Genomic DNA, 57362 nt, shown 5'->3' with positions numbered 1-57362 from the left:
ATCTCGTCGCCGAAGAACTCGATGCGGATGGCGAGCTCCTCATACATCGGGATGATCTCCACCGTGTCCCCCCGTACCCGGAAGGTACCGCGGGTGAAGTCGATGTCATTGCGGGTGTACTGCATCGTCACGAAACGTCGCAGAAGCTCGTCCCGGTCGATCTGCTGCCCCACCTCCAGAGGAGTCATCCGATCCACGTACTCCTGAGGAGTGCCCAGTCCGTAGATGCAGGACACGGAGGACACGACGACGACGTCACGGCGGGTGAGCAGGGAGTTGGTGGCGCTGTGCCGCAGACGCTCGACCTCGTCGTTGATGGAGGAGTCCTTTTCGATGAAGGTGTCCGTCTGAGGGACGTAGGCCTCGGGCTGGTAGTAGTCGTAGTAGGAGACGAAGTACTCCACCGCGTTGTTCGGCAGCAGCTCGCGGAACTCCGCGGCCATCTGAGCGGCCAGCGTCTTGTTCGGCTCCAGGATGAGGGTGGGACGCTGGACCTGCTCGACGAGCCAAGCGGTCGTCGCGGACTTCCCGGTTCCGGTGGCGCCCAGTAGGACGATGTCCTTCTCCCCCGCCTGGAGGCGCTCGGTCAACTCGGCGATCGCCGTGGGCTGGTCACCACTGGGCGAATAGGGACTGACGACCTCGAAGGGCTTGGCAGCGCGCTGGAGCTCGGTGACGGGACGCATGCCTCCAGACTACGCGGCCCTGCCTGCACCTCCGAGAGCCCCGACGGTTCAACCGCCCCCTTCACCTCCCTGGAATCATGCCGTCATCACACTGATACGTCCTTGTGTCCGCTTAGGAACCATTAAATCGGATCCACCTATTACGGTGGTGCGGGCAGGACGCCAATGTGTCCTGGCCTCACTTTCGTGGGTCTCAATCCCCGTTCGTTCCCTGTCCTCCCACACCGATTCAAGGAGCTCTCATGGCCTTCATCGTTGCTGTCTCCGCGTCCATCGTCGGCGCCTTCGGCCCTGCTCGCGCAGCCTCCCGGCGTAGCAGCCGACTGGGCTGAGTGCGCCCGCCGGCTCTACCGTTCGGTTCCGCCCCACTCGACGGCGGTGAATCCGGTTCGAGCAGGCGCGGGCGCCAATTCCTGTTCCGGAACCGGCGTCTGAGGCACCTCTCCGATAACGACGTAGACCCGGATGAACGTCTCCGGGACGATTTCGGCGCCGGAGGAGGTGTCTGTGAAGCGGTAGACGGCGCGGCGAGCGTACTCGTCAGTGGCGAAGGTGACCAGGGCTCTGCCCCGCTCGGCTATCCGCGGCCCCCAGAAGGTGATGAACTCGGCCGCCTCACGCTGGTCGAGGCCCAGGACGGAGAGCTTCTCCTCCAGGAAACCGGTGGCCGCATCCGCATCGACAATAAAGCCCTCATCCTGAGCGAAGGCGGTGGGCTCCTCCCCCTCCCAGAACAGTGACGGGTAGTGCCGCCCCGTGGCGTCAGTGATGTCCCCGTTGGGAGATGCCGTCACCTGCCACGTGACGCGACCATCCGCCTGAGTCTGCGGCGTCGGATAGGTGTATGTCAGCGTCCCTTTGTAATCCAGACTCACCGAGAGATCCGTCGTCGTTGAGGGGTAGAGGTACAGGACCGGTTTCTTGGACAACGGCCTGCTCGGCTCTGGGCTCGATTTCTCGCTCGGTTCCCGGTTCGGCCGCTGGATGACGACACAGCCCGCGAGCATCCCGACCCCTGTGAGGCTCCCGAGCAGCAGGAGGCTTCGACGAGTGGGGGCGGCCATCGGTGATCGAGGCATGACGGTTCCTTTTCGTACGACTAATGCGTCCGACCCGACGGCGGTCGGGACGCCGCGGCTCCTCAACCCACTGTAGGGGTCTGCGCGATATCAGCCGATGGGAAGGCCTCCCCCGTTGTCAGGCAATGGTTTCCGGCGCCATGATCCGGGTGGTCCAGAGCCTGTCGACATCCGCCTCCAGCTCATCAATCGACCCGGAGTTGGACAGCACGACGTCGGCCACAGCCCGTCGTTCCTCATCCGTCGCCTGCGAAGCGACGCGGGCAAGGGCGTGCTCCCGGTCCATGCCGCGCTGCGCGAGTCGCTTCAGACGCAGCTCAAGGTCCGCCTCGACGACGACAACGAGGTCGAACATGTCCTGCATCTGCCCCTCGACAAGCAGAGGGACGTCGTATACCGCCACCCGCCCAGCCGGAATCGTCTCCATCCGGGCCCATGCCTCGGCCGCGATGAGGGGCAGAAGAATCTCCTCCAGGCGCGCGCGGCTCAGGTCGTCGGAGAAGACCAGACGCCCCAGGGCGCTGCGGTCGAGCGAGCCATCGGAGGCGAGGACGCCGTCCCCGAATTCAGCCACGACCGCCGCAAGACCATCGCTTCCGGGGCTGACCACATCGCGAGAGACCTCGTCAGCACTGGTCACGACTGCACCGCGTGCCTCCAATAGCGCGGCAACAGTGGACTTACCGGCCCCGATGCCCCCCGTCAGCCCCACACGCAGAGCGCGGTCCGCAGGATGGCGAGTGGTCTGGGCGGCAGGTGTGTGGCGCATGACCCCATCATGCCGTGCCCCGCCTGACGAGGGCCAGCTCATTCCCGGCGCCCGTGGCGGCGAATGCGGCCGGGACGTTCAGACGGGCGCCGAGATGTCCTGGTCACCGGCCTTGATCGTCGTGGAAGAGCCCGGGCGCCTTCTCCCTCCTCGGCCCCGCCCGTAGGGCGCGATGCGCTCCTCGACCCGCGCCAGCGCCTCTGCCGCCCGGCGCGGGGGACGCACGCAACGGGAGACCTGGGTCGATGCCCGCGAAATGATCTCTCGGACGATCGGCGCTCGCGAGTTGTCCTCCTCGACCCCCTCAACCAGGACCTCCGCCAGTGCGGAGAGAACCTGCACCGCAATGAGAGGATCGCCGACGGCGTCGACAAGTATCCCGCAGCGCTCCCCTGGACGGTTCATCGGCCAGGTGGTCATCGCCTCCAGGCACTGCTGCCACGCGCGGCGGCTGGCGGCGTTGTCGCCGCGCGCCTGGGCGGCGTGCGACGCCAGGGCCAGTGCAGCGCAGGAAGTTTCCGTCCATCCCTGGCTCAGGCTCAGCTCCGCCGTGTCGAGGTGCTCCTTCTCCGCCCGCTCGTTGGCGCCCAGTGCTGCCAGGAGCCGGCCGAAGGCGAGGCGGAGATCGACGACCAGCTCCAGGGCGGAGTCGTCCACGACATCGGATAGCGAGGCGCTCACGGTCTCCGCCGTCGACATGGCTCGTTGACGTACCGACTCCATGCCGTAGCCGCGCGACAGGGTGAGCAGCTCGCGGACCTCCTTGAGCAGAGCTCCCTGGTTGCGCAGCCGGGAACGGTCGGCCGGGACGGCACTCGTCACCGTCCCATAGGATCTGCTGGCCAGACCCGCTGCCTCCGCAGCCATCCTCATCTCGATCCGGTACGAGACACCGTTGTTGCCGTTACGGGTATCGAATCGAACGGCAATGCCGCGAGCGAAGCTGGTGATGACGTCGTAGGCGTGGGCGACTGTGTCCCAAGCTGTCAGCTCCAGATCCCCCCAAGGGGTCTTCCAGGTCAACGAGGTGCCCAGGGCACGATTGCCGTAGTCGGCCCTGTTCGCCTCCCTCATGACGAGGGCCAGGCCGACGGCGGTGTTCATCAGTCGCCAGGCAGACGCCTCGGACGCGCCCTTCAAGTTGGTGTGGCGCATGAGCGCGATGGCTCGCTGCCACTGGGATGACAGGCCGAGGTACTCGAGCCTGTCGCCGAAAGACAGAAGCAAGGCTGCATCGGGCAGGTGGAGCTGGCTCAAGGAGGCGAATGCGTCCTCGGCCTCCACTAGTCGTTTGTGAGCCAGATAGGGAACCAGGACCGCACCCAGCCCCTGCGCGGTCTCCACCGGGTCGACGTCGACACGGTTCGGCGCTGCGGTTGTGGTGTTGATGACGCCGGAGTAGTCGTCGTGCATACGAGCGGTTGCCAGCACCGCACCGGTATCAGTCTTACCGAAGGAGAACAGTCTCGCCTCGCGGAGCTGTTCGAGAGCCTCGTCTCTTTGGCCGAGGACAGCGGAGAGCTCCACCCTCGCGTAGCGCAGCGGGAGCGTCGAGTAGCCGTGGGCCGCCCTGAGGTTCTGGCACAAGGAGATCGCCTGTTCCAGCTGTTCCTTGCTCGTATCCGGGTCCTGGCCCAGCTGGACCAGCCACGCCCGATCGACAGCGGACAGTGCCCGCACCACCTGATCAGGCGCCCCTTTCGGATCTGGCCCCCCGGGGGCGTCAGCCGCGATCGTCTTCCACAGGGCCGCAGTGCCAGCACGACTGGGGCAGACGGGGTCGACATCCTCCAGAGCACGGGCAATGTCGTCCCAACAGCTCATATCCGTCTCCATCGGTCGTCGCGTACGAATCGTCCTGCTCCGGGGAGCAGGGAGCATCAGCCCCGTTCCCAGCCTCGCACGGCGGCATTATCCGGGCGATGGGGAGAAGGCACCAGCACCTGAGGGTCTCCGCCTGCGGTGCAGGCGGAGACCCTCAAAGGATGCCACTGATCAGTGACGCAATACAGTTGCTCAGTTGCCGGTGAGCTTCTCGCGCAGGGCGGCCAGGGCCTCATCGGAGGCCAACGTGCCGGAGGCCTCCGACGGAGCCGAGGAGTAGGAGGCGTTGCCCGCGGGGGCCGCCGGCGCGCCGGACTCCTGCTCCTCCTCCAGAGCCTTGGCGACCTGAGCCTTGTGGGCCTCCCAACGGGCGTGAGCCGCCGCGTACTCGGCCTCCCAGGCCTCGCGCTGAGCGTCGTAGCCCTCGAGCCACTCGTTGGTCTCAGGGTCGAAGCCCTCGGGGTACTTGTAGTTACCCTGCTCGTCGTACTCGGCCGCCATGCCGTAGAGGCTGGGGTCGAAGTCCTCGGAGGCCGGGTCGACGCCCTCGTTGGCCTGCTTCAGCGACAGGGAGATACGGCGACGCTCCAGATCGATATCGATGACCTTGACGAAGACCTCGTCACCGACCTTGGCCACCTGCTCGGGCACCTCGACGTGACGCTGAGCCAGCTCGGAGATGTGGACCAGGCCCTCGATGCCGTCCTCGACACGAACGAAGGCTCCGAAGGGAACCAGCTTGGTGACCTTGCCGGGAACGACCTGACCGATGGCGTGGGTGCGGGCGAAGGCCTGCCACGGGTCCTCCTGGGTCGCCTTGAGCGACAGGGAGACACGCTCGCGATCGAAGTCGACGTCCAGGACCTCGACAGTCACCTCGTTGCCAACCTCGACGACCTCGGAGGGGTGGTCGATGTGCTTCCAGGACAGCTCGGAGACGTGGACCAGGCCGTCGACGCCGCCCAGATCCACGAAGGCACCGAAGTTGACGATGGAGGAAACGACACCGGAGCGGACCTGACCCTTCTGGAGGGTCTGGAGGAAGTTGGTACGGACCTCGGACTGGGTCTGCTCGAGCCAAGCGCGGCGGGAGAGGACTACGTTGTTGCGGTTCTTGTCCAGCTCGATGATCTTCGCCTCGAGCTCGCGGCCGACGTAGGGCTGGAGATCGCGTACACGACGCATCTCCACCAGGGAGGCCGGGAGGAAGCCACGCAGGCCGATATCCAGGATGAGACCACCCTTGACAACCTCGATGACGGAGCCGGTGACGACGCCGTCCTCCTCCTTGATGCGCTCGATGGTGCCCCAGGCGCGCTCGTACTGCGCGCGCTTCTTGCTCAGGAGCAGACGGCCCTCCTTGTCCTCCTTCTGCAGGACAAGAGCCTCGATTTCGTCTCCCACGGAGACGATCTCGTCGGGGTCGACGTCATGCTTGATGGACAGCTCGCGAGCGAGGATGACGCCTTCGGTCTTGTAGCCGATGTCGAGGAGGACCTCATCGCGGTCGACCTTGACAACAGTGCCCTCGACGATGTCGCCGTCATCGAAGTACTTGATGGTCTCGTCAACGGCGGCGAGGATCTCCTCGGTCGAGCCGATGTCGTTGACGGCGACCGGGGCGGGGCTGGGCGTAGTGGTTGTCATTGAGTGGATGCTCCGAATGCGGATAGTTGGATCGGGTTGATAGAAACCGCGCGCTCCCCATGATGGCGAACCGGCCCGGACCAATTCATCACCCTGGTTGGATTACTCTCATAGGAGACGCCCAGGAGCGCACGAGTGAACCTTAGCAGCACGTGACGAATCCGTAACTAGACGATCCTCAAGCATTATCCCGTAAGTACGTGCAATCGATCACGTCGTCTGACAACTGCGTATCGAAAGGGTGACGCGACGATCTCGTTCGCATATCAACGAGTTATTCAGGGCGGATCGACGACTCCGAGGAGGTTCTAGTGGGCGGCCTCGCGCCAGGTGCGCCCCCGCCCGACGGCGACGTCCAGGGGGACCGAGAGCTCGGCCGCCCCGCCCATCTGATCCTCGAGGAGAGCTTCGACGGATCCGGTTTCCCCGGGCGCGACCTCAACCAGGAGTTCGTCGTGGATCTGAAGGAGGATGCGGCTGGCGAGCCCCTGCTCATTGAGCACACGGTCGACGTCGATCATGGCCTTTTTGACGATGTCGGCCGCGCTGCCCTGGATGGGGGCGTTGAGGGCCGCCCGCTCGGCCATCTCACGACGCTGACGGTTGTCGCTGGTGAGGTCGGGCAGGTAGCGGCGACGGCCGAACATCGTCTGGGTGTAGCCATCGCGACGCGCCTGCTCCACCACGGACTCCAGATAGTCGTGAACCCGCCCGAACCTGGCGAAGTAGGCGTTTCTCAGGTCGGCGGCCTCGGCATTGTCGATGCCGAGCTGACGGGCGAGTCCGAAGGTGGACAGGCCGTAGGCCAGTCCGTAGCTCATGGCCTTGACGTGGCTGCGCTGCTGGGCGGTGACGTCGTCGACCTCGATGCCATGGACGAGGGCGGCGACGTAGCGGTGCAGGTCTTCTCCGCTGCGGAAGGCCTCGATCAGCGCGCGATCGCCGGACAGATGCGCCATGATGCGCATCTCGATCTGCGAGTAGTCCGCCGTCATAAGGCACTCGTAGCCATCGCCGACGGTGAATGCCTCGCGGATGCGCATTCCCTCCTCGTTGCGGGCCGGGATGTTCTGCAGGTTGGGATCGGTGGACGACAGGCGCCCCGTGGCGGCGATGGTCTGCTGGAAGGTGGTGTGGATGCGCCCGTCGGCCTGGGTCGCCTTGCGCAGTCCCTCAACCGTCTGCCGCAGCTTGATGGCGTCGCGGTGCTCGAGAAGGTGCTCCAGGAAGGGGTGGGAGGTCTTGGCGTAGAGCCCAGCCAGGGCATCGGCGTCCGTGGTGTAGCCGGTCTTGGTCTTGCGGGTCTTGGGCATCTTCAGCTCGTCGAACAGGACGGCCTGGAGCTGCTTGGGGCTGGAGAGGTTGAGCTCTCGCCCGGCGGCTGCGTAGGCGCCCTCGGCGGCGTGAGTCACGCGGGCATCGAGCTCGGTCTCGCGAGCCGCGAGTACGGCGTCGTCGACGGCGATACCCGCGTTCTCCATGACGGTGAGGCTCGCGGCCACGGGCATCTCCAGATCGGTGAACAGCCCCACGGCGTCGCGGGCCGCCATCTGCTCGTCGAGCACGGACTGCAGAGGGAGCAGGACGGCGGCCCGGCGAGCACTGGCCAGGTGGGCGACGGGCACGGCGTCAGAGGCGAGGGCCTCCAGGTCGAAGGCGCTCTGGGACTCGCTCCGGCCCTCGCGCGTGTCCGTCTTCTCCTCGCCGATGGCTGCAAGGTCGATTCCGAGCCAGCGCTGGGCGAGAGTGTCGACGTCGTAGCTGCGCTGCTCGGGCCGGCACAGATATCCTGCCAGTGACGGGTCTGCGACAACGCCGTCCAGCCTCAGTCCCCGGGCGGTCAGAGCGTGCCAGCTGCCCTTGGCGTCGGCGACCAGCTTGGGCCGGTCGACATCAGCCAGGACCCTGGCCAGGGCCGCCTCGTCTTCGGGCAGGATCTCGGCGAGATCGATCGCAACCGCATGGGCGCCGTCGGACAGCGAGACGAGCATGGCATCGCCCTCCACAGGCTTGAGGACTCCAACGACGTCGACTCCCAGCAGGCAGTGCCCGCCGGACGTCGACAGGCGGGCATCCAACCACTGGGACAGATTCCCCGCTGAAAGATCGTGACCGAGTGAGACGATCTCCAAGTCGTCCAGCGCCCCCAGAGACCCGGACTCCTGCCCTGCAGCGGCTTCCGCGTGATCGGAGGTATCGGTGAAGGTCAGGATGCGCAGTGCCCGCTGATGCAGAGTGCGGAACTCCAAAGCCTCGAAGACGCGCGCCAGGCAGGCGCGGTCGGCCCCCAAGACGCGTAGATCGATCCCGGGAGCGACCCCAAGGTCCAAGTCGGTGAGCAGACGGTTGAGACGGCGGTTGCGCAGCACGTCGTCGAGATGGTCGCGCAGGGACTGTCCGACCTTGCCCTTGATCTGGTCTGCGTGGGCGATGACTCCGTCGAGGCCGCCATAGAGGTTCAGCCACTTGGCCGCGGTCTTGGGGCCCACGCCCGGAACCCCGGGAAGGTTGTCGCTGCTCTCGCCGACCAGGGCGGCGAGCTCGGGGTAGCGCTCGGGCGTCACCCCGTAGCGTTCCTCGATCTTCTCCGGCGTCGTGCGACGCAGCTTCGAGACTCCCTTGACCGGGTAGAGCACGGTGCACTGATCGGTGACGGTCTGGAAGGAGTCCCGGTCTCCGGAGCAGATGAGGACCTCCATTCCCTCGCCCTGCGCCGAGGCGGCCACAGTGGCCAGAATGTCGTCCGCCTCGTAGCCCGGGGCCGTCAAGACCTTCACCCCCATAGCGTCCAGGACCTCCTGGATGAGCTCGACCTGTCCGATGAAGGGCTGGGGAGCCTCGTCACGGGTTCCTTTGTATTCGGGGTACTCCTCGGAGCGGAAGGTGCCGCCCGGCAGGTCGAAGGCGACCGCGACGTGCGTGGGTCGCTCGTTCTCCAGCAGCGAGAGGAACATGGAGACGAAGCCGTGGACGGCATTAGTGGACTGACCGGTCGACGTCGTGAACTTGTCCACCGGTAGCGCGTAGAACGCGCGGAAGGCCATGGAGTGACCGTCGACAAGAAGAAGGCGTCCGGGAACCGGGTCCGAGGGGTTCTGAGGTGTTGGGCTCGTCGCAGGGCTGGTCGCGGTGGTGCTCACCGTGCCAGCCTAGGCCCATGAGCCCTCAACAGTCCGACTCGCCCCTCTCTGCCGCATCCGGAGGAGAGCCCTTCGACTCCCAGGCTTTTCCCGGCTCTTCGGCCCCTCCCGCGTCCTCCACACCTCTTGTCCCCTCCGGTTCGTTGAAGTCCAACGGGCCTGATGATTCCGTTTCCGCCGAGTCCCCGGCGGAAACGGCCGGGTCCGCCGACTCCTCCAACTCGCCTGCGATCGTGGGCCCACTAGGACCCGTGGGCCGTGTCACTGCGGCCTCCTACTCCGGGGCGAGTGCGGCGGCCGTAGCCTTTCCGGACCCAGCCCGGCGCCCGTACCCGGATCCTCGTCCCGCCGGCTCGGCCGTCTCCGCCTCCTCCGCACTGCACGCGGTGCTGGAGGACAGCGAGGAGGGGACACTCATGGAGACGCTCGGGATGGAGGTCGTCACCCGCGACGCGGACAGGACCGAGGTTCGGATGCCCATCGAGGGAGCTCGCCAGGTCGTAGGGATACTTCACGGCGGCGCCACTGCTGCGCTCATCGAAACGGCCGCCTCCGTAGCAGCGCGTGCGGCGGCCGACGGCACAATCCCGGTCGGGGCGGAGCTAACGGTCAGCCATCTGCGATCCGTGACCCGGGGCTGGGTGAAGGCCACGGCCATCCCCCTGCACCGCGGACGTCGTACCGTGGTCTACCAGGTAACGGTGACTGACGAGGACGAGCGGACAATCGCTGTGGGGACGCTTCGCAGCCTGCTCACCTGATGCACCGGGACGGACGCATTCAGTCCTTCTTGGCGGCACCGACCTGCTCGATAACGGCGTCGGCCACCTCACGCATGGTCAGGCGCCGGTTCATGGAGGTCTTCTGCAGCCATCGGAAGGCCTCCGGCTCGCTCAATCCCATACGCTCCATGAGCAGGCCCTTGGCCCGGTCAACGCGCTTGCGGGTCTCGAAGCGGTCGGTAAGGTCAGAAATCTCACTCTCCAGCGAGAGGATCTCCTCATGTCGAGACATGGCGACCTCGAGTGCCGGAATGAGGTCCGCCGGAGTGAAGGGCTTGACTACGTAGGCCATGGCGCCAGCGGCGCTGGCCCGTTCCACGAGCTCGGTCTGTGAGAAGGCCGTCAGCATGACGACGGCGCAGTTGTGCTTCTCAAGAATCCTCTCCGCCGCCGTGATGCCGTCGGTGACCGGCATCTTGACGTCGAGAACGCACAGGTCAGGGGCGTGCTCATCCGCCAGGCGGACGGCTTCCTCCCCATCTGCGGCCTCGGCGACGATCTCATATCCTGCGTCAGTGAGGGTCTCGACGATGTCGAGTCGGATGAGGGTCTCGTCCTCAGCGACGAGCACCCGGCGGGACCTGGTGGTGCTGAACTCATTGCTCACGGCTGTGATCCTAGTATGATCTCGCTGATGGCGCCCCCCGCAGAGCGGGCGGCGTGCCTCCGTAGCCCAATTGGCAGAGGCATCCGACTCAAAATCGGAGTGTTGTGGGTTCGAATCCCACCGGAGGTACCAGCAAGCCCTTACCCGACCCCACCCCAGGACAGACCGGGTCAGATGGAGAACACCTTTGAGCACAACGTGGGTCTCACTGTACGAAGCGGCCAAGGCTGTTCAGCATCCTCGTAACGTGTCCTCTTATATCGAGGCGGGCGGTGTCGCCGCTGCAGTGGAGTCGTCCTCCGGAAGAATCTATACGGGAGTCTGCGTGGATACGGCCTGCACACTGGGAATCTGTGCCGAGCGCAACGCGATACTCAACATGATCACCAACGGTGAGGACACGATTCGGCGTGTTCTGACCATCATGCGTGATGGCTGTACCGGTCCGCCTTGTGGAGCGTGTCGGGAAATGATGACGCAGCTGATGCCGAGCAAGTTCGGCGCTATCGAGGTGATGATCGACTACGCCGCGGGGAAGACGATGACTCTTGCCGACCTGACTCCCCAGTGGTGGCTACGGCGATGAAGCTGTGACCGGGAAACCCCGCCTGGCGGATCCCTTGTCCCACCGATTCCTCAGTGGGAAGCAGGTGCCGGAACAGCGTCGTCCTGAACCGGGGCGAGGGGTCTCCCGGCGATAGGCGGGAGACCCCTCGACAGATCGGGGCCGGCGCTCAGGCCTTGTAGTCGACCGTTTCGCCGACCGTGTGAACACGGATCGAGTTGGTGGAGCCCGGGGTGCCCGGAGGCATACCGGCCACGATGACGACGGTGTCGCCCGGCTGCGCCAGATGCTTGTCCTGGAGGATCTCGTCGACCTGCGCCACCATCTCATCGGTGTGCTGAACCTCGGGGACCTCGTAGCACTGCACGCCCCAGGAGACTGCGAGCTGATTGCGCGTCTCATGCAGCGGCGTGAAGGCCAGCAGGGGCAGGGGCGAGCGCAGGCGCGACAGTCGCCTGGCCGTGTCACCGGACTGGGTGAAGGTCACCAGGTAAGTAACGTCCAGATGCTCCCCCATCTCGGCAGCAGCACGGGTCAGTGCCCCACCGCGCGTCTGCGGGTAGGAACCCAGGCCGGGAATACGCTCGCCACCGTGCTCTTCGACGTTCTCGATGATGCTGGCCATGGTACGCACGGCCTCGATGGGGTAGGCGCCCACGGAGGTCTCTCCGGAGAGCATGACGGCATCGGCGCCGTCGAGAATCGCGTTGGCGCAGTCCGACGCCTCAGCGCGGGTGGGGCGTGGGTTCTGGATCATGGACTCCAGCACCTGGGTGGCCACGATGACCGGCTTGGCTTGACGCCGGGCCAGCTCGATGGCGCGCTTCTGCACCAGGGGGACGGCCTCGAGCGGCATCTCCACACCGAGGTCACCGCGGGCCACCATGATGCCGTCGAAGGTGGAGACGATGTCGAAGAGGTTCTCCACCGCCTGAGGCTTCTCGATCTTGGCGATCACCGGGATGCGTACGCCCACCTCGTCCATGATCTCGTGGACGTCCTTGATGTCGTCGGCGTCGCGCACGAAGGACAGGGCGATGAGATCCGCCCCGATCTTGAGTGCCCAGCGCAGGTCCTCACGGTCCTTCTCGCTGAGGGCTGGAACGGAGACGGCGACGCCGGGCAAGTTGATGCCCTTGTTATTGGAGACGTATCCGGGAACCTCGACCTTGGTGACGACGTCGGTGTCCGTAACGGCCATGACGCGCACGGCGACGTTACCGTCGTCGATGAGGAGCCGATCGCCGGGGCGGCAGTCGCCGGGCAGTCCTTTGAAGGTGGTGGAGGCGCGCTTGACGGTACCGAGTACGTCGTCGATAGTGATCGTGAACTCGTCGCCCTTGTTGAGCATCACCTTCTGGTCGTCGACGAAACGGCCCAGGCGGATCTTGGGGCCCTGGAGGTCGACCAGGATGGCGACGGCTCGGCCGGAGGCGGCTGCGGCCTCACGAATTCGGGCGATGACCTCCTCCTGGTCCTCGGCGCGGCCGTGGGAGCGGTTGATGCGCGCGACGTTCATGCCGGCGTCCACGAGCGCTTGCACCTGCTCGGGAGAATCGGTGGCGGGTCCGAGGGTACATACGATCTTGGCTCTACGCATGGGCTTAGGATACGGGACACTGGGCCTCGCGCACGAGGAGGAATCCCGGCGCTTGTCAGGTTGCGACGATCCTCACCCGCATCGACCTCGGGTTCAGCGGGCGCCGAGCACCTGAACGGCGGGCTCAGGCACCTGCGTGGGAGGCCGTCGTCTCAGCGTCAGTCCCGGGCGGCGAGGCCTCTTCGGAGGGCTGATCAGCCGAGGCCTCTTCGGACGACGAGTCCTCTCCCGAGGAGTCCTCCTCCGGCCCTCCCCCCGGTCTCTCGATGGCATCGCTGAGAGGGCGCCGCGAGGTGATGGCCAGTCCGACGGCGCCGACGAGGAAGACGACGACGGAGGTCCACACATTCAGCCGCAGGCCGAGAATCGTCTCGGCTTCGTCGATGCGCAGCATCTCGATCCACCCCCGACCGGCCGTGTAGATCATGAGGTAGACCCACATGAGCCTGCCTCCGGTGGCATCGTGGCGGGCCAGCATCCTTCTTCCGATCCACACCAGAAGGGCCGCCCCGGCAAGGTTCCACAGGGCCTCATAGAGGAAGGTCGGGTGGAACAGGGTTCCGGGCGGATAGCTGGATCCGGGCGGCAGGTGAGCGTCGTCGATCCGCAGTCCCCAGGGAAGGGTCGTCGGGGCGCCGTAGAGCTCCTGGTTAAACCAGTTGCCCAGCCGGCCGATCGCCTGGGCCACCAGCAGCGCCGGGGCCACGGCGTCGGCCAGTGGAGCGACGCGCAGACCGCGATGGCGCATGACAAGCACGCTGGCCAGAACACCGCCCGCGACGCCGCCCCAGATCCCCAATCCCCCCAACCAGGTCTGCGGGATGCGGGACAGGTCCCCGTTCGGACCGAAGTAGTCGTCGGGCGAGGACAGGACGTGGTAGAGCCGGGCACCCACGATTCCGGACGGAACCGCCACGATAGCGATGTCGAGGACGATCTCCGGCCGGCCCCCTCTGGCCCGGTATCGCCGGTCGGACCACCACACGGCCACGAAAACGCCGGTGAGAATGCACAGCGCGTAGGCCCGGATCGGGATGGGACCGATGTGCCAGACACCTGACGAAGGGCTCGGCAGACCGGCAGACGTCTCTGACATCGCGGATACCATGGTGGAAAGCGTAGTAACGGGCACTCAGAGGACCTCTCGGTGGGCGGAGGGAATCAGTGCCGGGTGGGCACCGGCGGCAACCAGCTCAGCAACGAACTGCTGAGGATCGGTGGAACGGATGATGGCCTCGCCGACGAGGACGACATCGGCTCCGCAACGGGCGAAACTCATGACGTCATGGGGACCCCGCACTCCCCCGGCGGCGATACGGACGACCTGAGCCGGCAGGACGTCGGTGACTTGATCGAACAGGCCGCAGTCGACGGCCAGGGTATCGGGGTCCCGTGTGTCGATAGCGACGATGCGGGCGCCGGCCTCGACTGCGATCAGGGCATCGCGTCGAGTGCGGGCCTTCACAACGGCGCTCATCCCCAGGGAGTGGACCCTTTCAATGAGACCTTCGAGCACTAGGGTCTCAAGGCGGGCATCGAGCATGAGCAGGTCGGCGCCGTGAGCCCGGGCCTCGTGCACCTGGTAGGGGGTGACCACGAGGTCGTTGGCGAGGACGGGCAGATCCACGGCGGCCCTGACGGCATCCAGATCCTTCAGGGAACCGCGGGTGCTGCTCGGGCCGGTCACCACCGAGACGCTGGCGGCGCCACCTGCGGCGTAGAAGCAGGCCAGCATTCCGGGATCGCCGACGCCGCTGAGGTCCGCGAAAGTGGCGGTGGATCGCTTGACCTCCGCGATGACCGTAACCGCCCGGTCGTCGGTACGCAGGCTTGGCAGGGCGCTGATGGCTCCGGGGACCAGGCGCGAGGACTCTCGCAGGCGAGCCAATGGGACGCGCGAAGCCCGGCGGTCGGCAGCCGCCCTGGCGTCGGCCGCCATCGCCTCGAACGAGGTCATCACGCACCTCCTCGATCTCACCCGCGGGCGCTCCTGGAGGGCGCCTGTCCGTATCCATCGTGACGGCCTGAGGCCGTCTGTTGCAAATCGTTGAGCGGCGTTCACCGCGGAGAGTTCAGTCGGGCCGCTTACCTGGCCGTGCCCCCAGGTCGCCCCCGGCCAGGAAGCAGCTGCGCTCGCCGGTGTGGCAGGCGGCTCCGACCTGATCAACCTCCACCAGAAGGGCGTCTCCGTCGCAGTCCAAGTGGACGGCCCTGACGTACTGCGCGTGCCCGGAGGTGTCTCCCTTGCGCCAATACTCACGCCGAGATCGCGACCAGAAGGTCACGCGCCCCTCGGTCAAGGTACGTCGGAGCGCCTCGTCGTCCATCCAGCCCACCATGAGAACCTCACGCGAGTCGTACTGCTGGACGACGGCGCACACCAGACCATCGGCGTTGCGCTTGAGACGTGCGGAGATGCCTGAATCGAGAGTCACGACTGCATTATGCACATCAGGCCCCCATCACCCCGGAGGTCCGAGCAGCGGCCCGAGGTAGACCCACATTCCGGGCAGATTGCGCACTACGGCGAAGGCGGCACAGACCGCGCCAAGAAGGATGCCTTCTCTGCCCGTGATGAACTGCCGGCGCCAGCCTCGAGACGAGGCGAGCAGCCAGCGCACCACCAGGAGGACCACCACCATCTCCACGACGAGGGCGAAGGGGTTGTAGCCCAGTGCTCCCCACAAGTCGCCCCGGATGAGCTCCCGAGTCGCCCTCGTACCACCGCACAAAGGGCACCACAACCCGGTGAGCCGATGGAGGGGGCAGAGGTCCGGAAACCCCGAGGAACCGCGAGGCAGCGTCAACGCCCGCAGGAAGATGAGGCCGCCCGGCACCGAGGAGAGGGCCATGAGAAGCCCCAGCCCGACCCGACTGCCCAGAGCAGCACGTGTACCGCCCCGATAGATGCTCTTAGCCATGTCCTGTCGACCAGCCTCCAGATCTACACTGTACTGAGGTACAAAATGAGGAAACTTGTTATGTAGATGACACTGATCGCCGTCCCTATGCTTCCCAGAATCATCCCGGCTATTGACATCCCTTTATTAGTGGAACGCCCTTCATCGGCAGCACGCATCCCCTTAAAACCTACGATGATCGCAGGGACTCCAAGTAGCGCACCAAAATAGCAGAACAGAAATACACTGGCAATACCGAGCCCGAGCGCCCACCCGCCCAGCGCATTGGCCTCATAGCGGCGCGGATTGTAGGCCCCACCCCAGTACGAGCCCTGACCATAGGGCGTGTAAGGCCCATAAGGAGCCTGCGGATAGGGGTGCTGCTGACTGTAGGGCTGACCGTACATCTGCGGAGCCGCCCCCGGGTAGGGAATACCCTGACTCCCGGGTGACGCCAGGTACGGGTCGGACCAACCACTCAAGTAATCGGCGCTGTAATATCCGGCCTGGCCACCAGGCAAGCCTGTTCCATCAGGGAAAGGATACCCTTGAGCAGACAGATAATCCTGGCCGCCAGCACTTCCCTGCCGATAAGGATCCGCTTGATAAGGGATCATGTCGCTCATTATTCCTCCCAAAGAGCGAAGTACACCAAGCAGACTACATGACCGAGCGCATCAAGTCGCAAGGAGGGCATCCCATCCCCATGGGGACCACACCCCATCGACCTCATCCGAACAGCATCCCACTGCATAGGACCGGCCCGAAGCTCATACGGCAAGGCGTATGGAACAACTCACTATGTCCAGTAGGACTCGAATATATCCTCAATGTCCTGGTAAAAACCGGAGGAGAAGACGATGATTGTCAGCATAATCGCGATCACACCCATGACGATGCCGATAATGGACATTCCCTTGTTGGTAGCACGCCCCTCGTTCGCCGCCAGCACCCCGAGGAACCCCAAAATGATCGCGGGGATAGCAGCGAGAAGGCCAATACCGCAGAAGACGCTGGCCATACCCAGGCCAAGAGCCCAGCCGCCAAACGCATTCTTCTCGTTGGGCCGGTGGCCGAACCCACCTCCGGGGCCGTAGCCACCGGATTGCTGGTTGTACGGGCCGCTGGGGTAGGCGCCCATGTAGCTCATGACTATTCTCCATACTGGTAGTGATTGATGAACAATGGAGATAGGTGTTGAACGTATATCCAGGTTCATCGTTCTGCTAGGAAGGCTCTTCTTCTCGTCCTCCATGCAATCAACGCACCGGGTGGCCTGCGTTTCGTAGGGCTTCTTTCGCCTCAGCGATGGTCATCGTTCCGTAATGGAAGACCGAGGCGGCCAGAACGGCGTCGGCGCCGTGGCCGGCCGCGATCGCGAAGTCCTCGGGGCGCCCGGCGCCACCGGAGGCGATGAGCGGGACTCGGACCTGCTCGCGGACGGCGTCGATCATCTCGGTGTCGAAGCCCCCCGTGACGCCGTCGGCGTCCATGGAGTTCAGAAGGATCTCTCCGGCCCCGAGCTGCGCTCCCCGGACCGCCCAGTCCACGGCGTCGATACCGGTTGAGGTGCGTCCTCCGTGGGTGGTGACCTCATAACCCGAGGCGGTTGTGACACCGGGCGGGCACCGCCGCGCATCCACCGATAGGACGACCACCTGATTGCCGAAGCGCTGCGCCACCTCCGCCAGCAGCTCGGGACGGGTGATGGCGGCGGTGTTGATGCCGACCTTGTCCGCGCCCGCACGCAGAAGCTGGTCCACGTCTCCGACAGAACGCACTCCCCCACCGACGGTCAGCGGGACGAACACCTGCTCCGCGGTGCGGGACACCACGTCCAGCATGGTGGAGCGTCCTTCATGCGATGCCGACACGTCCAGGAAGGTGATTTCGTCGGCCCCCTGGGCGTCGTAGCGCGCGGCCAGCTCCACCGGATCTCCGGCATCCTTGAGGCCTTGGAAGTTCACGCCTTTGACGACGCGACCGTCCTTGACGTCCAGACAGGGAATAATACGGATGGCAACGCTCATGAATGATCCTGGGTGGTGGGGCGAGGAGATGCTGAGGACTGGGGCGACGGTTTGCGCACCACTCGATTATCCCGCAGATGATTCGGAGTCATTGTCAATGGCTAGGACGTCAATGACCACGACGACGGGTTCAGTCCCCTTCGCCTGCTCCGCCGGCAGGGAGAGCACCACTCGCGAGCCGACCGTGATGTCGACCAGGTTCTGGGAGACGCCCACCAATGCATCACTCATATCGATGCGCTTGGGCAGATTCTGGTAGCCGAAGGTCGATTCCCCCAAGGCCTGGCCAGTGGCCCAGCTGACCATTGTGCGGCGGACGATAACCTTGTCCTGGGAACCTATCTGAGGCCCGGTGCCCTTGATGAGGATCGCTGTGGCGGCGCGGGTGGGCACCGGTAGGCCGGCACTGCTGACGGTGATGGAGCCGTCCGCCCCCTCTGTAACGGCGGGCGTGCCGGGGGCGGGCTCCTTCGTCTCCCCGGTCGCTGTGGTGGGCAGGATGTCGACAATGGTGATCTCAGCCGTACTCGAGTCCTCGGAGGGAGCGCGAAGAACGACGCGAGTCCCCTCGCGCTGGCCTGAAACCGCTGCGTTGATGTAGTCCCCCGCAGCGGGGCTCAGCATGTTCCGCCACAGCTTGTAGCCGTCGGCGTTGCCGGTCGTATTGCGCCCATCGAGGCCGGAGAACTGGGAGACCTGAAGAATCACCGGCGAGCCCTCCGAGACCACACGCCCATGACCAGTCTCGACGACGTCGGTCAGGACGGAGCTGGGAGCAGACAGGGAGGCCTCGTTGGCCAGTGCGATGGAGGGGGCCGAACCCGAGCCGAGTCGTCCGCTGATCGTCAGCAGCTGATTCAAGGGGGCGTTCCCGTCCAGCACGGTCTGTTGGGCAACGGGGCTGGCATCCGGGCCGTACCTGCCGGTGACGAACTTGTCGACGGCCAGAGGTACCAGGATCATCGCGAGGATGACAATACCGATCAGAGCGACGGCCAGGGGCCCCCTGGGCATGCTGCCCAGCGGACCGCGCAGGGTACGCCGCGGCGGCGTCGTCTCCGGAGCGTTCCTCTCGTCGAGCAGGCCTCCACCCGGATGCTCCAGATCGTCATCCTGGTCGTCTCGAAGCTCTCCCGGGAGGACGGCGCGGTGATCATCACCTTGGCGATCGGCGGTCGGCCTCATGGATGCCGGTCTGTCTTCAACAGGTCGCCAGGGCCGAGAGCTGTCCTGTGAGGGAACGGCGGAACGCCCCCGGGTCTCGGGCCGAGCCTCTGACTCGACGGTCGACAGCGCCGGTGCGCCGGCGGATGGTGCGCTGGAGGATCGGGGCTCTTCCGGTGGTTGGGAGATCGCCGGCAAATCCTCGGTGTATGCGTCCTGCCGCTCCTGCTGAGCCATCTCCTGAGCGCGCTCGAGCGCCCGGCGCTGACGCCGGGTCAGAGGCGCGTCCGCGCCGGAATCTGGTGTGGAGGTAGTACTCATATTGCGTCTTCCGTCGGTCGCCTCACCGATACCGTGAACGTTGCCGCTCACACCCCGGCGGGGAGTTCGGTTGCCGAGTGCTCCATGCTCTCCAGCAGCGCGTCAATGTGCTCATCTGCAGCGCAGAAGGGATCACTCAGGGTAACAGTGGACGAGGCGCCATCGTCGAGTCGAATGCCCACCCAGTCAACAGTCAGGTCGCGGCGCAGGTCTTCAGCCCTGGCGACGACCGCGCCGCGCAGGCGCGCACGCGTTGTGGCGGGCGGGGTGTTCATCGCGCATCGACAGGCCTCGTCGCCGACGAAGCGACGCAGCATGCCAGTGCTCTCCAGACGTTGGCGCAGTCCCTGATCGGATGAGACGTCATGGTAGGCCAGGGCCAGCCGGGTCACTCTCGGGTCGGTCAGGTCGGTGTCGTGCTTGTGGCAGTAACGGGTCACCAGCTGGAGCTTGGCTGCCCAGTCGAGCTCGGTCGCCACGCGCTGGGGCTCCTGGAGACGGACGGCCTCCAGTCCCCGCTCCCACAGGTCCAGTGCGGCGGCATGCAGCTCAGTCACCTCGATCCCGCCTGCGATGTGGTTGCGCAGCCGTTCGAGGTGTTCGCCCTGCATCTCCAGCGGCGTGATGGTACGGCCGTCGACGCGGTCCAGGAGCACTCCGGCACTCAGGTCACTGCAGGTGTCCCGGATGGCCCTCATGGGGTCGGCCAGAGCCAGGTCGCTCAGGTCTCCCCCGCTTTCCAAATAGTCCAGGAGAAGGTCCATGGCCGCCACCTTGAGCAGAGTGGATCCCTGGGCGATGTTGGAATCCCCGACGATGACGTGCATGCGCCGGTAGCGCTCGGCGTCGGCATGCGGCTCATCACGAGTATTGATCAGCGGTCTGGCGCGGGTCGTCGCAGAGGAGACGGCGTCCCACATCTGGTCCGCCCGTTGGGAGAAGACATACCCCGAGCGACTGGGGCCCGTGGAACGGGCCGCGGGCTGGAGCCCGCCGTCTCCCGTAATGTGGCCGGCGCCGACGAGGATCTGCCGCGTCACCAGGTGGGGTACGAGGGTGCGTGCATCGTTCCAGAAGTCGCCGCGACGGCGCACGAGGTAGTTCTCGTGGCAGCCGAAGCCATTGCCCTGGGCGTCGCGGTTGTTCTTCAGCAGGTGGATTCGCCCGGGAACACCTGCGGCGGCGAGCCGGACGTTGGCCTGCTGGGCCAGGTCGGCCACGACCAGCTCACCGGCGCGGTCCTGGGCGAGCAGGTCCTCAAGACGATCGCACTCGGCGGTGGCGAACTCCGGGTGGGAGCCCACATCCAGGTAGAGACGAGCACCGCCGCGGGTGAAGACGTTCGAGGAGCGTGAGCGCTGAACCACCGGGTCGAAGAGCTCGCGGGCGGCGTGGTCGGCGTCCAGGGGAGGCGGGCCGTCTCCGGTGGGGGCGCAGGTGATGCCGTACTCGGTCTCCACTCCGATGATGCGGCGTGCCGGGGGCCGTAGGCCACTCATGCTCACTGGCCGCCCTTCTGGACGAAGCCCTGGACGAAGGCTGCGGCATTGGTCTCGATGACCGAGTCGATCTCGTCCAGGATGCTGTCGACGTCTGCGGTCTGGGCGTCTGAGATGCTCCGGGCCGACGCCATCGGGACTCCGGTACCGGCCTGCTCCTCAGTGTCCTCAGCGGCGGACTCGACGCCGGCGCGACGAACCTGCCCGTGGGACTGATCGGCGTATTGCGGCGTCATGTGGTGCTCCTTCACTCGTCCTCTCGGACAACGTGTCGCCGGTGGGCGCTGTGGGGTTCAGTCTCTCTCAGGTGCCGCCCGACGACCAATTTCCTCCAGGATAGTCACTGTCTCATCCGCACCGACGGCGACATCGTCGGGCAGACGCAGGCGCAGCAGCTCGGGGTGGCCGGGGACATCGAGAACAAGGCAGGTCCAGGAGGCGCCCACGATCTGCGGGTAACGGTTGATGGCAGTTCCGCGGATGGCGGCGCGCGTGCCCTCCGGAGGCGCATCAGCGGCGCGCTGGACTTCGGACTCGGTGACGAGTCGGTGGATCCGGCCGGCAGCCTCGAGCTTGTCGACGACGGAGCGCCCCGGGCGCAGATCGGCCCACTGGATGTCGAGAGCAGCCAGGCGAGGATCATCCCATCCGGTACCCGACCGGTGACGCAGCCCCTCGCACAGTTCGTACTTGGCGACCCACTCCACCAGGTGGGCCGCCGGCCCCGATCCATCGCGACTCCACTGCTCCAGGGCGCCGAGGCTCTGTTGCCACAGGCTCAGAGCGCGCTGCGCCTCGGGGTCGGCACTGCGTCTCACGGCCGGGGCTATGGCGTCGAGGTAGGTGCGTTGAACGGCCAGAGCGCTCATGGGCCCGTTCCGTGTGGGCAGCTCGTAGGCGAGGGTGGGATCGTGCGAGACGGCCCAGTGAGCCTCGACGGGGTCGCCGGTGATCACCACCCGGTTGAGGTCTGTCAGGGCGTCCCTGAGCGCGCCGGTGCCGTCGTGGTGCGCCTGTTCCAGGAACCACAAGATCAGGTCAGTGGTGGCGACCTTGAGGTAGATGGGGACGTCGAAGCGGTTGGCGTCGCCGTTGATGACGTGCAGGCGGCGCCAGCGCGCACCGTCCGCGTGGGGCTCGTCGCGGGTATTGATGATGGGGCGGTTGAAAGTGGTCTGCAGGCCGATCTCAGACTCGACGTAGTCGGCTCGCTGACTGATCTGGAAACCGGGCCGCTGGCTGTGCTGTCCGAGGCCGACTCTTCCGGCCCCGGCCAGGACGGGGCGGGTGACCAGGAAGGGGGTGAGGACCGCGGCCAGCTCCTCGAAGGGCACATCGCGCCGCACGAGGTAGTTCTCGTGAGATCCGTAGGACGCCCCCTTGCCGTCGACATTGTTCTTGTACAGGACGATCCCCTCTGGTGCGCCGGCGCTGCCACCACCGTCGCTCAGAGCCGTCATAGCGCGCCGGGCAACCACCTCCCCGGCCCGGTCCCAGACCAGGGCGTCGCGCGGGGTAAGGACCTCCGGTGAAGAGTACTCGGGGTGGGCGTGGTCCACATAGAGCCTGGCACCGTTAACGAGAACCGCCGTCGTCGCACGGGGAAGTGCCGCCTCGGCGGCGCTGGGGCGGGCGCGTGAGCCCCAAGGGGCGGGCGGCGGGTCCGCTTCACCCCCTGACGGCGCCAGGCGCGTGGGATCGTCGGTGAGCTGGCTGGGGTGGGCGACGGAGCGCTGAAGCCTACCGCCGCGCAGGTCGGCCAGGGGGTCTTCGCCCTCATAGTCCCAGCGCACGCTGGGAACGTCGGCGCAAGCGCAGTAGGCCTCCACGACCTGACTGGAGAGGATGACGGGATTGGCGTACGGATCGCCCGGACGCAGCACCCCGAACTCGGTCTCCAGGCCGACGGGACGCGTCACCGGCCCCGGTTGAAAGCCGATGTCGTTCATGCGCTCTCCTCCTTCCCGAGTCTGCGCACGCTGCGGATCTCCGAGGCACGGGCGCCGATGAGCCGAGCCCACCCCTCGGGTGTGGTGGCGCCGGTGATCTCCTCGTTCTGCCGGGCCTCGGTCTCGACGGCGGAGCGGAGCCTGTCCGCGCTCAGTCCCCCTTCTCCCCCGGCGAGCTCGTCCTTGATGGAGGCGGTCTTGGCGCGGGAGACGATAGCGGCCAGCATGGCGCCGCTGACCAGATCAGCCAGGTGGAGAGTGCGACTGACGGTGGCGTTCGCGGCCGCGCGCGCCTCGGTAATCTCCAGAACGGCGGTGGTCTCGTTGCGGACGTAGAGCGCCTCGACGACGACTCGGCGCAGAAACGCGGCCGTGGCCCCACGGTCTCCCCCATGAGCCGCGAGCTCAACAGGAGCCAGAGGCAGGTCGGCGGTGAGATGACGGGCGAGAATCTCCTCAGCCCCAGACGCATCGGGCCGGTTGATACGGATCTTCAGATCCAGGCGCCCGGAACGCAGGATGGCAGGGTCGATCATGTCCTCACGGTTGGAGGCGCCGATGATGACGACGTTGCGCAGGGACTCCACACCGTCGATCTCCGCCAGGACCTGCGGCACGATCATGGTCTCGACGTCGGAGGACACACCGGTGCCGCGGGTGCGGAAGAGCGCCTCCATCTCATCGAAGAAGATGACCACCGGTCGGTCCTCGGCAGCGGCCTTGCGGGCCTGATCGAAGATGGCGCGGATCTGGCGCTCGGTCTCGCCAACGAACTTGCTCAGCAGCTCAGGGCCCTTGATATTGAGGAACGCGGCCGAGCGGCTCCTCGTAGCGGAACCACTTCCGGAGCCGGCCAGTGAAGTGGCGACGGCCTTGGCGATGAGGGTCTTGCCGCAGCCCGGCGGACCGTAGAGCAGCAGTCCCTTGGGGGCACGCAGCCCGTAGGCCTGGAAAAGGTCCGGGTGGGTGAAGGGAAGCTCGAGAGCGTCGCGGATCTGCTCGATCTGCGGCCCCAGTCCCCCGATATCCGCCCAGGAGACGTCGGGGGTCTCGGCAACGACGAGCTGCTCGACGCTGGTGCGCTCAATGAGGGCCGTGGCGATATCGGCGCGCAGGTCGGCGGCCAGGGTGTCACCGGGCTTGAGCCCCTCTCCGGTCCCGGCGACGCGGCGTAGTGAGGAGGACAGGGTGAGGACCCTTGTGCCTCCCCCGCCGGTGGTCACCAGGACACGGGCGTTGTCAAGAGTTTCCTCGAGGGTGACGGCCTCACCGGTCTGGGGCTCGGGGAGGGTGGCGACGACGAGCATCTGGTCGTTGACGGCCACGAGCCGTCCGACCTGGAGGTCGGCATCGTCCACGCCGGGATGGACGTGCAGGAGCATCTGGCGGCCGGAGAGGCTCACAGCGACCTCGCGCTCCTGGGAGGTCCCGTCCCCTGCCTGTCCGGAGTCCCCGGAACCCCTTGAACTGCTTGTACTGGGAAGGCCAGTGAGCAGGCCCAGGGTCACCGGGGGCCGGGTGACGGCGTCGAGCTGCTGGCCCAGCTCGGTGATGCGCTCGCGGGCGGTGCCCAGGGCGGCGACGAGGCGCTCGTTCTTGGAGGCCAGGCTGACGGCCTGGGCACGGGCCTCGCGCAGCTGATGGCTGGTGAAGTCCTTGGCGGGCATGCCCAGCGGCTGCACCGTGTCGGCGCCGGTTGCAGACGGATCAGGCATGATCGCCGTCCTGGGAGTAGTCGGCGGTCCCGCGGCGGACGACGGTGGCGTCGGCGGGCTGCTTGGCCCGGCAGTCGCGCAGGACGCGACGGACCTTCTTGTCGGTGCTGGTGCGTTCCTTGACGTCGTCGGGCAGCCAGTAGCCGCCCTCGTCGTAGGCGCCGCGGGCGGGCGGGCGTTTGCGGGTCAGGGGCCGGGAACCGGCAGCCAGGCGCCGGGCGGTCAGGAGGAAGCCGGTGTGCGCCACCATGCGGTGGTCTGGGCGCACGGCCAGCCCGTCGACGTTCCAGGTGCGGACCATGGACTCCCAAGACTCGGGCTCGGTGAACAGTCCGCTGTGGCGCAGGGCCTCCACGGTACGCGAGAGCTGGGTGACGGTGGCGACGTAGGCCAGGAAGAGCCCGCCTGGGGCCAGGGCCGAGGAGGCGGCCTCGACGTTCTCCCAGGGGGCGAGCATGTCTAGGACCACCCGGTCGATGCTGCCCGATTCCACCCGGGCGGCGACGACGTCGGCGAAGTCCCCGGTGCGCAGCTCCCAGGCTGGGTGGTGGCGGCCGAACCAGGCATCCACGTTGGAGGCGGCGATCTGGGCGAAATCCTCGCGGCGCTCGATGGACAGCAGGTGGCCGCTCTCCCCGATGGCAGAGAGCAGGTTCATGGTCAGCGCGCCCGAGCCAACCCCGGCCTCCAGGACACGGGCGCCGGGGAAGATGTCGCCCATAGCGATGACCTGTCCGGAGTCCTTGGGGTAGACCACCTGTGCGCCACGGGGCATGGACAGCACGTAGTCGGCCAGGAGCGGGCGCAGCAGAAGCAGCTCGTGGCCCGTGTCGGTCTCGATGACACTGCCCTCGTCCATGCCGACGACGTCTCGATGGTGGAAAGAGCCGCGCACGGACTGGAAGTAGCCGTGGGGGTCGAGCAGGAAGGTGTTCTTACGGCCCTTGGTGTCGGTGACTTGGATGCGCTCGCCGTAGCGGAAGGGCCCGCGACGGCCTGCCTGCCCCAGGATCTCCTGGGGGTCGGGGCGTCGGGAGGGCAGTTGGGCTGCGGGGACATCAGGCTCTGGGGCGGGCTCGTATTGGCTCATCACCGGGGAGTCTAGTGAGTTGACGGAGATGAGCCACTCACGCAGGCCGGTCAGGTGTAGTCGGCCCAGACCTTCCGAACGGCTCCGTCCACGGTGACCTCGCCGCCGAAGGGCAGGATCCACTGGGGGCGGGTGTGTCCGAAGGGGATTCCGCAGCAGATGACGGCCTGCGGGTTGTAGCCGGTGACGGTTTCGATAACCATGTCGTCGCGCTCGGTACGCATCGCCTCCCGCGTCTGCTGTTCCCCGTGTGAGCCGAGTACGTCGACCGGGGACCGGGCGAAGAGAACCGCCGCGGCGGCCGCGAGGATGCCGCACTCCCCCAGGACCCGCAGCATGCGGAAGGCCGACCTGGTGGGGATAACTTCCTCGGAGAGCTCGATCAGAAGCACCGCGCCCTCGAGGTCGGCTGGCTCCAGATCACTCCGTCCTGCGGCCAGGACGTCGTGGAGCACCTCCAGGCATCCGCCCCAGGTGGGGCCGGTGACGCTCACGCCGGGGCCCGCCCACCGCCAGCCGGTGGTGGGCTCACGGCGTCCAAAGTTCGTCAGCGCCGTGGGGTCCTGCCAGTCCAGGCCGAAGTCCTCCGATGTGCCGGGGTCGGTGATCTCCAACCGGTCCCCGGTGATGAGTGCGGCCCGCAGGGAGGCCTCGTGCTCGGGATCGACTCGAGGACCGGGTCCGATGTGGACCTGCGTGGAGCCGCCGTAGAAGCTTCGCATGCCGCAGGCGGTCAGGAAGTGGTGAAGGTGGGTGTTGTCCGAGTATCCGATGAAGGGTTTGGGGTGGTTCGCAATGGTCTCGGCGTCGAGATGAGGGATGACGATGATCTGGTCATCCCCTCCGATCGTGGCAAGGATAGCCCTGATCGTCTCGTCGGTGAAGGCCTCCATGATGTCCGCGGCCCGCTCCCGCGCGGTTGCGCCGAGCCGGCGGGTTGTCGGTAGCTCCACGGGAACCAGGCCAGTGAGGGACTCCAGCCGGGCCAGTGCCTGTTCGTGGATGGCGGGAGCAATCCCTGGCGCGGCAAAGGACGGGGACACGATGGCAATGCGGTCACCGTGACTCGCCTTAGGCGGGGAAAGCAATGGAACCTTCATCTTTGAAGGCTACACCTGACCGAAGCGGCCGTCACATGACGCGAGGCTCCTGGAGCAGCAGGGCTCCCCCCCTCCTGAGCTGACCGGACAGCTGGTCGCTTCAGTTGCCGGTGTCCCTCAGCGCGCGCCGGTGGGAACGGCTCCGCTCAGGGTCCCTGAGTCCACCAGCACCAGCCAGCGCGACACCTCTCGGGCTCGTTTCATGGCGTCGGCGGCCGCCTGGCCAGTCAGCTCAGTCGTCACCGCCGCTGCCGGCAGCACCGTGCAGACCTGGCCCGCGGTCACGCCGGCGACGGAAGGGGAATCCGTCGTATCTGCCGCGCCGCCCAGCCCGACCTCGTCGAGACAGGCCGCGTCGATCGCACCCACGAGCTCGGTCCCGTCTATCACCAAGACGAGGGCGGTCCCGCCTGCGAGCGCCTTGCGTACCTGAGACAGGGGCGTATCGGGTCCGACGACGCGCACGGGCCGGGCCAGCTCGCGAAGGTCCAGCTTAGAAGCGGCCCGGGCACCTCCTCCGAGCTCGAGGACCTGCCAGCTGGAGGCCACGATCGACCATCCCACCATGACGACCAGGATGAGATTGAAGGCGTCGGGCTGGCGGCCCTGCAACAGAAGCGGGCGCAGAATCCACCACCACACGACGGCGCCGACCACGACGAGTCCTCCCCAGCCGGCCGCTTTGAGGCCGAGCCGGCGATTACCGGTCATCTGGACGACGAGCGCGGCCAGGGCGTAGCCGCCATCGAGGGGAAGCCCCGGCAGAGCGTTGAAAATGGCCAGGGCCAGGTTGACCAGCGTCACTGCCCACACGGTGAAGGCCACGGGAACCGAGAGGCGCGCGGAGTCCTGCACCAGCGTCCCGATGAGCCAGATGAGCAGGTTGGTGGCAGGGCCGGACAGGGAGGTGGCCAGATCCTTCCACGCGGTCCACTCGCGTGCCGGCCCGAACGAGGTACGGCCTCCCCACAGGTAGAGCTCGTAGCGGGTGGGGCGCCGTCCCATGAGGGTGCCGGTCAGCCCGTGGGCCAGCTCGTGCAGGAGGACCGAGCCGGCGACACCCAGGACCGTGGCGACCACGACGGCCAGCACGGTCGTGGTTCCGAATACCCCGAGGGCGGAGGAGACCAACGGGTACCAGCTTCCGGCAATGAGCAGTCCGAGCAGGAGGGAGGTCGGCGCGATGACGACGGGAGCGCCACCGATACGGGCGATCACCCATTCGCCGGTCGATGAGGAGGCAGGCATGGGCGCGAGCCTAACGCCGTCGGGGACGGCTCGCCGCATCGGCTCGGAGGCCACAGCCGATTCCCGTACCGACCGCGGCGCGCGCTGTGGAGCAGCCACCTTCATCTCCGGCGTCCTGTCACCTCCTCGCGGTAGCGTCACCCCCATGTCCAGCGAGCCGCACACCGTCACCACCTCGCCCGCCCAGGCCCATGTCAGGCCCACCGGCCCGGGTTCCGTCGGCAGCCTGGGGCGCGGTTCCATAGAGCGGCGCCGCGCGGCGCTGTCCCCTTCCCGGGCGAAAGACTTCATGCAGTGCCCGCTCATGTTCCGACTGCGCACAGTCGACCGTCTCCCCGAGCCCGGTTCCCTGGCCACGCACAAGGGGACGGTTGTCCACGGCGTGCTGGAGCGTCTCTACGACCTGCCGGCCTCCGATCGCCGCCCCGAGACGGCTCTTGATCTACTGCCCAGCCAGTGGGAGTCCCATCGGGAGAAGAACCCGGAGGTCATGGAGTTGTTCGAGGACTCCGCCGGGGTGGAGAGCTGGTTGGATGAGGCTCGTGGGCTCATCCGCACCTACTTCACCTTGGAGAACCCTCAGCGCCTGGAGCCCGCCGAGCGAGAGCTCTTCGTCCAGACCGAGACCGGTGATGGCCTGCTCCTGAGGGGCTTCGTCGACCGCCTGGACGTGGCCCCCGATGGCGCCATGCGCGTGGTCGACTACAAGACCGGTCGCAGCCCGGGCACGCGCTTCATGGAGGAGGCGCTGTTCCAGATGCGTTTCTACGCCCTGGTCCTGTGGCGCCTGCGCGGGCGGGCGCCGGCCCGGCTCCAGCTGGTCTACCTCAAGGATGGACGCGTTCTGACCCACGATCCTCGCTTGGCGGAGCTGGAGCGAACCGAGACCCGCCTGGCCCACCTGTGGGACGAGGTCGAAGACTGCGCCCGCTCCGGGGAGTTCCGTCCACGCCGTTCCCGGCTGTGCGACTGGTGCGCGTTCCAGGAACAGTGCCCGCTCTTCGGCGGTACCACGCCGCAGATACCCGACGACGGAGTCACCCGCCTCCTGAGTGCCCGCCGTACTGTCGCCTGATCTCAGCCACCGTTCAGCAATTGCCGCGGCGAGAAACCATCGGTACAGTCCGTGGCGGTTGACAACCGTCGCCAACCACTTCCCAACGGAGAAGCACATGAACGTCGCCCAGGCTCGCACCGCCCGCACCGCCCTGCGCGGAGCCGGCATGTGTATGCGCTGCCTGGTTCGGGCGTTCTGAGGCGGTCTCAGACAGATCGTTCTCTCCGGCTCCCGGCGCCTCTGAAACAGCGCCTTATCAGCCGCGTCCAGCCAGGCCTCCACTTCACTCCCCCACCGGATGACGTGGCCTGTCTCTGTTCTTTCTTCGCCTATGCTGCGTCACCGGTCCCCATGCAGGCTGCTTGTGCCAAAAAGTAGCAGCCGGACAAGGACCACACCGTGCCATCACCCACCATCCTTACTGGACTCGTCGTTGGAGCCGTCCTCGGTTTCATCCTTCAACGGGGCCGTTTCTGCATCACCGGGGCCTTCCGCGACCTGTGGGTCTCCCGCTCCTGGCGCTGGTTCACAGCCTTCCTGCTGGCCATCGCCGTTCAGGCGGTCGGAGTCGCAGTACTTACCGGCGCAGGCTCCATCACACCTGAGATCCCCAAATTGTCAGTGGTTGCCACCGTTGTCGGTTCCTTCCTCTTCGGAGTCGGGATCGTCCTGGCCGGAGGCTGCGCCACCGGTACCTACTACCGCGCCGGCGAGGGCCTGGTCGGCTCCTGGTTCGCGCTCGTGGCATACGCCACCGCTGCGGCTACATCGAAGACCGGAATCCTGTCGGGAGTGACCACCTGGATTAAGGGACTATGGGTCACCAACCTCACCACCATCCCCGCCTCCATCGGCGTGCCAGATTGGGTCGGCGTCGTCATCCTGGCCGGAGTCACCGGTGTGGTCGTACACCGCTTCATCATCCTGGGACGAGGCCTCCCCGCCCAGGTCCAGCTGCCCGCACAGCGCACGGGCCTGGCTCACCTACTGCTGGAGAAGCAGTGGAACCCGCTGGTGACGGGACTCCTCGTCGGGATCGTCGCCATCGTCGCTTGGCCCACGTCCTGGGCCTCAGGGCGTCCGGATGGGCTCGGAATCACGACACCGTCATCGAACCTGGTGAGCCTCATCGTCACCGGTGACCCCAAGCGACTCGACTGGGGCGTGCTCCTGGTCGTAGGAATCCTGTTCGGTTCCTACATCGCGGCCAAGGCCTCCGGAGAGTTCCGCGTCCGCGTGCCCAGCGCCCAGGTTATCCAGCGCTCCATCATTGGCGGCATCCTCATGGGAATCGGCGCCGCCTGGGCCGGGGGCTGCTCGATCGGTAACGCCCTGGTGCAGACCTCGCTCCTGTCATGGCAGGGCTGGGCCGCCCTCGTCTTCCAAGTCCTGGGGGTCGGGGCTGCCGCCTGGTTCCTTCTCATCCGTCCCCGGCAGCAGCGTCGCGCCGAACGCACCGCCGTCCGTACCCCCGCCACCGTCTGACACTCACCGGCAGTCCACCGACGACGTCACGGCAACGCACTACAACCAAGGAGATACTCATGCGCACTGTTCTGGAGACCACTGGCCAAGTCTGCCCCTTCCCAGTCATCGAGGCGGAGGAGGCCATGGAGGACCTCGATATCGGCGACGAGCTCGTCATCGGCTTCGACTGCACCCAGGGCACTCAGTCTCTTCCCGCCTGGGCTGCCGACAACGGTTATACCGTCACCGAGTTCGAGCGCACCGGCGACGCGGCCTGGACCATCACCGTGCGCAAGTAGACCGAAACGCTACGGTTGGACCTATGGAGCACAGGAGACTGGGCCGGACCGGCCTGAGAGTGTCCTCCGTGGGCCTGGGCACAATGACCTGGGGCCGGGACACCGATGAGCTCGAGGCCAAGGAGCAGCTCGACATCTTCCTCGACGCCGGAGGCACCCTCGTGGACACAGCTGCCTCCTACGGCGAAGGCGTCAGCGAGGAGGTCATCGGAGCGCTCCTGCGCGAGCACGTGGACCGTCAGGACCTCGTCCTGGTCTCCAAGGCCGGAGTGCGCACCTGGCGCACCGGGGAGCGGTCCTCGGTGGCCGACGCCTCCCGCGGCTCACTGCTGGACACATTGGACACCAGTCTGGCCCGACTGGGCACCGACCACCTCGACCTGCTGCTGGTTCAGGTGCCCGACCCCACCACCTCCCTGGAGGAGACGGCCCATGCCCTGAGCCTGGCCGTCTCCTCCGGCCGCACTCGCTACGTGGGGATCGCCAACCACCCGGCCTGGGCGTCGGTGCGCATGCACGATCTGCTCAGCGAGAACGGTCGGGGGACGGGACTGGCCGCCGTCGAGGTGGAGCATTCGCTGCTCTCCCGGGGTATCGAACGCGAGCTCATGCCCGCCTCCCAGGCCCTGGGTTTCGGCATCCTGGGCTATGCGCCCCTGGGGCGGGGGGTCCTCACGGGCAAGTACCGGGCGACGATTCCTCCTGACTCGCGGGCCGCCTCACCGCATCTGCGCTCCTACGTATCCCCCTATCTGGGCGATCCGCACCGGGGTGTCGTCGAGGCCGTGGCCACCGCCGCCTCAGGCCTGGACCGCAAGCCGGCCGAAGTGGCCCTGGCCTGGGCCCGTGACGCCACCGGGATCGCCTCCACCATCGTGGGGGCGCGTACACCGGCTCAGCTCCAGGGAGTGCTCTCAGCCGACGACCTAGAGCTTCCGGTTCAGATCCGTCACGCCCTGGACGAGGTCACCTCGTTGCAGCTCGGTTACCCCGAGCGATTCTGAGCCACCCCGGCCAGCACTCAGCCCCTCACGAGGGCGAGATCCATTGCCCGCCGACCTCGTGGGCGCGTCCATGCCGAGGACCTCACAGAGAATAGTGGGGCCCGCGCACCTGGCGCGGGCCCCACTACTGAACGATGGGCTGCCGAGAAACCTCAGTCAGTCGTCGTCATCGTCGTACTCGCCGTCGTCGTCATAGTCCTCGTCATCATCGTCATCATCGTCGTCGTACTCGCCGTCGTCGTCATAGTCCTCGTCATCATCGTCATCATCATCACCGTCGGAGTCGAAGGCCTCGAAGGGAAGCTCGATGCCGTAAGCGGTGAACAACGAGTCGTCGTAGGTGAAGAAGGCGTCCTGGAGGGCGTTCTCGGCCGCGACCACGGCCGGGGAGAGCTCGTCGCCGGTCGCGGCAGCATCCAGGTGCGCCTCGAAGGCGGCGATGAGTCGGTTGAGCGCGGACCGCGGGTCGTTCGTCATGTGGGACACACTACCGGCTCTCTCCCCGCCCGGTGCACAAGCGAGCCATCATGGCGGCTCGCGTCGCACCGCCGTCATGAGTCCCGGTCGACTCCCAGCTCCTGGCGAATGAAGCCCAGGAAGAGATCCTCCCCCTTGATCCTGCTAGTCTCCTCGGGCCCGACGACGATGCGCACGCCGTCACGCAGAATCTGGGAGGCGCCGCCGTGGGGGCCGAGGGGCAGGATGATCCGCTCAGTTCCGGGCGTGTAGGTCGTGCTGGGCTCCCGACCCGCGATGAGGTCAACGATATTACTGGCGACGACTCGGGCATGCGCCCGAGCGGCGTCGGCTCGCTTGGACTCGCGCACGTCGGTGATATCGCCGATTGCCCAGACCCCGGGGTGGTCCATCACGCGCAGGTACTCGTCGACGCGTATCGTTCCGTCGTAGTGCCGGACCTCGTCATAGTCCTCACTGAGGAATCCGGTGGCGGCCGCCGAGCCGTAGGCGCGGAACCACATGTCCGCCTCCAGAAGGCGTCCGCCCTGGGTGGTGACTCGGAAGGGCGAGAGCACACCGACGTCGATCGGGGGCAGGAAGCCGAGGGAATCGCCGGTGACGATCTCCACCCCGCGCTGGACCAGTTGGTCGGAGATGGCCTCGCGGATCTCAGGCTTGTAGTCGCCGGCGGGCAGGATCCTCTCGGCGGCCTCCAGCATCGTCACCTTGATGCCCGGGAACGCCGAGGTGATCTCCCCGGCCAGCTCGATGCCGACTGCCCCGGCCCCCACGATGAGCACCCGCGAGGACTGCTCGAGGTTGGCGTGAACCCGTTCGATGCGGGCCTTGGCGATGATGGATGAGGACTCCATGTGCTTGGCCGGGAAGGGATAGGCGGTCCCGGTGGCCAGTACCAGATAGTCGGCCTCGATCGGCCCGTGCCCGGAGACCTCGACGGTGGTTCCGCGCACGGCCAGAGCTGTTCCGTGGACGACGCGCCCGTTGGCCAGGAGCCGGTCGTAGGGCAGGAAAATCTTCTCCGCCCAGTCCCGGTCGACCGCCGCCCGCAGCGCTGCGGCATGGCTGACGAAGGTGTCCTTCTGCTCCACGAGGGTGACCTCGGCGACGTCGTCGAGGGCCTTGGCGGCGGTGATACCGCCGTATCCACCGCCGACGATGGTGACGCGAGCCATATTGTGTTCCTTCCGGTGATGAGAGTGAGGAGGCGGACCGCGCCCGTCAGGTGAGTCCGCGGCGTTTGAGAAGGGGCAGGATGCTGGGTTCGCGCCCGGTGAAGGCGCGGTAGGAGACCAGCGGGTCTCGGGAGTCGCCACGGGCGAGGAACTCACGGCGGAAGGACTCCCCGGCCTGGCGGTTCAGGCCGAGGTCGCCGTTGATCGCACCATCGGTGGTGAACCACTCGATGGCGTCGGCGTCCATGACTTCGCTCCAGATGTAGGCGTAGTAGGCCGCGCTGTAGCCGCCGGCGAAAATGTGGGAGAAGTAGGTGGTGCGGTAACGCGGGGGCACGAGCGTGTCGTTGATCCCGGCCTCGGCCAGGGCGTGGTGCTCGAACCCCTCGACCTCGGCAACATCATGTGGCACATCGGTGGGGGCCAGTGTGTGCCAGGCCTGGTCGAGCAGGGCTGCTCCCAGGTACTCCGTGGTGGCGTAACCCTGCCCGAAGGTGCCTTGGCCGCGCAGCTGCTCGGCCAGCTCGGCCGGCAGGGGCTCGCCGGTGTCCACATGGCGTGCGTAGCTGGACAGCACCTCAGGGTGAAGGGCCCATTTCTCGTTGAGCTGGCTGGGGAACTCGACGACGTCCCGAGGCACGGCGGTCCCGAAGGCTGAGGGGTAGCGGGCCTCGGAGAGCAGGGCGTGCAGGGCATGTCCGAACTCGTGGAAACAGGTGATGACCTCGTCCCAGGTCAGCAGGGCCGGGCCGGAGGTGGGCTGCTCGATATTGCAACAGTTGATGACCACTGGCCTGCGGCCGGCGAGCGCCGAGCCGGTGACGAGGCTGTCCATCCAGGCGCCTCCGGACTTACCGGCTCGGGCGTAGTAGTCACCGACGAAGAGCCCTAGAACCGGCGCCTCCGATTCCTCACCGTCGCGCACCTCCCAGACCCGTACGCCCGGGGCGTACATGTGCTCGGCCAGGTCCTCGCGCTCGTGGAAGGTGATGCCATAGAGACGGTTGGCGGCGTAGAAGACACCCTTGGTGACGACACTCCACAGCTCCAAGTAGGGGGCCAGGATTTCGTCGTCGACACCGAAGCGGTCCTTGCGCTCTGCGGTTTCGTAGAGGGGCCAGTCGGCGGGGCCGAAGGTCTCCCCCGCCTGGGTCTGGGGGTCACTGTCCATGCGGGCGGCGTAGACCTGAGCGTCGCGTCGGGCATTGGCCATGGCGGGCGGGGTGAGGCGAGCCAGCATCTCGGACACGGCCTCAGTGGTTCGTGCGGCCGACTCCGCGGCCACAAGGGCGGCGTGGTGCGGGTAGCCCAGGAGGGCGGCCCGTTCGGCACGCAGCGCCGCGAGCTCCAGGACGACGCCCCGGGTGTCGCCGGCGTCGTCCTGCTTACCCAGCCCTCGACTCATGGACCTTTCCAGAAGGGCGCGTCTGGCGCTGTGGGGGCGGGTGGTGGCCAGGGAGGGCGGGACCGTGACGTTGGCGACCTCAGCGGCATGCATGGCCTCGGTGGCCATGACGGAGAAACGCATCTTGAGCGCGTTGACGCGAGCGTTGATCGCCTTGAGGGCATCTGTGTCGGACTCGTCCAGGCCGACGCCGTTGCGCTCGAACTCCTCGACGGTCAGACGGATGAGACGGGCGGTCTCGGCGTCGATGACGGCGTTGTCGGTGTCACGTGCGTCCTCGCCGTCGGGTGCGGCCGCGACGAGGTCGTCAAGGGTCTTGAAACGCCGATAGAGACGCGAGTCGAGGTGGTAGGCGTCGGAGTGCGCCGCCAGCTCGGGAGCGAGCGCCTCCTCGAGCTCATCGAGGTCCGGGCAGTCGGTGGCGGAGGTCAGGGCGTCCAACACCGTCAGCGCCCGCTCCAGCAGTTCCCCGGATCGCTCGAGGGCATCGACGGTGTTGGCGACCGTAGGGGCGGCCTCGTTGGTGGCGATCATCTCCCATTCCCGACGCTCGACGGCCATCCCGGCCCGGATGGCCGGTTCGATGTCGGCGTGGTCCACAGCTGTGAAGCCGGGCAGGCCCAGATCGAGCCCCCAGGGCTTGGCGAAGACGTTCGACTCCGGGAGGTCGGTGCCGTCGGTGGTCTCGCTCATGGGCCCATCGTGCCACGAGCCAGGGGCATCTCAAGCACAACAGGCAGGGGTTTGTGGGCCATTAGTCCTTGTCGGAAGGCTTGCCGAGGGCCTGGCCAGTCATGTTTCCGGCCGCGAGAGACACAATGAGGTCGGCGACGGCGGGATCGTCGGGGTCATGGTTGTCTCTATCAACGGCGCGGTTGGCCCACCAGCCGTCCACCGCCAGCAGCGCCACGCGTTGCATCGAGGTCAGCTCGGAAATCTCCCCCACCCACTCACGGCGCAGCGCGTTCCAGGCGTCCTTGAGCATCTCCGCCTCCGGCGTGGCCGAGAGCATGAAGCTGACCTCTCCGGGAAGGATCTCGCCGTCAACGACGGAGCGCGTCAAGGCCTCGATGCGTTCGGCGCGGCTCGCCTCGTCCAGCGGCTTGCCCAGTGCCTCCAGTGCCTCGGCCCGCCATCGCTCCTGGAAGGCGCTCGCAATTCCCTCCAGGAGTTCGGCCTTGGTGCGGAAATGGTAGATGATGCCGCCACGAGTCAATCCGACGTGCTCGGCCAGGGCGTCGAAGGTGAGCGTGTCGAACCCGTCACGGTGTGCGAGCTCGAGTGCCCCAGTGATGATGCGGTCCCGGTTCGAGGTTCTCATGGGGTCTCCTCACTCGTCATCACTGGTGGCCGGAACATGACGCGCGGCCATGACGCCCGCGACCAGGAGGATCACGGCGGCGATGACGGCGGTGGCCTGCATGGCGTAGGTGAAGGCCGTCTGGGTCTGAGCCAGCAGCCGAGCCTGCCCGGGATCGGTCCGGTCTATGACGCCCGACAGAGTGGCCAGGGACTGCTCGGCGGCATCGACCACCCGGACTGGAAGACCGGAAGGGGCCTGCCCAAGCAGACACCGGTAGCCGACGTCCTGGATCGTACCGAGCACCGCGATCCCCAGGGCGACGCCCAGCTCGAGTCCGGTTTCGGAGATGGCGAAGGCCGCTCCGGCCCGATCCGCCGGCACCGATCCCAGGACCGCCCCGGTGGAGACCGTGAAGGCCATGCCGATACCGGCGCCGATGATGAGCAGGCCGACGCAGATCACAACGATTCCACCGTAGGACTCCCCCAGAGCAACCACAATCAGTCCCACCGCGGCCATGAGCAGGCCGCTTCCGAGCGCCCAACCGTTGCCAAGTCGGCGCACCACCGCGGCCACGACTGCGACAACGACGATGGAGGCCAGCGATGCGGGCAGCTCGGTCAGTCCCGCTCGGAGCGTGGAGTAGCCCCGAACGAGCTGGAGGTACTGGGAGAAGAAGTAGTAGAGGAGGCCAGACAGCGCGAAGATCGCCAGGACAGTGGCCGCAATCGCCCAGGTGAATGCGGGTCGTCTGAAGAGCTCGACGTCGATCAGCGGCGTGGCCAGCGTGCGTTGACGCCTGAGGAACAGCCATCCGCCGACGAGGCCGCCCACCAGTGCTGCTACTGCGATGACGGTAAGGCCGTCGTGGGCGAAGGACTTGACGGCGTAGGTGATCGGCACAAAGGCCAGGACCGACAGGATTGCGGAGACCAGGTCCACCGGGGCGCTATGGTCGTTCTTGGACTCCGGCAGGAGCCACAGGCCTGTGACGATGACGGCCGTCATGACGGGAACGTTGATGAGGAAGACGCTGCCCCACCAGAAGTGCTCGAGCAGAATCCCACCGACCAGCGGGCCCAGCGCCATGCCGCCGGAGCTGCCAGCCGACCAGATCGCGATCGCAGTGGTGCGGTGGCGGGCGTCGGGGAAGATGTTGCGGATCAAGGAGAGGGTGGAGGGCATGATCGTGGCGCCGCCGACGCCCAGCAGGGCTCGTGCGGCGATGAGGGCTCCTGCGCTGGGCGCGAAAGCCGCCATGATGCTGGCCGCGCCGAAGCCGAGGGTCCCGAGGAGCAGGAGACGCCGTCGACCGATGCGGTCGGCGACATTGCCCATGGTGACCAGGAGACCGGCCAGGGTGAAGGAGTAGATGTCGCCGATCCACAGCACCTGGCTAGCTGTTGGGCTCAGGTCCGCGCTCAGTGAGGGGATCGCCAGCGCCAGCACCGTGGAGTCGATGGCCAGCAGAGTGACGGCAAGAGTCAGGACGGCCAGGGCCGCCCAGGCGCGAAGTCCGGGGGTACGAGTCACAGCCATAACTTTACTATACGTGTAGTAAAGTTATGGCTGTGACGGTGGTCTGCTCTCAGCTTCTCAGCACAGACGGCGATGACGCAGCACTTCGGCCACGTCCGGCGCGAAGTAGCCCGGACCTTTGAGGACCTTGCCGTCCTCGCGGTAGATCGGCTTTCCGTCGGCGCCCAGCTTGGACATGTTGGAGCGCTGCACCTCGGCGAGCACGGCCGCCAGGTCGATTCCTGTCTCCAGGGCCATGCCGTAGATGACGTAGATGAGGTCAGCCAGGGCGTCGGCGGCCTCGACGGCGTCACGAGCGCCATCGTCGGCGACCACGGCGCGGCGGTAGCCCGATTCGACCTCGGTGCGGGCCGCTTGCCCGTAGACGGCGCCGACGAGCTCGGCGAACTCCTCGGCGATGAGACTCATGCGCATGCTCAGGCTCTCGCGCTCGAGGCTGGCGCCGTCGGTCTGGACGGGAAGTCCGTAGATGTGGTGGAAGCGGCGCACAAGCGCCTCGGGATCGTCCCCCTCACGCTCTCCGACGCCGTCGTGCGCCACGAGGGGAACAACACCATCGGCGTCGACAGGACCATCCCAGGGGGCTTGCGGCCTACGTGGATCATCGGGCAGCAGGGTGGCGATCCAGCCGTCACGGAGCGCTCCATCATTGAGCAGGAGACGACGCACTCGCCCCTCCCGTTGGAAGCCGAGCGACCAGGCCACTTTCCAGGAGGCCCAGTTGGGCACCGGGCCGCGGTCTGAGTCATGGATGGCGCAGCGCCACCGCAGTGCAGACAGGTTCAGAGGGCCGTCCGGGTCGAAGGCAGTATCGATGAAGGCGGCGACGGCGCGGGTCATAGTGCCGCGCCCTTGCGCAGCCGCAGTGAGCCAGTAGCCGATCTCTCCAGTCCGAGCGTCCTCCGGACCGTTCAGAGACACACCGAGCATGCCCACCAGGGTCGACGATGCGTCGTCGCCGCCGACTTCACGCACCCCCCAGGTGAGCTCGCGGCCCTCGCTCCAGCCATTGGCCACGACCTGCTCGACGAAGAACTGCGCGTCACTGCGCTGGTAGCCGCGGGGGACGAGGGTCCACTCCTGGATGTCGGTCTCCCGGCAGATCTCCGCGATGCGGTTGATGTCCTCCCCAGTCGGAGTCGACAGGACGAGAGCAGGCAGATCAGCGTCGGCGGCCACGGTCATCTCAAAGGGATCCATGAGAGGCGATGCTAGCGCTTCCCCCTTCCTCACTCTTGATGAGCTCCCCAAAATCCTCTCCCAGGTCATTTCAGGGGCCTATGCTCGAGGGCAACACTCCCCTAGGAGAAGAGATCACGTGAGCACGCTACCTGCATCTGCGAGACGACGCTACGGCCCTGCGATCCCGCGCTGGATGCTGCCCTCGGTGCGCGTGCGCGGGCGGGGCGACGTCATCACGATCGAGCAGAGAGTCCCGGCCCGGGTGGAGAGCATTCACACGACTAGCAGACTCGACTCGACTGATGGCACCCACGTGGAGCATCACACTCCGACCTATGAGTCCGGTCTGGGATCGCCGACAACGCTCACCCTCGTCAAAGAACGCCTGACCGTTCCAGCAAATGCAGTGAGTGAGCAGCAAGTTCGTCAAACCGTCAAAAGCACCATCAACACTTATGAGCCGGGCACCGCATCCCTGTCCACGCAGATCAGCGTGGACGCAGTGATGCGACTCTTGCAAGCCATCGCCACATTAGGACTGGCAGGATTCGGACTGTATTTTCTCCTTATCCCTGGGTTATTTGAAATCACCTCACGCACAGCATCAAGCACCTCGTTTGATCACCTGAACATAGTTCTTCTTATCATCCCTGCGATTATCATCGCCATACTATTAGCAATATTTGTCGTCAGCGTTCGTGCCGCATGGGTGCTACGCACACCGAAGTTCGTGGCCGAGGAGCAGTGGGGGCTGTTACGTCAGGCCCTCACCCAACTGGCCGGGCAGGAGCCCGGCTCATCACGCCCCTTGGATATCGAGGCGGGACTGCGCCGGGATCTCATCACCCACCCGAACGGAGCCTCCAGCGCGCGAGGAGTCACCCGCGATGGACGCATGGGGCCTCCGTGGCCGGATGCCTACGACGTCGCCAGGCGCGTGAGGCAGAGCCGTCGGACCCTCGCCGGATTGACCGTCTTCGCTTCGGTATTCTTGATCGTCGGCATCTTGATCTTCACGTTATTCCTTTCCTCTGGGCAGTTCACGCTCACCCCTCTAATCTTCGGCGTCAGCATTTTCGGTGCCATCATCTCCCTTTCCTCCAAGCGGTGCGACCGTCTCATCATCTCTTATCCCAGCACGATGCCTGGGGAGGAAGAGCCGCGAGAGATCAGCTGGGAGGATGTTGATGCCCCCTCCCTGCCCGCGTGGTGCGATGCGCGTCGGCGCGAGCACTACTGGAACCTTGCAGCGATCGTTTTCTTAGTCGAAATGCTCGTTGCAGTCCTCGCAATAATTTCCTCCACAATACTGACTCAGACAATGTTCATGACCAGCGTCTCTTCGGCGGAGACTCGAACCCACACTCTGATATTGAACTCGGTCCTTGCACTGACCGTCATCGCTGCGGCACTCGCAACCGTTGTGATCGGCGGGCGCTGGATACGGCAGAAGGACAGCGAGCTGCGCCGTCGAGCCGGGCTTGCCTGAAACTGAGGGTCTTACATGCTGCAGCGCCGTTCAGATCACCCGACGGACGCCTCCACAGTCCGGCGGCGTAGGACCGGCCAGCAGGTGACCATGATGAGACCTCCCAGCAGACCGTAGGCCAGTGCTACCCACAGTCCGTGATCATCGGCGAGCCAGCCGACAACCGGCGGCGCCAAAAGGCCTGTGAGCCGGGCGAGCCAGGACACGATCGTCAGGCCCAGCCCGGCAGGGAGCCCTTCGACGTCGTCGGCCGCGGAGTAGGTCACGGGAACGGCGACAGCACAACCGGCCCCGGAGACGGCCATCCCGATCAGTGTTCCGGGAACCGAGGAGACCACGAGTGCGAGCCCCATCCCGAGCGTCACTAGAGCGCCGCCCCAGGCGATGACCGCTTGCTGACCGACGGCGTCGATGATGCGGTCCCCCACCAGGCGCCCCACGATCATCGTCCCCTGGAGCGCCACCAGTCCCAGCCCCACGCGGCCGGCTGTGGCACCCTGCGCGGACAGGAGCAAGGAGGACCAGTTCATGGCGACGTCCTCGGGAAACATGGAGGCGGCGCATAGCAGCCCGACGATGCTGAGGACCAGGATCGTCACCGGCAGGGAGGGACGCGGTGGGACCGTCGCAGGCGCCTCATGGGAGTCCTGGGAGCCCTGGAAGTCCTCGGCCTGATCGAGGGCGCGCTCAGCAGCATCACGACCGGGTAGGAACCAACCCGCGAGCAAGGGCCCCACCGAGATGACCAGCAGTACCACCGCCGTGACCGTCATATGGGTCCCCGGTCCCACACCGGCCCCGGCCATGGCCTGCCCCATGGCCGCTCCCAACACAGCGCCCAACGACCAGGAGGCGTGGAAGCTCGTCACGATGGAGGCGCCCCAGCGGCGCTGGACCCGCAGGCCATGAGCATTCTGCGCGACATCGACGATAGCGTCTGTCCCACCTACCACCAGGAGGCAGGCCGCCAAGGCGATCCACGAGCGGGCCAGACCGGCACCAAGGAGAGCCAGTGCCACCACGAGCATGCCCAGGCTGGCAACCTTCGCCGAGGTCAGACGAGCGATGAGCCAGGACGCCGCCAGTCCTGCCACGAGGGCTCCGACACTGGCCGCGGCCACGGCCTGACCAAAAGCCGCCTTGCTCAAGCCCAGATGAGCCACGACCTCCGGAAAGCGTGGAACCAGGTTGGCGAATCCCAGACCGTTGGCCAGGAAGACCAGGTAGACCCCGGCTCGGGCACGCAGCAGCTCAGGACTGCGCCGCGGCCTGAGGCGGTTGATCAACGGAATGGCGGGGCGCATCAGCCCAGGCTACCGAAGAGCCACGAGGGGGGAAGTACAGCCATAAGAAAAGTGGACAAAGGGATGGCGTCGACGACGACGGGCGCCTAGGCTGGCTCTGGCAGAACGTTCTTGCGACACAAGAGTTGTTGGCTCTTGCGCGTAACGCCCACGATTCCCCGACCTCGTCTCACTTGGAGGATGAATGTCTTACGGAAGCGGACCCAACCCATACCCTGCCGGCCAGGCGCACTATGGCGCTCCCCAACAGTTCGGGGCGCCCGCCCTGAGCCCCGACATCGCCCCACTCCCGGGCGCGGGCTTCGGCGAGGCCGTCAAGCGCTTCTTCCAGCGCTACGCCCAGTTCCGCGGCTACGCCTCCCGTTCGGAATACTGGTGGCCATGGTTGCTGAATACCATCATCAGCTTCGTCCTGAGTCTCTTCACCGTGATCCCGATGCTCACCGCCATGACTGCCGCCATTGAAGCAGCCCAGAACGGCGAACCCCCGATAGAGCCCGCGTATTCGACCGGTGTTCTCATGATGTCCGGCGTCTCATCGCTCTACAGTCTCGCGATTCTTCTTCCGAGTCTGTCGGTCTTGGTACGCCGCCTGCACGACACTGGAAAGCCAGGAGTCTGGTTCTTCATCGTGTTCGTGCCGATCGTCGGACCGATCTGGCTGTTGGTTCTCCTTGCTTCAGAGTCTCGTCCGGACCTCTATCGTCCCGAGTGGAGTTGACCTCCACCTTCTCACGAACAGCGTGATCCCCAGAACCTTGAGGTTCTGGGGATCACGTATTAATCAGCCCTGTGAGGCCGGGTGGCCAGGCTTCTCAGCATGGTCATGATCTCGGGGCCGTTGGCGGTGCGCAGCTGGTGGTGGTCCTCGCCCGTGACGACGTCTCTGACCGACCTGAAGCCGGTTCTCTATCCCCCAGTGCCCGCAGATCCAGGACGCGACGGTCTCGGGCCGGGCTTGATCAATGGGTAGGGAGTAGACCCGGGTTGACCACCTCAACGCTCGTCTTCTTAGCGGTTGTCTTAGCGCAGCTGTCCTTGCCCGCCTTTCTTGCGGTTCCTGGTGGCCCTGGTGCGTCGGACCCGGACCACCTGGACGGCTGCGGGGAAGCCCGCCCGGGCGGGGGTCTTGACGGCTTTGACGGTGCGTCGCACCCGCCGCCCATGAGAGGTGTCGACACCTGAGACGGACGGGACGCTCTTTTGGGGAAGCCTCTTGAGCATCCTACGCAGAGTCTTCTGGTTGCCCTTGACGGTGAGAAGGTAGTGACTGACCACCCCGGCCACTGTTCTTCCCTCGATGGTGCCGGTGCGTGTGCACAACCATGGTCTCAAGTGGGCATCAACGTCAGCGGGGTCCAGATCCTGCAGCACCCGCCGGATGGTCGACTCCGACGAAAGAGCCCAGCCCGCCTCCACCCCCAAGGCCTCCAGATCGGCGACGGTCAGGTCCGTGTGTGCTCCCCATATCGCCGTCAAGCTGGACAGCCCGCAAGCACCCCCGTCACCGCCAGGGACAGGACCGTGAACAGACTGTGGCGCACTCCACGTCCGTCGCGGGGGGTCGGTCACGTTCCTAAGAACCTGGACCAGGGGCCGGCGCAACAGGGCGGTCGTGGTGGCCGACGACTACCACCAAGACATGCCGGGGACGCAAGGGGAAGTTCTCCTCACATCGGCACACGCCATCAAGATGACAGGGAAGGGCTTCTACCTCTAGGCTGCCTCCGGTCACGCTGTCCCAGGCCTGGCTCGGTATTTCCCTCAAGACGCCATGGATGCATCGCTTTCCAGCGTCTCTCAGTCTCAGTCTCACTTGGAGGATTCATGTCCTACGGAAGCGGCCCCGCCCCCTACGGCGGTCAGGCACCCTACGGCGGTCAGGCGCCCTACGGCGGTCAGGCACCCTACGGCGCACCCAACCAGTTCGGACAGTTCGGGGCTCCGGCCCTGACTCCTGACATCGCGCCCTTGCCCGGCGCGAGCTTCGGTGAGGCCGTCAAGCGTTACTTCCAGCGTTACGCCCAGTTCCGCGGCTACGCCTCCCGATCTGAGTTCTGGTGGGTTGCGCTCTTCAATGCCATTATCGGCTTCGTTGCATCTATTTTCATCTTCGTTCCCTTAATGGCTGCCATGAGCGCCGCGCTCGAAGCCTCTGCGAATGGTGAGGGGGCGGAGCCTCTTACATACTCCGCCGGCTTCCTGGTCATCTCGGGCTTGCTGTCGATCTATAGCTTCGCGACTATTCTGCCGAACCTCGGCCTCACTGTGCGTCGCCTGCACGATGTGGGAAAGTCAGGGGCATGGTGGTTCATTCAGCTCATTCCGTTTGGTATCGGCGCCATCTGGTTCCTGATCCTGATGGCATCGGAGTCCCGCCCCGACCTCTATCGTCCCGAGTGGAGCTGACCCGACCTCCTCGCGAAAGCGAAACGACGTGATCCCCGGAACCTCAAGGTTCCGGGGATCACGTGTTGGTGGTGTCCGAGGGGGGACTTGAACCCCCACGCCCGTTTAATAAGGCACTAGCACCTCAAGCTAGCGCGTCTACCTATTCCGCCACTCGGACTTGTGTTGTTTCCTCCGCCTCTCAGCGGCTCCACCGGAGACCCGCTCCGGCGACGCAGAGAAACTTAGCATGACGGCCGCCCGGGCCACCAAACCACTTCCAAGTGCTTCCCATCACATCCGGTGGTTCTCGACACTGAGGGTCACCTGCATGGCCCAGCTCGTCCCAGGATCGATGGTGGGCGCGTGCTCACGCACCGCTCCGCTCTCGACGCAGACCATGGTAGGGAACTCGTCGTCGGCCATGTCCGGCAGCGGGGCGCTGTAGGTGGACCATGGGTTCCACACGATCGTGGAAGGGGCGTTGCGCTTGTCGATGCGGATCGTGCGCCGATGCCCGGGGTCAGTCACCGCCACCGGTTCGGAAGAGTCGTAGATGCGATCCACGGGTCCGGAGATTTTCAGGTCGCCTTCCTGGATCCGACGAGCCTCCTGCGGGCTGCGAGCCAGATTGTCATTGTAGGAGGCGCCGGCAAGCCCGCTGATGATGCTGGCGGTGACATCGTGAACCGATAGATAGGTGTGGGCAGCGGCCTCCACCGTGCGAGGCTCGGCCCCATCGTTGCGCAGGCTTAGCCCTAGGCGCAGGGTCTGGCCGACCTCGACCTCGTAAAGCGCCGTCAAGTGGTCGCGGCTGACGCTCAGAAGAGCGCGGACCCCGCCGTCGTCGGTACCGGTGACCGTCCGCAGCTGCCAGGGGGCGATGCGGGCCCAGCCGTGCTTCGGTACGGCGTCGCCGTTGATGCCGACGCCGAACTCGGGCAGGCACAGGGGGATTCCCCCGCGAATCGCGGTGGAGCCGTTGAAGACGGCCTGCCGTGAGGTGAAGATGACCTCCGAGCCGCCGCGCGGCGTCCAGGAGGTCACGGTGGCTCCGTGGAGATATATCTCCGCAGCCCCGGCAGGGGCATCGACGAGCAGGCGCGGTTGGCCTCCCAGCCCCGGCCCGAGCGCGGCGGCGCGTGGTAGGCGCACCGGGCTCGCGGCGGCAAAGTAAGTCGGATTGCTGATATTCGGGGCGGTCATGGGGCCACGCTAGTAGGCTGTGCGTGTTTCGTCAGCCCGATGACCAGCGAAGGACTGAACGTTCATCCCATGGCAACAACCAGCTCTCCGTCAGAGACCCCGTCAGAAGACGCACCTGTTCAGGCTTCCCCGTCCTCTGAGAACTCCGACTCCGTTCAGGCGGCTCAGGCATCCGGTTCCGAAAAGAAATCGTCCCGAGAGCTTCTGAGCAGCAGCGGCCTTCTCGGGCGGCTCAGAAATGCCCGCACGGCACTGGATCGGGGGATCGACTGGGCGGAGAGGCGCAGGCAAGCAGGCCGCGACTACCAACTGCACTGGGAGTCCGACTCGGGTGGGGAGACGACCACGAGCCCGACCACTCCCCCGGTGTCCACTACCCATGTCCGAGTGGCACCGTCAGTCTCCTTCCCCGAGACGGTGACGACCCGCTCCTCGATCATGGATTCCCTTCCCGCATGGCTGGTGCGGGGCGGCATGGGGGCATGGCTGGGGCTCGGCATCATTATCGTGATCGGCCTCGCCTTCTACGCCACCTCGCAAGTGATCCCGGTGTTCATAGGCCTGTTCATGGCACTGGTGTTCACCTCAATCCTCCAACCGATGGTCAACCTCTTCGCCAGGATCATGCCCCGCTACCCGGCGACCTTCCTCGCCCTGCTGACCACTATCGGCGCGATCGCCGGACTGGTCACCTACGTGGTTGCGTCGGTCACCAGTCAGTGGAACTCACTGGCCTCCCAGTTCAGTGACGGCCTCGACACGATCATGGACTTCCTGGAGCACGGACCGCTGCACCTGACGCAGCAGCAGGTCTATCACCAGCTCCAGGTCTGGTTGCGCCAGGGACAACACTATCTACAGTCCAACGCCCCCTCCCTTGCTTCGGAGGTGCTCTCCAACGCGAGTGCCGTCGTCGATGTGCTTACGGTCCTGGCCCTGGCGCTGTTCGTGACGATCTTCTTCCTCGCCTCCGGCGGGAAGATGTGGCGCTGGTTCCTCAACGAGCTGCCCGCCACGATGCGCGAGTCGACCCACCGGGCTGCGGGCGCCGGCTGGTACACTTTCGCCGGGTACGCACGCGGTACCGTGCTGGTGGCGCTGTCCGACGCCATCATGGCCGGGATCTTCCTGCAGTTGGTGGGAATTCCGTTGGCGGCGCCCCTGGCGGTGCTCGTGTTCATCGGCGCCTTCATCCCGATCATCGGCGCTCCTCTGGCAATGCTCGTCGCCATGGTGGTGGCTCTGGCGTCTGGAGGCCCCGTCACCATGATCGTCGTCGGCGTGGGGGTAGCGGGCATCGGCCAGATCGAGGGGCACATTCTCCAGCCCCTCATCATGGGCCGTCAGGTCTCTCTGCATCCGGTGGTGGTGATTATCGGCGTCGCCCTGGGAACCTACGCCTCCGGCCTGCTCGGGGCGATCGTCGCGGTCCCGCTGATCGGCGTCGTCTGGTCCGTCTATTCCGAACTGCACATCAAGGACGCCCCGGTCACCGGCGAGCTGCCCGTGTACTCCTCCCGCAAGGAATGAGAGCCTCGGCGGTCAGCACCAGTCCCGGCTGCCGGTGACGGGAACACCTGGGAGGGCCTGGAGGTGCTCGGCCATGAGGGCGATGACCCCGTCTCCCCTCTCCACCGTGCCACGCACGATGAGAGCACCGGCGCGCCTGCCGATACCGCGGTAGCGGCGCCACATGCCGGCTCGGCAAATAACGTTGAGCAGACCGGTCTCGTCCTCCAGGTTGAGAAAGATCATGCCGGAGGCCGTGTGGGGCCGCTGCCGGTGGGTGACGACGCCCGCGACTCGGACCCGGCGCCCGTGCTCCTGATCGGAGAGGTCGGCGGTGGTCAGCACGCCCTCGGCGCTCAGCCCTGGGCGCAGCAGCGTCAGAGGCGAGCCGTGCGTAGACACTCCGGTCAGGCTCAGGTCTGCCACCTGTTGCTCGCGACTGGTCATGGCCGGCAGGGCCGGGGCGACGGCGCCTGCGACGGTGCCCGGAAGCGTGGGCTGGAACCATGCACCTGGATCCTGGTGGGAGGCTCCACGGTGTCGGCCGTGCTCATCAGATAGGACCGCGGCTGCCCACAGCGCCCGACGGCGCTCCACCCCCAGACTGTCCAGGGCCCCCGAGGCGGCCAGCGTCTCAAGATTGGAACGGCTCAGGCTCACGCGTCGAGCAAGGTCTGCCAGGTCCCGGTAAGGGCCATGGGCACGGCGCTCGGCGACGATGGCCTGCGCAGCCCGCTCCCCCAGTCCCTTGATCGGGGCCAGGCCCAGACGCACCGCTAGGTCCTCATGAACGTCAAGCGGGGACGGAGCGGCAGGATGGGGAGTGAGCGTCCTCCACTGCTCGGGCGGCTCGGCGACCTGGTGCTTGCCCTTCTGCTCAACGGTTGCCTGGGACAGCGAGTGATTGATGTCTGCAGGAAGGACGCGCACACCGTGGCGGCGGGCGTCGGCCACGAGGGACTGCGGAGACCAGAAGCCCATGGGCTGGGCGGCGAGGACTCCGGCGTAGAAATCCTCGGGTTTGCGCACCTTGAGCCAGGCCGAGGCGTAGACCAGATAGGCGAAGGAGAAGGCATGGGACTCGGGGAAGCCGAACTCGGCGAAGGATCTCAGCTTGCTATAGATCTTCTCAGCGGTGATCTCATCGATTCCTCGTCCCCTCATACCGGCTATGAGCCGATCATGGAGGGCCTCCATGCGTTCGATGGATCGCTTGGCCCCCATGGCCTGACGCAGGGTGTCCGCCTCGGCTGGGCTGAACCCCGCGGAGTCGACGGCGATCTGCATGAGCTGCTCCTGGAAGAGCGGTACGCCCAGGGTCTTGGCCAGGGCGGGTTTGAGGGAGTCGTGCAGGTAGGTGACTTCCTCGCGCTTCAGCCTGCGGCGAATGTAGGGGTTGACGGCGTCGCCCTGGATGGGGCCGGGGCGGATGAGGGCGACCTCGACGACGATGTCGTAGAACTCTTTGGGCCGCAGACGGGGCAGGGTGGCCATCTGGGCACGTGATTCGACCTGGAAGACCCCGACCGTGTCGGCGGCCGTGAGCAGGCGGTAGACGGCCGGATCCTCCTCGGGGAGGGTGTGAAGTCCCCAGGGGCGGCCGGTCTGGGAGGTGCGCAGCTCGCCTTCCTCGACGACGTCGGGGACGGTCTGACCGCGCTCGCCCAGGGTGGTGAAGGCCAGACGCAGGGCGGTGAGCTCACCCAATCCGAGGAGATCGAACTTGACCAGGCCGGCTTCGGCGCAGTCGTCCTTGTCCCATTGGAGGACCGAGCGGTTGTCCATGGCGGCCCAGCGCACCGGGCAGACTTCGGTGACGGGGCGGCCGCATAGGACCATGCCTCCGGAGTGGATTCCCAGGTGGCGGGGCAGACGCAGCAGCTTCTCGGCGATATCGAGGACCGGCGCGGGGACCTCGTCGCCCTGTCCTGTCAGTCCTCCGGGGCGCACCGTGGTCCATCGGTCCATCTGCCTGGCCCAGCTGTCCTGTACGCCGGCGGAGTGGCCGAGGGCCCGGGCAGCATCGCGGACGGCGGATCGGGGGCGATAGGAGATGACGTTGGCGACCTGGGCGGCGCGGTCTCGCCCGTAACGGGAGTAGACGTGCTGGATGACCTCTTCTCGGCGGCAGGCCTCGATGTCGAGGTCGATGTCCGGGTAGCTGGCTCGCCCCGGGGACAGGAACCGTTCGAAGAGCATCTGGTGCCGGACGGCATCGACGGCGGTGATCCCCAGGGCGTAGCAGACTGCGGAGTTGGCGGCGGATCCTCTCCCCTGACACAGGATTCCCGACTGTCTGCAGAACTCGACGATGGAGTGCACGATGAGGAAGTAGCCGGGAAACCCCAGGGACTCGATGACGTCGAGCTCGTGGTTGAGCACCTCCCAGGCACGGGGGTGCTCCTGCGGGGCGCCGTAGCGGCGGACGGCGCCTTGGCGGGTGAGCTCGCGCAGCCAGCTGGCGGGCGTGTGTCCGGCGGGGACGTCGGCCTCGGGCAGGTCGGGGGCGATGAGGGACAGATCGAAGGCGAGGTCCGCGGCCAAGTCTGCGGCCAGGTCGACGGCGTCGGGGCTGCGGCGGTGGAGTCTGGCCATGTCCTGGGCTCCCCGCAGCCAGCGGCCGATGGCGGGCAGGTGCCCGCGTGCTCCTTCCAGGTCGGTGACCAAGCGGATTGCGGTGAGGACATCGGCGAGGCGGGCGTCGGCGGGTCGGGCGCAGCGCACTGCGCCGGTGGCCACGAGGGGCAGTCGGTGGTCGTGGGCTAGCCGGGTCAGGACTTCGGTGAGCGCGGCGTCGGTGGGGCCACCGTCCAGGGTGAGCTCGACGGCCAGGCCGACGACGGCATCTCCCTCAACCTGTGGGCCGCCGGCCATGGTGCTAGTACCGGATGGGCGGCCCCGGTCGGGAGCGGCGAAAAGGTCGGTGAGTCGTCCCAGGCAGTCGCCTGCCGCAGCCAGGTCCCAGGTGCCTGGCCGGAGGGGGTCGCCCAGGGCGCGGCGCAGGGGGCCGTTGGCGGTGCCGGTGAGGACGAGGCAGGTTCCGGCTGCTCCCCCGGTCTGGCCGGTGGGGGCGGCGCGGAGGGCCGAGGCGAGAGCGGGCAGGTCATGGGCTGGATCTCGGCGTTCTCCGGCATCCAGGTTGTGCTGGGAGATGGCCGAGACCAGGCGGTGGTAGCCGACAGGATTGCGAGCCAGGACAGGCAGGTGGGAGCCGTCGGCGAGGGTGAGCTCGGTGCCGTGAATGGTGGGCAGGCCGTGAGCACGACCCGCCTGGGCGTGCTTGACGATACCGGGAACACCGTCGTGATCGGTGAGGGCGAGGGCTTCTAGCCCGAGCTCGACGGCGGCTGAGGCCAGGTCATCGGGCTCGTTGGCTCCGTCCAGGAAGGAGTAGGCGGAGTGGGCGTGCAGCTCGGCGTAGCGGTGTCGGCTGGTCATGCTGTCAGTGGCACCTGGAGGTTTAGAAGGGTGAGGGCTGGTTGTTGAGGGCCGGGTTGCGGCGGTTGAGGATGTCCGGGCCGATCCGCCTACTCGGACTGGCCAGCACCGGGCCGCCGGGGACGTAGCACTGGCGGGGGCTCCCGGCGACATCGATATCCGAGTCATCTTGAGAAACGCGAAAATTTGTTGATATCGCAGGGAACGATCCCGATTTATCCGAGTCACGGCCCTCGGGCTGCCCCTCGGCTCGATCACTGGAAGCGTCCTGGGCGGGCGACTGGTAGGCGATCTGCCCAACCCGAGTGCGCAAGACCCCCAGACGGGCCGACAGCGGGCAAGAGGTCTTGAACCTCCTCTCCTCATAGCCCATCACCGACCGGATCACGGGCAAGCACACAGCTTTCGAACATATGTACAGCATAGCAGCGGGCCCCGCTCCCCACACGATGAGCCGCCCCCGGAACTGGCTCATCAGCAACGAATAACCGAAGCTCAACGGAACCGCCGAAGGCACTCCAACGGGTCATCAAGACTGATGCCCGACCCGACGCCTCTCTGCGATGCACCACAGTGAACTCGTGGCCGACAGAACCGCAGCAGCAGCGACCGGAAGCCAGGTTGCGCCGCCGTCGAGCACTCCAGCGACTGCTGTACCAACTGCTCCTGCCGCAATCTTCAGCGCTCCCACCCAGATGAACACCTGCCCTCGCGACTCGGAAGGCGAGTATTCGCTACGAGCAGCCAATGTCGCGGCGAAGAACAGGGAGTTCGCAACGCCGACGACAGTGAACGCCGCCAGTGCCAGGATGAGGTTCGACGCCGGCACCACGACGACCAGCGCGGCAGCGACTCCTCCGGATAGGACCGACGTGAGTCTGTCGGCATCTCCTTTAAACGGCCGTACCATGAGCAGAACTGATCCGGCGAGACCTCCGACCCCGTAGCCGGCGACCAGGACCCCCGCCAGAGCAGCTCCGCCGAGGCTCGGAGCAACGGCGACGGCATAGATCGGCAGTGCAGCAACTGAGAACGCAACCACGATCGTCAGCCCCAGGGCGCGGCGCAGCGGACCGGATCGCCAGATCGTCACCAAGACACGTACCGGCGAGGATACTTCCCTCGAAACAGCTACTGGCGTCTGTTTCGGGAGCACAAGAACGGCTCCAGCTCCGATGATCGCCGACGCCGCGAGGACAAGAACCGCTCCCATCGGACCGGCGGCAGCCGATACCCATGCGGTGACAGCCGGCCCGAGTGTGCCGCTGACGCCATAGCTGGCGACATCCCAGCTTTGTGCGCGTCGCTGACTCTTCTGCGTCGGCCCCGCGATCGACGGCAGCCGACTGCTCACTCCACCGGTGAGCATGGGACCGAACATGCCTGCGACGACCAGCAGGACCGTCGGGACGATGACCCGCGCCACCGGCAGCAGCCACCCGGCCGTCCCGAGCAGCAAACCGTGCACAACCGCCGAAACGGCGATAACTCTTCTGCCATCATCAGCGGCGTCAAGGCGGCGAGCGATGAGCGGACCGAGCAGATGTGGAGCGGTTATCGATGCGCCCAGCATGCCGGACACCCATCCGGGCTTTCCGGAAACTTGAGCAAGCAGCACGACGGCGACCACCGCACCACCATCAGCTGAGCGCACGAGCGTAGCAGCGAACACGTACCGCGCCAGCGCCCAAGCCGCTCGGTCCGGTGCCCCGAGACCCCTACGGTGCTCAAGCAAGACCGAGATCGACAACCACGTCGGAAACACGAACACGCTGGGAGCTGTTCAGGCCCCGGATCGGCAGCGGCAGGCAGGACGGCGGAACAAGGCCGAGGTACTCGGCGATCGCCGCAATCACGCGCAGGCTCCCGCCGAGCTCGGCGAACAGGTCCCACAATGGCGCAAGCCGCCGCGACTCCGCGACAGCCTCCTGGGTCCAGCCCGCCTGGGCGGCCCGGGTAATCGAGAGCGCAGGCGCAGGGAGGGTGCCTCCGATCACCGAGTACCAGGCGTCGCAGCCAGCATTCAGACCGGTGGCCGCCAGCGCATCGCCGGACACGCCGATGGTGACGTGCTCGGGAATTGCGCCCCGAATCGCCGTGACGTGCTCACGTGCTGCATCCGGGGCGGCGGGGACACCGGGGATTTTGATCGATACGACGCCGGGCAGCTCGGCGATACGGGCATAAAGCTCCAGGGTGAACGTGAAGTGCGTGGTGTCGGGGTTGTCGTAGACGATAACCGGTAGGCCTGTGTGCTCGGTGACGATGCGGAACAGCTCGTACACGTCATCATCGGTAAGAGGCTGGTAGGTCATCGGGGCCAGCAGGACACCGGCCGCACCGGCCTCCTGCGCGCTGTCCACATGGGCGAGGACGCGCGACGTGCGCAGGTCGCCGACTCCGACGAATACCGGAGTCGCTCCGGCGTGCTCGACGGCGATGCGGGCTACCCGAGCACGTTCGGCCGGCGTGAGGTACGCATAGGAACCGGTCGAGCCCAAGGCGGTGATGGAATCCACCCCGGCTGCAGTGAGCCGTTCGACGAGGCCGGCGAAGGCTCGCTCATCGACGGCGTCGTCGCGAAGCGGCGTGAGGGGGAAGGCGCTGAGTCCGGTAAAGCTAATCGCGGCGGAGTCGTTCTGCTGGCGCGGCTGCTTCACGGCGCACCAATCATTCGTCGGTAGATGCTCGCGCCGGCGCTAAGAACACCGAGTGCCTGGATGAGGGCGTCGGTGGCAGTACTCAGCTCGGTATCGGAGACCGGGGCGAGAGCGTCGAGAATGAAGAAGGCCGTCCGGGTGGCCTCGCTCAGGCCGGTGCGACGGGTCTGGCGCCAGTTCCAGCGCCGACATGTCACTCCAGCGTCGTCGCACCAGACGACCTCCCCGGGATCGGGATGCTCGACGACGACCTTGCCGTCAGCAGTGGTGTCGAAGCGCTCCTGGCCGGTGGCGCGGATCAGGCGCGCTGGCCCCGCGTACAGGGCGAAATCCTCACCGCCGAGCGGGATCTGATGCAGCACCGAGATCGCGTTGTAGATGTCGGTGAGTACATTCACCCGGGGCAGACCCTTCTGCGCACGACGGGTCAAGGCCTCGAGGCTGTTGCGGGTGCGCTGCGGCTTGGCTCCAAACGCCCGGTAGGCCTCACGCCAGGCTGCGATATGCGGCAGCTTGTCGACCGCGGACTCGGCGAGCAGGGTTCGAGCATGGTCCTCCGCCGCCTGGATAAGGCCGTCTGCGACATCGTCACCTTCGCGCGCACCCAGGCTTGCCGAGATGCCGTCGACGACGAGTAGCTGCGCGCGGTAGTCGGGACGCAGCTCGAACACGGCCGGTTCGATGGTGCAGACGTCAAGGAAGTCGTTCGGGCTCATGGAGTTAGTCATTCGAGGGCTCCGTTCCGCGTACGGCTCCGACCCCCGGCTCGAAGACCGTGAGTGAGAACCGTACTGGCTCCTGGCCGGGGTTGTCATAGGAGTGGGCGACGTCTCCGTAGAACGTCAGTGCGTCTCCGGTGCGCAGCTCGTAGGCATCGTCACCAACCGTGACGAGGATCGATCCGGCCTGGACGTGCAGCAGCTCGCGGGTACCGGAGGTGTGGGCTTCGCTCGCATGGCAGTCTCCTGGATTGAGGGTCCAGTCCCACAACTCGACGACATCCGGCGGCTGCGTCCCCGCAACGAGGACACCGGCCCCTCCGTGGTCGCCGCTCCACAGCCGAGCCCCTTCGCCACTGCGCACGAGCTTGACCGCACGTGGCGTCGGAGGCTCCACGAGCGCCGGGAGCCCAATACCGAGCGCATCCGAGAGACGCAGCAGCGTGCCGACGCTCGGATTGACTGCGCCCTGCTCGACCTTCACGAGCATTCGCCGGCTCACCGCGGCAACCTCAGCGAGCTGATCAAGCGTCCAACGTCTATTGCTGCGCTCCTGCTTGATCCGCGAACCGATCACATGTGCCAACGACTCTGCACTCACATCCATATAGTGCATCATAGTGCACTATATGGGTACTGTCTAGGCTCGACTTTCTCAGGTGCCGATACAGAGTGCACAGACAGTCCATCTCCCTTCGACTCAGGAAACGTGAACGACAACAGCACCGAGAGCGGCCAGGATCCAGGAGGCGAAGGAGCCGATGAGGAACTCCTCGGCCTTCTGCCCTCCGTCGGCCTCTTTGACATCCAGACTGATCTCAGGGAATCGGATGATGCCTTTGGCGGCTACGATCGCGGCAACCGCGGCTGACGCCTCGACCGAGGCGAGTAGAACAATGAGAATCCGCTCAAGCGGGCCGATCCAGCGACCGCCGCGCATTGACGCACCCAGGTTGCCCTGTTGTTCATTCTTCTGCGGGGACTGACGAGCGATAGCAAGAATGTCGGAGACGACTCGATTGGCGGGAACAGTCAGCAAAATGACGGCCCCGACGGCGGCAATCACCTTGGCGACCCCGGAGCCGAGCGGCTGAGAGGCAACGGCACAGAATGCCACCGCAAGAATGAGGACACCCGCACGGGCGAGGCGCGCCAGCCGCACCACCCGATCTACGTCGTCCTCGGCGCCGACCCGCTCCGCCCGACTGAACCTCCTCAGCCTCCCCCACCAGCGCTGAGGAACAAGGGCACTGCTCAACCACGCCACTGCTACCAGAATGCCGAGGATGATACCGCTGCCATGAAGATGAAGGATCGGCCACCCGATCAGGACGCCAAGAGCAGCAACAGCCGGCACACCTGCCAGCAGTCTCACCTTCGCGGGCGACCGGGACGTCCTCCCTCTCACCCAGGCGGAGCCGTCGACTACGGAGGCGGCAGCGAGCAGAAGAACAAGAAGCGCTGTCACGAGGGCATGCCTTCCTTGTCTCCCCCGATCATCTGGTCGAGGATTTTTTGGACCTCCAGCAAAGAGGAACCGACACCGCGAGCGAATTCAGACACGGCCTGCTGGCTCACCTTCTCATGACGGGCGACCTCGACCTGGGTCTTCCCCATGAGGAGCCCGGCCATCATGCGGCGCTGACGCGGCTGAAAACGGAATACTGTCTGGTCGCGCAGGATCAGCACGGAATTGACGAGTCCCTCGCGCTCGCTACGCTTCCCTCCTGATCCGCTGACCGCGTCCGGGTGGATGCGCAGCCAGGTGCGAACGAAGGATCTGCCCTCATCCTGGAGTGCGTGGGACCTCTCGATCGCCTCACGCGCGGCCCACCACGCCGAACCGTCCTGGATAGGACGCACTGCCGCGCCGCCAGAACCATCTCCCGCCACGCCGTCCACCTCGGAGATCGTTCCAGCGCCGATGCCGAAGCGCAGGCCGAGCCCTTCAGGCAGGAGCAGATGCATGCGCAGCGTGAGAGCAAGCGCCTCGACAAGAGTCTCCGAGACCGCCTGCAGCTCATCGCCGACCGTCGCGTACGGGGACTGCGTCAGCGCCAGGCCTTCGGCGGCACGTCCCAGGGCCTCGTAAATGACCTGCTGAGCCCGCCTGCGATCGGGCAGCTCGCGCGAGCGGATGATGTCTGCGATGAGCGCGTAGGAGACGTTCACAGTCTCACGATAATGCTTGTAATACCCTAGATACAAGGAAAACCTCGGAGCTGGCGGCGCCCCACCTCGCACGCCCCACCTCGGTCCGCCTTGTACTCCTGCCGATACAAGCGCAGTCCCGCAGCCTCGGCTCACTGACCGAGCAGCCTCCCGCCAGCGGCCAGGTAGCACTTGCCGCACAGCGACTCGTAGGTGATATCCCCGGAGTCGATGGCCACCTGGTCGCCGTCGAAGACGAAGGACTCCCCCACCTTGCGGGCGTTGAAGATGGCCTTGCGCCCGCATCGGCAGATGGTCTTCAGCTCCTCCAGGGAGTGGGCGATCTCCAGCAGTCTCCGCGACCCGGGGAAGCTGAGAGCGCGGAAGTCGGTGCGGATCCCGTAGGCCAGGACGGGGACATCGTCGACCAGCGCGATCTCCATGAGCTGGTCCACCTGAAGGGGCGAGAGGAACTGGGCCTCGTCGATGAGCACGCAGTCGAGGACCTCGCGCAGAGACACCGTCTCCTCCTGCCGTCCGCCATCCCCCTCCGAGACGGCTTGCGCACCGGCCAGGGCCCGTTCGCGCACCAGAGCGCGCAGGTCGTCATCGGCGTCGATAAGGAGGTCGACGCGACGTGACACACCGAGCCGGGAGACCACGCGATCCTCCCCCTTGGTGTCGACCACTGCCTTGATGAGCAGGACGCGTTGCCCGCGCTCCTCGTAGTTGTGGGCGGTCTGAAGCAACCCGGTGGACTTACCTGAGTTCATGGCGCCGTAGCGGAAGTAGAGCTTGGCCACGCGGGTCCTCCTGGCCTGGGTGCGGACACTCGCGCCGGATGCTACCCGTCAAACGGTCTGAGCGCGGGCAACACCACTCAGCCTCCCCATGGTCTACGCATAGCCTCGCCCTGGCCGTCGCCGCTAGCCTCGCGCTCATGCTCTCACTCGATCACCTGCCAGGAACTTGGCGCACCAGGCGTGCCGGCGCACTGGCCATGACCGCCGTCATCACGCTGTCGTTCTTCTCCTGGCTGGCCCTGACCACGAGCAACGGAACAGGGCTGGCGCCTCACGACCAGAGTGTCACCACCTGGGCCGCAGACGAGCGATATCCGGCTTTGACCGCCATCATGCAGGTGTTCACCGCCCTGGGCTCCACCGCGGGACTGACGATCCTGACCGCGATCTGCGCCGTCCTCCTCTTCATGCGAGGGCACCGCGTGCGCGCTCTGGTACTGACTGCGACGATGGTCGGCTCCAGTCTGCTGACGGTGGTACTCAAAGAGCTCTTCGGGCGTTCGCGCCCCTCCACCGACACCCTTCTGGGCCCATCCGCATCGACCGCTTCCTTCCCCTCGGGGCACTCCTTCAACACGGCCGTTTTCGCGGGCCTGCTGGCAGGAATGGTCCTGATGTCCACTGCATCGATCCTGTACCGGCTACTGGCGATCATGGCGGCGGTGGGGGCGACCCTCATGGTGGGCGCTTCCCGCGTCTACCTGGGCTACCACTGGATGACCGACGTCCTGGCCGGCTGGTCCCTAGGGCTGGCCTGGCTGTGCCTGGTGACGCTGGCACTCCTGTGGCTGCAGGGACGACGGCGCCCGGCCCAGGTCCCTGCGGGCGCGCTATCAGGAGTACACGGCATCGAGCCACCACCGGCCTGAGCGCACCAGCAGACGGGGCGGCCCGATGTCGGTGACCACCTGGAGGTAGGCGCGGCGCGAGGGCCCCTGCGGAGTCCACCAGCCCTCGTCGACCGGCCAGGGGCCGGCCCACAGGAGCACGGGCTCCCTTCGGACTGCGCCACCGGCTCCACCGTCAACAACACCATCTGCGTCGTGCACGCCGTCGCCGATGGCCAGGAATC

Annotated in this window: 54 protein-coding genes and 2 tRNA genes (2 of these 56 only partly in view); 13 read left to right on the top strand and 43 right to left on the bottom strand. The window is 66.3% G+C overall.

The window, feature by feature from the left end:
* The 6 genes from uvrB to polA form a co-directional block, all read right to left on the bottom strand.
* A protein-coding gene (uvrB, locus tag FK256_RS06285) for an excinuclease ABC subunit UvrB (RefSeq protein ID WP_009232884.1) crosses the window boundary here: on the bottom strand, positions 1 to 686 show its start. It extends 1411 nt beyond the left edge of the window; the window shows 686 of its 2097 coding nt (coding positions 1-686); its start codon is at positions 684 to 686; its stop codon lies beyond the left edge, outside the window.
* 347 nt (positions 687 to 1033) lie between these two features.
* Entirely contained in the window at positions 1034 to 1765 is a 732-nt protein-coding gene (locus FK256_RS06280) for a hypothetical protein (RefSeq protein WP_009232883.1), read from the bottom strand.
* Positions 1766 to 1883: 118 nt separating this feature from the next.
* Entirely contained in the window at positions 1884 to 2534 is a 651-nt protein-coding gene (gene coaE / locus FK256_RS06275) for a dephospho-CoA kinase (RefSeq protein WP_009232882.1), read from the bottom strand.
* A 78-nt stretch (positions 2535 to 2612) separates the two neighbouring features.
* A complete protein-coding gene (locus FK256_RS06270; RefSeq protein WP_141424115.1) occupies positions 2613 to 4358 on the bottom strand; it encodes a hypothetical protein in 1746 nt (581 codons plus the stop codon).
* A gap of 192 nt (positions 4359 to 4550) precedes the next feature.
* The gene (rpsA, locus tag FK256_RS06265; RefSeq protein WP_009232880.1) at positions 4551 to 6005 is read right to left on the bottom strand and encodes a 30S ribosomal protein S1; all 1455 of its coding nucleotides are present in this window, start codon (positions 6003 to 6005) and stop codon (positions 4551 to 4553) included.
* Between the two features lie 308 nt (positions 6006 to 6313).
* Complete coding sequence (gene polA / locus FK256_RS06260) at positions 6314 to 9145, bottom strand: DNA polymerase I (protein WP_141424114.1); 2832 nt, start codon at positions 9143 to 9145, stop codon at positions 6314 to 6316.
* A 251-nt stretch (positions 9146 to 9396) separates the two neighbouring features.
* On the opposite strand from polA, the gene FK256_RS06255 reads away from it, so the two are divergent.
* A complete protein-coding gene (locus FK256_RS06255; protein WP_039893789.1) occupies positions 9397 to 9906 on the top strand; it encodes a PaaI family thioesterase in 510 nt (169 codons plus the stop codon).
* Positions 9907 to 9925: 19 nt separating this feature from the next.
* On the opposite strand, the gene FK256_RS06250 is transcribed toward FK256_RS06255, so the two are convergent.
* On the bottom strand, positions 9926 to 10534 hold the full coding sequence (locus tag FK256_RS06250; protein WP_141424112.1) for an ANTAR domain-containing response regulator: 609 nt from the start codon (positions 10532 to 10534) through the stop codon (positions 9926 to 9928).
* Positions 10535 to 10589: 55 nt separating this feature from the next.
* Here FK256_RS06250 and FK256_RS06245 point away from each other — a divergent pair.
* Both FK256_RS06245 and FK256_RS06240 read left to right on the top strand, forming a co-directional pair.
* A tRNA-Leu gene (locus FK256_RS06245) sits at positions 10590 to 10666 on the top strand.
* Positions 10667 to 10721: 55 nt separating this feature from the next.
* Positions 10722 to 11120 (top strand): cytidine deaminase family protein, encoded by a 399-nt coding sequence (locus tag FK256_RS06240; RefSeq protein ID WP_141424110.1) that lies wholly within the window; start codon positions 10722 to 10724, stop codon positions 11118 to 11120.
* Positions 11121 to 11268: 148 nt separating this feature from the next.
* On the opposite strand, the gene pyk is transcribed toward FK256_RS06240, so the two are convergent.
* The 16 genes from pyk to FK256_RS06160 form a co-directional block, all read right to left on the bottom strand.
* Entirely contained in the window at positions 11269 to 12699 is a 1431-nt protein-coding gene (gene pyk / locus FK256_RS06235; protein ID WP_021606181.1) for a pyruvate kinase, read from the bottom strand.
* Between the two features lie 124 nt (positions 12700 to 12823).
* Positions 12824 to 13795 (bottom strand): prolipoprotein diacylglyceryl transferase, encoded by a 972-nt coding sequence (gene lgt, locus FK256_RS06230; RefSeq protein WP_244936204.1) that lies wholly within the window; start codon positions 13793 to 13795, stop codon positions 12824 to 12826.
* 36 nt (positions 13796 to 13831) lie between these two features.
* Positions 13832 to 14656: an indole-3-glycerol phosphate synthase TrpC gene (locus FK256_RS06225; protein WP_141424106.1), complete on the bottom strand. Its 825-nt coding sequence runs from the start codon at positions 14654 to 14656 to the stop codon at positions 13832 to 13834.
* 115 nt (positions 14657 to 14771) lie between these two features.
* On the bottom strand, positions 14772 to 15134 hold the full coding sequence (hisI, locus tag FK256_RS06220) for a phosphoribosyl-AMP cyclohydrolase (RefSeq protein WP_021606178.1): 363 nt from the start codon (positions 15132 to 15134) through the stop codon (positions 14772 to 14774).
* 27 nt (positions 15135 to 15161) lie between these two features.
* Positions 15162 to 15551 (bottom strand): DUF2752 domain-containing protein, encoded by a 390-nt coding sequence (locus FK256_RS06215; protein ID WP_141424149.1) that lies wholly within the window; start codon positions 15549 to 15551, stop codon positions 15162 to 15164.
* 92 nt (positions 15552 to 15643) lie between these two features.
* On the bottom strand, positions 15644 to 16225 hold the full coding sequence (locus FK256_RS14570) for a DUF4190 domain-containing protein (protein WP_244936202.1): 582 nt from the start codon (positions 16223 to 16225) through the stop codon (positions 15644 to 15646).
* A 173-nt stretch (positions 16226 to 16398) separates the two neighbouring features.
* Complete coding sequence (locus tag FK256_RS06205; RefSeq protein ID WP_141424104.1) at positions 16399 to 16749, bottom strand: DUF4190 domain-containing protein; 351 nt, start codon at positions 16747 to 16749, stop codon at positions 16399 to 16401.
* A 109-nt stretch (positions 16750 to 16858) separates the two neighbouring features.
* The gene (hisF, locus tag FK256_RS06200; RefSeq protein ID WP_009232868.1) at positions 16859 to 17629 is read right to left on the bottom strand and encodes an imidazole glycerol phosphate synthase subunit HisF; all 771 of its coding nucleotides are present in this window, start codon (positions 17627 to 17629) and stop codon (positions 16859 to 16861) included.
* A gap of 66 nt (positions 17630 to 17695) precedes the next feature.
* The gene (locus FK256_RS06195) at positions 17696 to 19114 is read right to left on the bottom strand and encodes an FKBP-type peptidyl-prolyl cis-trans isomerase (protein WP_244936200.1); all 1419 of its coding nucleotides are present in this window, start codon (positions 19112 to 19114) and stop codon (positions 17696 to 17698) included.
* 47 nt (positions 19115 to 19161) lie between these two features.
* Positions 19162 to 20613: a Pup--protein ligase gene (gene pafA / locus FK256_RS06190; protein ID WP_141424103.1), complete on the bottom strand. Its 1452-nt coding sequence runs from the start codon at positions 20611 to 20613 to the stop codon at positions 19162 to 19164.
* 2 nt (positions 20614 to 20615) lie between these two features.
* Complete coding sequence (locus tag FK256_RS06185; protein ID WP_039893754.1) at positions 20616 to 20849, bottom strand: ubiquitin-like protein Pup; 234 nt, start codon at positions 20847 to 20849, stop codon at positions 20616 to 20618.
* 57 nt (positions 20850 to 20906) lie between these two features.
* Positions 20907 to 22562 (bottom strand): proteasome accessory factor PafA2 family protein, encoded by a 1656-nt coding sequence (locus tag FK256_RS06180; RefSeq protein ID WP_141424101.1) that lies wholly within the window; start codon positions 22560 to 22562, stop codon positions 20907 to 20909.
* Positions 22559 to 24277, bottom strand: a complete 1719-nt coding sequence (gene arc, locus FK256_RS06175; protein WP_141424100.1) for a proteasome ATPase — start codon at positions 24275 to 24277, stop codon at positions 22559 to 22561. The genes FK256_RS06180 and arc overlap by 4 nt, the downstream gene beginning before the upstream one ends.
* Positions 24270 to 25367: a tRNA (adenine-N1)-methyltransferase gene (locus tag FK256_RS06170; RefSeq protein ID WP_141424098.1), complete on the bottom strand. Its 1098-nt coding sequence runs from the start codon at positions 25365 to 25367 to the stop codon at positions 24270 to 24272. Before FK256_RS06170 ends, arc begins: the two co-directional genes overlap by 8 nt.
* A 50-nt stretch (positions 25368 to 25417) precedes the next feature.
* Positions 25418 to 26410 (bottom strand): S66 family peptidase, encoded by a 993-nt coding sequence (locus tag FK256_RS06165; RefSeq protein ID WP_244936198.1) that lies wholly within the window; start codon positions 26408 to 26410, stop codon positions 25418 to 25420.
* A 174-nt stretch (positions 26411 to 26584) separates the two neighbouring features.
* On the bottom strand, positions 26585 to 27715 hold the full coding sequence (locus FK256_RS06160) for a zinc metalloprotease (protein WP_034473240.1): 1131 nt from the start codon (positions 27713 to 27715) through the stop codon (positions 26585 to 26587).
* Between FK256_RS06160 and FK256_RS06155 the strand changes: the two genes are divergently transcribed.
* From FK256_RS06155 to FK256_RS06140, 5 genes are all read left to right on the top strand, one after another.
* A complete protein-coding gene (locus FK256_RS06155; protein WP_211343534.1) occupies positions 27714 to 28790 on the top strand; it encodes a RecB family exonuclease in 1077 nt (358 codons plus the stop codon). The two genes, FK256_RS06160 and FK256_RS06155, sit on opposite strands and share 2 nt — an antisense overlap.
* A gap of 58 nt (positions 28791 to 28848) precedes the next feature.
* Positions 28849 to 28971 carry a hypothetical protein gene (locus FK256_RS14730; RefSeq protein WP_021606165.1) on the top strand — a complete coding sequence of 41 codons (123 nt, stop codon included), beginning with the start codon at positions 28849 to 28851 and terminating at the stop codon, positions 28969 to 28971.
* A gap of 200 nt (positions 28972 to 29171) precedes the next feature.
* Positions 29172 to 30257 (top strand): YeeE/YedE family protein, encoded by a 1086-nt coding sequence (locus FK256_RS06150; protein ID WP_141424096.1) that lies wholly within the window; start codon positions 29172 to 29174, stop codon positions 30255 to 30257.
* Between the two features lie 59 nt (positions 30258 to 30316).
* Complete coding sequence (locus FK256_RS06145) at positions 30317 to 30538, top strand: sulfurtransferase TusA family protein (protein ID WP_009232856.1); 222 nt, start codon at positions 30317 to 30319, stop codon at positions 30536 to 30538.
* A 23-nt stretch (positions 30539 to 30561) separates the two neighbouring features.
* Positions 30562 to 31542 carry an aldo/keto reductase gene (locus FK256_RS06140; protein WP_141424095.1) on the top strand — a complete coding sequence of 327 codons (981 nt, stop codon included), beginning with the start codon at positions 30562 to 30564 and terminating at the stop codon, positions 31540 to 31542.
* A gap of 156 nt (positions 31543 to 31698) precedes the next feature.
* On the opposite strand, the gene FK256_RS06135 is transcribed toward FK256_RS06140, so the two are convergent.
* From FK256_RS06135 to FK256_RS06110, 6 genes are all read right to left on the bottom strand, one after another.
* Positions 31699 to 32019 carry a DNA primase gene (locus tag FK256_RS06135; protein WP_141424094.1) on the bottom strand — a complete coding sequence of 107 codons (321 nt, stop codon included), beginning with the start codon at positions 32017 to 32019 and terminating at the stop codon, positions 31699 to 31701.
* Positions 32020 to 32093: 74 nt separating this feature from the next.
* Complete coding sequence (locus tag FK256_RS06130) at positions 32094 to 33194, bottom strand: NAD(P)/FAD-dependent oxidoreductase (RefSeq protein ID WP_141424093.1); 1101 nt, start codon at positions 33192 to 33194, stop codon at positions 32094 to 32096.
* 46 nt (positions 33195 to 33240) lie between these two features.
* Complete coding sequence (locus tag FK256_RS06125; RefSeq protein ID WP_141424092.1) at positions 33241 to 35292, bottom strand: M3 family metallopeptidase; 2052 nt, start codon at positions 35290 to 35292, stop codon at positions 33241 to 33243.
* A gap of 61 nt (positions 35293 to 35353) precedes the next feature.
* A complete protein-coding gene (locus FK256_RS06120) occupies positions 35354 to 35920 on the bottom strand; it encodes a TetR/AcrR family transcriptional regulator (protein ID WP_141424091.1) in 567 nt (188 codons plus the stop codon).
* 9 nt (positions 35921 to 35929) lie between these two features.
* Positions 35930 to 37441: an MFS transporter gene (locus tag FK256_RS06115; RefSeq protein ID WP_141424090.1), complete on the bottom strand. Its 1512-nt coding sequence runs from the start codon at positions 37439 to 37441 to the stop codon at positions 35930 to 35932.
* A gap of 57 nt (positions 37442 to 37498) precedes the next feature.
* Positions 37499 to 38641, bottom strand: coding sequence for a bifunctional GNAT family N-acetyltransferase/nucleoside triphosphate pyrophosphohydrolase family protein (locus FK256_RS06110; RefSeq protein WP_021606157.1), 1143 nt, complete (start codon positions 38639 to 38641; stop codon positions 37499 to 37501).
* A gap of 118 nt (positions 38642 to 38759) precedes the next feature.
* On the opposite strand from FK256_RS06110, the gene FK256_RS06105 reads away from it, so the two are divergent.
* Positions 38760 to 40112 carry a hypothetical protein gene (locus FK256_RS06105; RefSeq protein ID WP_244936196.1) on the top strand — a complete coding sequence of 451 codons (1353 nt, stop codon included), beginning with the start codon at positions 38760 to 38762 and terminating at the stop codon, positions 40110 to 40112.
* Positions 40113 to 40147: 35 nt separating this feature from the next.
* On the opposite strand, the gene FK256_RS06100 is transcribed toward FK256_RS06105, so the two are convergent.
* Entirely contained in the window at positions 40148 to 41416 is a 1269-nt protein-coding gene (locus FK256_RS06100; RefSeq protein WP_141424088.1) for an MFS transporter, read from the bottom strand.
* A gap of 184 nt (positions 41417 to 41600) precedes the next feature.
* Between FK256_RS06100 and FK256_RS06095 the strand changes: the two genes are divergently transcribed.
* Entirely contained in the window at positions 41601 to 42137 is a 537-nt protein-coding gene (locus tag FK256_RS06095) for a DUF805 domain-containing protein (protein WP_141424087.1), read from the top strand.
* A gap of 302 nt (positions 42138 to 42439) precedes the next feature.
* Here FK256_RS06095 and FK256_RS14565 read toward each other — a convergent pair whose 3' ends face one another.
* Positions 42440 to 42895: a hypothetical protein gene (locus FK256_RS14565; RefSeq protein WP_244936194.1), complete on the bottom strand. Its 456-nt coding sequence runs from the start codon at positions 42893 to 42895 to the stop codon at positions 42440 to 42442.
* 348 nt (positions 42896 to 43243) lie between these two features.
* On the opposite strand from FK256_RS14565, the gene FK256_RS06085 reads away from it, so the two are divergent.
* Positions 43244 to 43825, top strand: coding sequence for a DUF805 domain-containing protein (locus FK256_RS06085; RefSeq protein ID WP_021606151.1), 582 nt, complete (start codon positions 43244 to 43246; stop codon positions 43823 to 43825).
* Positions 43826 to 43894: 69 nt separating this feature from the next.
* On the opposite strand, the gene FK256_RS06080 is transcribed toward FK256_RS06085, so the two are convergent.
* Both FK256_RS06080 and FK256_RS06075 read right to left on the bottom strand, forming a co-directional pair.
* Positions 43895 to 43985 (bottom strand) — tRNA-Leu (locus FK256_RS06080).
* 113 nt (positions 43986 to 44098) lie between these two features.
* Positions 44099 to 45010 (bottom strand): D-hexose-6-phosphate mutarotase, encoded by a 912-nt coding sequence (locus FK256_RS06075; protein ID WP_141424085.1) that lies wholly within the window; start codon positions 45008 to 45010, stop codon positions 44099 to 44101.
* A 69-nt stretch (positions 45011 to 45079) separates the two neighbouring features.
* Between FK256_RS06075 and FK256_RS06070 the strand changes: the two genes are divergently transcribed.
* Positions 45080 to 46540: an AI-2E family transporter gene (locus FK256_RS06070; RefSeq protein WP_141424083.1), complete on the top strand. Its 1461-nt coding sequence runs from the start codon at positions 45080 to 45082 to the stop codon at positions 46538 to 46540.
* A gap of 12 nt (positions 46541 to 46552) precedes the next feature.
* Here the strand turns inward: FK256_RS06070 and FK256_RS06065 are convergent, their stop codons facing one another.
* The 9 genes from FK256_RS06065 to FK256_RS06025 form a co-directional block, all read right to left on the bottom strand.
* Positions 46553 to 49957, bottom strand: coding sequence for an error-prone DNA polymerase (locus FK256_RS06065; RefSeq protein ID WP_141424082.1), 3405 nt, complete (start codon positions 49955 to 49957; stop codon positions 46553 to 46555).
* Positions 49958 to 49979: 22 nt separating this feature from the next.
* The gene (locus FK256_RS06060) at positions 49980 to 50351 is read right to left on the bottom strand and encodes a hypothetical protein (RefSeq protein WP_141424081.1); all 372 of its coding nucleotides are present in this window, start codon (positions 50349 to 50351) and stop codon (positions 49980 to 49982) included.
* Between the two features lie 135 nt (positions 50352 to 50486).
* The gene (locus FK256_RS14260) at positions 50487 to 51629 is read right to left on the bottom strand and encodes an MFS transporter (RefSeq protein ID WP_244936192.1); all 1143 of its coding nucleotides are present in this window, start codon (positions 51627 to 51629) and stop codon (positions 50487 to 50489) included.
* 55 nt (positions 51630 to 51684) lie between these two features.
* Entirely contained in the window at positions 51685 to 52617 is a 933-nt protein-coding gene (locus FK256_RS06050) for a dihydrodipicolinate synthase family protein (protein WP_211343533.1), read from the bottom strand.
* A complete protein-coding gene (locus tag FK256_RS06045) occupies positions 52614 to 53333 on the bottom strand; it encodes a B3/B4 domain-containing protein (protein WP_141424080.1) in 720 nt (239 codons plus the stop codon). The genes FK256_RS06050 and FK256_RS06045 overlap by 4 nt, the downstream gene beginning before the upstream one ends.
* 4 nt (positions 53334 to 53337) lie before the next feature.
* Positions 53338 to 53943: a helix-turn-helix domain-containing protein gene (locus FK256_RS06040; RefSeq protein WP_244936190.1), complete on the bottom strand. Its 606-nt coding sequence runs from the start codon at positions 53941 to 53943 to the stop codon at positions 53338 to 53340.
* A 93-nt stretch (positions 53944 to 54036) separates the two neighbouring features.
* Positions 54037 to 54804: a hypothetical protein gene (locus FK256_RS06035; RefSeq protein WP_141424077.1), complete on the bottom strand. Its 768-nt coding sequence runs from the start codon at positions 54802 to 54804 to the stop codon at positions 54037 to 54039.
* Positions 54801 to 55508, bottom strand: a complete 708-nt coding sequence (locus tag FK256_RS06030) for a SatD family protein (RefSeq protein WP_141424075.1) — start codon at positions 55506 to 55508, stop codon at positions 54801 to 54803. The genes FK256_RS06035 and FK256_RS06030 overlap by 4 nt, the downstream gene beginning before the upstream one ends.
* Positions 55509 to 55639: 131 nt before the next feature.
* On the bottom strand, positions 55640 to 56290 hold the full coding sequence (locus FK256_RS06025) for a thymidine kinase (protein ID WP_009233825.1): 651 nt from the start codon (positions 56288 to 56290) through the stop codon (positions 55640 to 55642).
* Between the two features lie 137 nt (positions 56291 to 56427).
* Between FK256_RS06025 and FK256_RS06020 the strand changes: the two genes are divergently transcribed.
* Positions 56428 to 57159, top strand: a complete 732-nt coding sequence (locus FK256_RS06020; protein ID WP_141424074.1) for a phosphatase PAP2 family protein — start codon at positions 56428 to 56430, stop codon at positions 57157 to 57159.
* Here the strand turns inward: FK256_RS06020 and FK256_RS06015 are convergent.
* Positions 57124 to 57362, bottom strand: partial view of a DNA polymerase Y family protein gene (locus tag FK256_RS06015; RefSeq protein WP_141424072.1) — the end only. Its footprint extends 1468 nt past the window's final position; 239 of the gene's 1707 nt are visible here — the last part of the coding sequence; its start codon lies beyond the right edge, outside the window; the stop codon is at positions 57124 to 57126. The genes FK256_RS06020 and FK256_RS06015 overlap by 36 nt on opposite strands.

It is taken from the genome of Actinomyces johnsonii, from assembly GCF_006546835.1.
GTDB lineage: Bacteria > Actinomycetota > Actinomycetes > Actinomycetales > Actinomycetaceae > Actinomyces > Actinomyces johnsonii.
Note: the sequence above shows the minus strand (reverse complement) of the source record. Positions and strands in the feature narration are given on the sequence as shown.

Bases quoted from the DNA above. Each gene is read 5' to 3' on its own strand.
- FK256_RS06070 (WP_141424083.1), top strand. From the start codon at position 45,080: ATGGCAACAACCAGCTCTCCGTCAGAGACCCCGTCAGAAGACGCACCT.
- FK256_RS06140 (WP_141424095.1), top strand. From the start codon at position 30,562: ATGGAGCACAGGAGACTGGGCCGGACCGGCCTGAGAGTGTCCTCCGTG.
- FK256_RS06145 (WP_009232856.1), top strand. From the start codon at position 30,317: ATGCGCACTGTTCTGGAGACCACTGGCCAAGTCTGCCCCTTCCCAGTC.
- FK256_RS06180 (WP_141424101.1), bottom strand. From the start codon at position 22,562: ATGAACGACATCGGCTTTCAACCGGGGCCGGTGACGCGTCCCGTCGGC.
- FK256_RS06170 (WP_141424098.1), bottom strand. From the start codon at position 25,367: ATGAGCCAATACGAGCCCGCCCCAGAGCCTGATGTCCCCGCAGCCCAA.
- FK256_RS06135 (WP_141424094.1), bottom strand. From the start codon at position 32,019: ATGACGAACGACCCGCGGTCCGCGCTCAACCGACTCATCGCCGCCTTC.
- FK256_RS06205 (WP_141424104.1), bottom strand. From the start codon at position 16,749: ATGAGCTACATGGGCGCCTACCCCAGCGGCCCGTACAACCAGCAATCC.
- FK256_RS06045 (WP_141424080.1), bottom strand. From the start codon at position 53,333: ATGAGCCCGAACGACTTCCTTGACGTCTGCACCATCGAACCGGCCGTG.
- FK256_RS06130 (WP_141424093.1), bottom strand. From the start codon at position 33,194: ATGGCTCGCGTCACCATCGTCGGCGGTGGATACGGCGGTATCACCGCC.
- FK256_RS06095 (WP_141424087.1), top strand. From the start codon at position 41,601: ATGTCTTACGGAAGCGGACCCAACCCATACCCTGCCGGCCAGGCGCAC.
- FK256_RS06100 (WP_141424088.1), bottom strand. From the start codon at position 41,416: ATGCGCCCCGCCATTCCGTTGATCAACCGCCTCAGGCCGCGGCGCAGT.
- FK256_RS06020 (WP_141424074.1), top strand. From the start codon at position 56,428: ATGCTCTCACTCGATCACCTGCCAGGAACTTGGCGCACCAGGCGTGCC.
- arc (WP_141424100.1), bottom strand. From the start codon at position 24,277: ATGCCTGATCCGTCTGCAACCGGCGCCGACACGGTGCAGCCGCTGGGC.
- hisF (WP_009232868.1), bottom strand. From the start codon at position 17,629: ATGAGCGTTGCCATCCGTATTATTCCCTGTCTGGACGTCAAGGACGGT.
- FK256_RS06195 (WP_244936200.1), bottom strand. From the start codon at position 19,114: ATGAGTACTACCTCCACACCAGATTCCGGCGCGGACGCGCCTCTGACC.
- coaE (WP_009232882.1), bottom strand. From the start codon at position 2,534: ATGCGCCACACACCTGCCGCCCAGACCACTCGCCATCCTGCGGACCGC.
- FK256_RS06280 (WP_009232883.1), bottom strand. From the start codon at position 1,765: ATGCCTCGATCACCGATGGCCGCCCCCACTCGTCGAAGCCTCCTGCTG.
- FK256_RS06270 (WP_141424115.1), bottom strand. From the start codon at position 4,358: ATGAGCTGTTGGGACGACATTGCCCGTGCTCTGGAGGATGTCGACCCC.
- FK256_RS14570 (WP_244936202.1), bottom strand. From the start codon at position 16,225: ATGAGCGACATGATCCCTTATCAAGCGGATCCTTATCGGCAGGGAAGT.
- FK256_RS06185 (WP_039893754.1), bottom strand. From the start codon at position 20,849: ATGACGCCGCAATACGCCGATCAGTCCCACGGGCAGGTTCGTCGCGCC.
- FK256_RS06215 (WP_141424149.1), bottom strand. From the start codon at position 15,551: ATGGCCCTCTCCTCGGTGCCGGGCGGCCTCATCTTCCTGCGGGCGTTG.
- lgt (WP_244936204.1), bottom strand. From the start codon at position 13,795: ATGTCAGAGACGTCTGCCGGTCTGCCGAGCCCTTCGTCAGGTGTCTGG.
- pyk (WP_021606181.1), bottom strand. From the start codon at position 12,699: ATGCGTAGAGCCAAGATCGTATGTACCCTCGGACCCGCCACCGATTCT.
- FK256_RS06040 (WP_244936190.1), bottom strand. From the start codon at position 53,943: ATGGATGTGAGTGCAGAGTCGTTGGCACATGTGATCGGTTCGCGGATC.
- FK256_RS06075 (WP_141424085.1), bottom strand. From the start codon at position 45,010: ATGACCGCCCCGAATATCAGCAATCCGACTTACTTTGCCGCCGCGAGC.
- rpsA (WP_009232880.1), bottom strand. From the start codon at position 6,005: ATGACAACCACTACGCCCAGCCCCGCCCCGGTCGCCGTCAACGACATC.
- FK256_RS06125 (WP_141424092.1), bottom strand. From the start codon at position 35,292: ATGAGCGAGACCACCGACGGCACCGACCTCCCGGAGTCGAACGTCTTC.
- FK256_RS06115 (WP_141424090.1), bottom strand. From the start codon at position 37,441: ATGGCTGTGACTCGTACCCCCGGACTTCGCGCCTGGGCGGCCCTGGCC.
- FK256_RS06225 (WP_141424106.1), bottom strand. From the start codon at position 14,656: ATGACCTCGTTCGAGGCGATGGCGGCCGACGCCAGGGCGGCTGCCGAC.
- FK256_RS06110 (WP_021606157.1), bottom strand. From the start codon at position 38,641: ATGGATCCCTTTGAGATGACCGTGGCCGCCGACGCTGATCTGCCTGCT.
- FK256_RS06085 (WP_021606151.1), top strand. From the start codon at position 43,244: ATGTCCTACGGAAGCGGCCCCGCCCCCTACGGCGGTCAGGCACCCTAC.
- pafA (WP_141424103.1), bottom strand. From the start codon at position 20,613: ATGAGTGGCCTACGGCCCCCGGCACGCCGCATCATCGGAGTGGAGACC.
- FK256_RS06160 (WP_034473240.1), bottom strand. From the start codon at position 27,715: ATGCCTGCCTCCTCATCGACCGGCGAATGGGTGATCGCCCGTATCGGT.
- FK256_RS06155 (WP_211343534.1), top strand. From the start codon at position 27,714: ATGGGCGCGAGCCTAACGCCGTCGGGGACGGCTCGCCGCATCGGCTCG.
- FK256_RS06065 (WP_141424082.1), bottom strand. From the start codon at position 49,957: ATGACCAGCCGACACCGCTACGCCGAGCTGCACGCCCACTCCGCCTAC.
- FK256_RS06120 (WP_141424091.1), bottom strand. From the start codon at position 35,920: ATGAGAACCTCGAACCGGGACCGCATCATCACTGGGGCACTCGAGCTC.